The sequence below is a fragment of the Paracoccus sp. MBLB3053 genome, assembly GCF_031822435.1.
GTDB classification, from domain to species: domain Bacteria; phylum Pseudomonadota; class Alphaproteobacteria; order Rhodobacterales; family Rhodobacteraceae; genus Paracoccus; species Paracoccus aurantius.
The window spans coordinates 2,254,160-2,308,332 of record NZ_JAVQLW010000001.1 but is presented as its reverse complement, the minus strand read 5'-3'; the positions used below and the strand labels follow the sequence as shown (position 1 = coordinate 2,308,332).

General features: G+C 61.8%; 63 protein-coding genes and 1 tRNA gene (2 of these 64 running past the window's edge). 30 read left to right on the top strand and 34 right to left on the bottom strand.

What is annotated here, in order from left to right:
- From RGQ15_RS11555 to RGQ15_RS11505, 11 genes are all read right to left on the bottom strand, one after another.
- Positions 1-516: the 5' portion of a terminase small subunit gene (locus RGQ15_RS11555; RefSeq protein ID WP_311160375.1), read on the bottom strand. Its footprint begins 174 nt before the window's first position; only the first 516 of its 690 coding nucleotides appear in the window; it begins with the start codon at positions 514-516; its stop codon lies off the left edge, out of view.
- 102 nt (positions 517-618) lie between these two features.
- A complete protein-coding gene (locus tag RGQ15_RS11550) occupies positions 619-1,341 on the bottom strand; it encodes a hypothetical protein (protein WP_311160374.1) in 723 nt (240 codons plus the stop codon).
- A gap of 214 nt (positions 1,342-1,555) precedes the next feature.
- Positions 1,556-2,242 (bottom strand): hypothetical protein, encoded by a 687-nt coding sequence (locus RGQ15_RS11545; protein WP_311160373.1) that lies wholly within the window; start codon positions 2,240-2,242, stop codon positions 1,556-1,558.
- Positions 2,243-2,597: 355 nt separating this feature from the next.
- Positions 2,598-4,433: a DNA primase family protein gene (locus tag RGQ15_RS11540; protein ID WP_311160372.1), complete on the bottom strand. Its 1,836-nt coding sequence runs from the start codon at positions 4,431-4,433 to the stop codon at positions 2,598-2,600.
- Positions 4,430-5,563: a DUF7146 domain-containing protein gene (locus tag RGQ15_RS11535; RefSeq protein ID WP_311160371.1), complete on the bottom strand. Its 1,134-nt coding sequence runs from the start codon at positions 5,561-5,563 to the stop codon at positions 4,430-4,432. Before RGQ15_RS11535 ends, RGQ15_RS11540 begins: the two co-directional genes overlap by 4 nt.
- Entirely contained in the window at positions 5,560-5,856 is a 297-nt protein-coding gene (locus RGQ15_RS11530; protein WP_311160370.1) for a hypothetical protein, read from the bottom strand. The genes RGQ15_RS11535 and RGQ15_RS11530 overlap by 4 nt, the downstream gene beginning before the upstream one ends.
- Complete coding sequence (locus RGQ15_RS11525; RefSeq protein ID WP_311160369.1) at positions 5,853-6,170, bottom strand: hypothetical protein; 318 nt, start codon at positions 6,168-6,170, stop codon at positions 5,853-5,855. The genes RGQ15_RS11530 and RGQ15_RS11525 overlap by 4 nt, the downstream gene beginning before the upstream one ends.
- Positions 6,163-6,411 carry a hypothetical protein gene (locus tag RGQ15_RS11520; protein ID WP_311160368.1) on the bottom strand — a complete coding sequence of 83 codons (249 nt, stop codon included), beginning with the start codon at positions 6,409-6,411 and terminating at the stop codon, positions 6,163-6,165. Before RGQ15_RS11520 ends, RGQ15_RS11525 begins: the two co-directional genes overlap by 8 nt.
- 61 nt (positions 6,412-6,472) lie before the next feature.
- Complete coding sequence (locus RGQ15_RS11515; RefSeq protein WP_311160367.1) at positions 6,473-6,895, bottom strand: hypothetical protein; 423 nt, start codon at positions 6,893-6,895, stop codon at positions 6,473-6,475.
- A 270-nt stretch (positions 6,896-7,165) separates the two neighbouring features.
- The gene (locus tag RGQ15_RS11510) at positions 7,166-7,306 is read right to left on the bottom strand and encodes a hypothetical protein (RefSeq protein WP_311160366.1); all 141 of its coding nucleotides are present in this window, start codon (positions 7,304-7,306) and stop codon (positions 7,166-7,168) included.
- Positions 7,303-7,491: a hypothetical protein gene (locus tag RGQ15_RS11505; RefSeq protein WP_311160365.1), complete on the bottom strand. Its 189-nt coding sequence runs from the start codon at positions 7,489-7,491 to the stop codon at positions 7,303-7,305. Before RGQ15_RS11505 ends, RGQ15_RS11510 begins: the two co-directional genes overlap by 4 nt.
- A gap of 142 nt (positions 7,492-7,633) precedes the next feature.
- On the opposite strand from RGQ15_RS11505, the gene RGQ15_RS11500 reads away from it, so the two are divergent.
- The 8 genes from RGQ15_RS11500 to RGQ15_RS11465 all read left to right on the top strand — a co-directional run bounded on the left by RGQ15_RS11500 (position 7,634) and on the right by RGQ15_RS11465 (position 12,155).
- Positions 7,634-8,341, top strand: a complete 708-nt coding sequence (locus tag RGQ15_RS11500) for a hypothetical protein (RefSeq protein WP_311160364.1) — start codon at positions 7,634-7,636, stop codon at positions 8,339-8,341.
- 415 nt (positions 8,342-8,756) lie between these two features.
- On the top strand, positions 8,757-8,966 hold the full coding sequence (locus tag RGQ15_RS11495; RefSeq protein WP_311160363.1) for a hypothetical protein: 210 nt from the start codon (positions 8,757-8,759) through the stop codon (positions 8,964-8,966).
- Positions 8,967-9,152: 186 nt separating this feature from the next.
- Positions 9,153-9,443, top strand: coding sequence for a hypothetical protein (locus tag RGQ15_RS11490; protein ID WP_311160362.1), 291 nt, complete (start codon positions 9,153-9,155; stop codon positions 9,441-9,443).
- Positions 9,440-9,751 (top strand): hypothetical protein, encoded by a 312-nt coding sequence (locus tag RGQ15_RS11485; RefSeq protein WP_311160361.1) that lies wholly within the window; start codon positions 9,440-9,442, stop codon positions 9,749-9,751. Before RGQ15_RS11490 ends, RGQ15_RS11485 begins: the two co-directional genes overlap by 4 nt.
- The gene (locus RGQ15_RS11480; RefSeq protein WP_311160360.1) at positions 9,748-10,719 is read left to right on the top strand and encodes a phosphoadenosine phosphosulfate reductase family protein; all 972 of its coding nucleotides are present in this window, start codon (positions 9,748-9,750) and stop codon (positions 10,717-10,719) included. Before RGQ15_RS11485 ends, RGQ15_RS11480 begins: the two co-directional genes overlap by 4 nt.
- Positions 10,716-10,889 carry a hypothetical protein gene (locus RGQ15_RS11475; protein WP_311160359.1) on the top strand — a complete coding sequence of 58 codons (174 nt, stop codon included), beginning with the start codon at positions 10,716-10,718 and terminating at the stop codon, positions 10,887-10,889. The genes RGQ15_RS11480 and RGQ15_RS11475 overlap by 4 nt, the downstream gene beginning before the upstream one ends.
- Positions 10,889-11,077: a hypothetical protein gene (locus tag RGQ15_RS11470; RefSeq protein ID WP_311160358.1), complete on the top strand. Its 189-nt coding sequence runs from the start codon at positions 10,889-10,891 to the stop codon at positions 11,075-11,077. The genes RGQ15_RS11475 and RGQ15_RS11470 overlap by 1 nt, the downstream gene beginning before the upstream one ends.
- A gap of 1 nt (position 11,078) precedes the next feature.
- The gene (locus tag RGQ15_RS11465; RefSeq protein WP_311160356.1) at positions 11,079-12,155 is read left to right on the top strand and encodes a tyrosine-type recombinase/integrase; all 1,077 of its coding nucleotides are present in this window, start codon (positions 11,079-11,081) and stop codon (positions 12,153-12,155) included.
- Positions 12,156-12,219: 64 nt separating this feature from the next.
- On the opposite strand, the gene RGQ15_RS11460 is transcribed toward RGQ15_RS11465, so the two are convergent.
- The 4 genes from RGQ15_RS11460 to RGQ15_RS11445 all read right to left on the bottom strand — a co-directional run bounded on the left by RGQ15_RS11460 (position 12,220) and on the right by RGQ15_RS11445 (position 16,147).
- A tRNA-Ile gene (locus RGQ15_RS11460) sits at positions 12,220-12,295 on the bottom strand.
- A 65-nt stretch (positions 12,296-12,360) separates the two neighbouring features.
- Positions 12,361-13,350: a GGDEF domain-containing protein gene (locus tag RGQ15_RS11455; protein WP_311160355.1), complete on the bottom strand. Its 990-nt coding sequence runs from the start codon at positions 13,348-13,350 to the stop codon at positions 12,361-12,363.
- Positions 13,347-13,925, bottom strand: coding sequence for a heme NO-binding domain-containing protein (locus tag RGQ15_RS11450; RefSeq protein WP_311160354.1), 579 nt, complete (start codon positions 13,923-13,925; stop codon positions 13,347-13,349). Before RGQ15_RS11450 ends, RGQ15_RS11455 begins: the two co-directional genes overlap by 4 nt.
- Positions 13,922-16,147: a ComEC/Rec2 family competence protein gene (locus tag RGQ15_RS11445; protein ID WP_311160353.1), complete on the bottom strand. Its 2,226-nt coding sequence runs from the start codon at positions 16,145-16,147 to the stop codon at positions 13,922-13,924. Before RGQ15_RS11445 ends, RGQ15_RS11450 begins: the two co-directional genes overlap by 4 nt.
- A 133-nt stretch (positions 16,148-16,280) precedes the next feature.
- Between RGQ15_RS11445 and gltX the strand changes: the two genes are divergently transcribed.
- From gltX to RGQ15_RS11375, 14 genes are all read left to right on the top strand, one after another.
- Positions 16,281-17,687, top strand: a complete 1,407-nt coding sequence (gltX, locus tag RGQ15_RS11440) for a glutamate--tRNA ligase (protein ID WP_311160352.1) — start codon at positions 16,281-16,283, stop codon at positions 17,685-17,687.
- Positions 17,688-17,744: 57 nt separating this feature from the next.
- Positions 17,745-19,037, top strand: a complete 1,293-nt coding sequence (gene gltA / locus RGQ15_RS11435; protein WP_311160351.1) for a citrate synthase — start codon at positions 17,745-17,747, stop codon at positions 19,035-19,037.
- A 111-nt stretch (positions 19,038-19,148) separates the two neighbouring features.
- Positions 19,149-19,802: an SDR family NAD(P)-dependent oxidoreductase gene (locus RGQ15_RS11430; protein ID WP_311160350.1), complete on the top strand. Its 654-nt coding sequence runs from the start codon at positions 19,149-19,151 to the stop codon at positions 19,800-19,802.
- 120 nt (positions 19,803-19,922) lie between these two features.
- Entirely contained in the window at positions 19,923-20,435 is a 513-nt protein-coding gene (gene secG, locus RGQ15_RS11425) for a preprotein translocase subunit SecG (RefSeq protein WP_311160348.1), read from the top strand.
- Between the two features lie 144 nt (positions 20,436-20,579).
- A complete protein-coding gene (locus RGQ15_RS11420; RefSeq protein WP_311160347.1) occupies positions 20,580-22,223 on the top strand; it encodes a CTP synthase in 1,644 nt (547 codons plus the stop codon).
- A 42-nt stretch (positions 22,224-22,265) separates the two neighbouring features.
- Positions 22,266-22,718, top strand: a complete 453-nt coding sequence (locus RGQ15_RS11415) for a hypothetical protein (RefSeq protein WP_311160346.1) — start codon at positions 22,266-22,268, stop codon at positions 22,716-22,718.
- 66 nt (positions 22,719-22,784) lie between these two features.
- Positions 22,785-23,693, top strand: a complete 909-nt coding sequence (ppk2, locus tag RGQ15_RS11410) for a polyphosphate kinase 2 (protein WP_311160345.1) — start codon at positions 22,785-22,787, stop codon at positions 23,691-23,693.
- Between the two features lie 81 nt (positions 23,694-23,774).
- On the top strand, positions 23,775-24,071 hold the full coding sequence (locus RGQ15_RS11405; protein ID WP_311160344.1) for a DUF1330 domain-containing protein: 297 nt from the start codon (positions 23,775-23,777) through the stop codon (positions 24,069-24,071).
- A 63-nt stretch (positions 24,072-24,134) separates the two neighbouring features.
- Positions 24,135-24,599: a tellurite resistance TerB family protein gene (locus tag RGQ15_RS11400; protein ID WP_311160343.1), complete on the top strand. Its 465-nt coding sequence runs from the start codon at positions 24,135-24,137 to the stop codon at positions 24,597-24,599.
- Positions 24,600-24,673: 74 nt separating this feature from the next.
- Entirely contained in the window at positions 24,674-25,477 is an 804-nt protein-coding gene (locus RGQ15_RS11395) for an ABC transporter ATP-binding protein (protein ID WP_311160342.1), read from the top strand.
- 23 nt (positions 25,478-25,500) lie between these two features.
- Positions 25,501-26,229 (top strand): transporter substrate-binding domain-containing protein, encoded by a 729-nt coding sequence (locus RGQ15_RS11390; RefSeq protein ID WP_311160341.1) that lies wholly within the window; start codon positions 25,501-25,503, stop codon positions 26,227-26,229.
- A 61-nt stretch (positions 26,230-26,290) separates the two neighbouring features.
- Positions 26,291-27,169: an ABC transporter permease gene (locus tag RGQ15_RS11385; protein WP_311160340.1), complete on the top strand. Its 879-nt coding sequence runs from the start codon at positions 26,291-26,293 to the stop codon at positions 27,167-27,169.
- The gene (locus tag RGQ15_RS11380) at positions 27,166-27,993 is read left to right on the top strand and encodes an ABC transporter permease (protein WP_311160339.1); all 828 of its coding nucleotides are present in this window, start codon (positions 27,166-27,168) and stop codon (positions 27,991-27,993) included. The genes RGQ15_RS11385 and RGQ15_RS11380 overlap by 4 nt, the downstream gene beginning before the upstream one ends.
- 3 nt (positions 27,994-27,996) lie before the next feature.
- Positions 27,997-29,328, top strand: coding sequence for a glutamine synthetase family protein (locus tag RGQ15_RS11375; RefSeq protein WP_311160338.1), 1,332 nt, complete (start codon positions 27,997-27,999; stop codon positions 29,326-29,328).
- 92 nt (positions 29,329-29,420) lie between these two features.
- Here RGQ15_RS11375 and RGQ15_RS11370 read toward each other — a convergent pair whose 3' ends face one another.
- Entirely contained in the window at positions 29,421-30,563 is a 1,143-nt protein-coding gene (locus RGQ15_RS11370) for an aminotransferase class V-fold PLP-dependent enzyme (RefSeq protein WP_311160337.1), read from the bottom strand.
- Positions 30,564-30,704: 141 nt separating this feature from the next.
- Between RGQ15_RS11370 and RGQ15_RS11365 the strand changes: the two genes are divergently transcribed.
- Genes RGQ15_RS11365 through RGQ15_RS11355 form a run of 3 tightly spaced genes read left to right on the top strand, consistent with a single transcriptional unit; the run spans position 30,705 to position 34,071 of the window.
- Complete coding sequence (locus tag RGQ15_RS11365; RefSeq protein WP_311160335.1) at positions 30,705-31,409, top strand: type 1 glutamine amidotransferase; 705 nt, start codon at positions 30,705-30,707, stop codon at positions 31,407-31,409.
- A complete protein-coding gene (locus tag RGQ15_RS11360; protein WP_311160334.1) occupies positions 31,406-32,764 on the top strand; it encodes a glutamine synthetase family protein in 1,359 nt (452 codons plus the stop codon). The genes RGQ15_RS11365 and RGQ15_RS11360 overlap by 4 nt, the downstream gene beginning before the upstream one ends.
- Positions 32,761-34,071: an NAD(P)/FAD-dependent oxidoreductase gene (locus RGQ15_RS11355; RefSeq protein WP_311160333.1), complete on the top strand. Its 1,311-nt coding sequence runs from the start codon at positions 32,761-32,763 to the stop codon at positions 34,069-34,071. The genes RGQ15_RS11360 and RGQ15_RS11355 overlap by 4 nt, the downstream gene beginning before the upstream one ends.
- Here RGQ15_RS11355 and RGQ15_RS11350 read toward each other — a convergent pair.
- From RGQ15_RS11350 to folK, 3 genes are all read right to left on the bottom strand, one after another.
- On the bottom strand, positions 34,068-36,185 hold the full coding sequence (locus RGQ15_RS11350; RefSeq protein ID WP_311160332.1) for a RelA/SpoT family protein: 2,118 nt from the start codon (positions 36,183-36,185) through the stop codon (positions 34,068-34,070). The genes RGQ15_RS11355 and RGQ15_RS11350 overlap by 4 nt on opposite strands.
- 30 nt (positions 36,186-36,215) lie before the next feature.
- Positions 36,216-36,572, bottom strand: a complete 357-nt coding sequence (gene rpoZ / locus RGQ15_RS11345; protein WP_311160331.1) for a DNA-directed RNA polymerase subunit omega — start codon at positions 36,570-36,572, stop codon at positions 36,216-36,218.
- Between the two features lie 68 nt (positions 36,573-36,640).
- Entirely contained in the window at positions 36,641-37,234 is a 594-nt protein-coding gene (folK, locus tag RGQ15_RS11340; RefSeq protein WP_311160330.1) for a 2-amino-4-hydroxy-6-hydroxymethyldihydropteridine diphosphokinase, read from the bottom strand.
- 12 nt (positions 37,235-37,246) lie between these two features.
- On the opposite strand from folK, the gene RGQ15_RS11335 reads away from it, so the two are divergent.
- Both RGQ15_RS11335 and RGQ15_RS11330 read left to right on the top strand, forming a co-directional pair.
- Positions 37,247-37,798 (top strand): LabA-like NYN domain-containing protein, encoded by a 552-nt coding sequence (locus RGQ15_RS11335; RefSeq protein WP_311160329.1) that lies wholly within the window; start codon positions 37,247-37,249, stop codon positions 37,796-37,798.
- 97 nt (positions 37,799-37,895) lie between these two features.
- Positions 37,896-38,867 (top strand): glycosyltransferase family 8 protein, encoded by a 972-nt coding sequence (locus RGQ15_RS11330; RefSeq protein ID WP_311160328.1) that lies wholly within the window; start codon positions 37,896-37,898, stop codon positions 38,865-38,867.
- On the opposite strand, the gene RGQ15_RS11325 is transcribed toward RGQ15_RS11330, so the two are convergent.
- The 3 genes from RGQ15_RS11325 to RGQ15_RS11315 all read right to left on the bottom strand — a co-directional run bounded on the left by RGQ15_RS11325 (position 38,864) and on the right by RGQ15_RS11315 (position 42,626).
- A complete protein-coding gene (locus RGQ15_RS11325) occupies positions 38,864-40,318 on the bottom strand; it encodes a peptidoglycan -binding protein (protein WP_311160327.1) in 1,455 nt (484 codons plus the stop codon). The two genes, RGQ15_RS11330 and RGQ15_RS11325, sit on opposite strands and share 4 nt — an antisense overlap.
- A complete protein-coding gene (locus RGQ15_RS11320; RefSeq protein ID WP_311160326.1) occupies positions 40,308-41,957 on the bottom strand; it encodes a hypothetical protein in 1,650 nt (549 codons plus the stop codon). The genes RGQ15_RS11325 and RGQ15_RS11320 overlap by 11 nt, the downstream gene beginning before the upstream one ends.
- An 87-nt stretch (positions 41,958-42,044) precedes the next feature.
- Positions 42,045-42,626: a gamma-glutamylcyclotransferase gene (locus RGQ15_RS11315; RefSeq protein ID WP_311160325.1), complete on the bottom strand. Its 582-nt coding sequence runs from the start codon at positions 42,624-42,626 to the stop codon at positions 42,045-42,047.
- 94 nt (positions 42,627-42,720) lie between these two features.
- Here RGQ15_RS11315 and RGQ15_RS11310 point away from each other — a divergent pair, with 94 nt between their 5' ends.
- Positions 42,721-43,779 carry a DUF2125 domain-containing protein gene (locus RGQ15_RS11310; protein WP_311160324.1) on the top strand — a complete coding sequence of 353 codons (1,059 nt, stop codon included), beginning with the start codon at positions 42,721-42,723 and terminating at the stop codon, positions 43,777-43,779.
- On the opposite strand, the gene RGQ15_RS11305 is transcribed toward RGQ15_RS11310, so the two are convergent.
- The 11 genes from RGQ15_RS11305 to yajC form a co-directional block, all read right to left on the bottom strand.
- Positions 43,776-44,705 (bottom strand): prephenate/arogenate dehydrogenase family protein, encoded by a 930-nt coding sequence (locus tag RGQ15_RS11305; protein ID WP_311160323.1) that lies wholly within the window; start codon positions 44,703-44,705, stop codon positions 43,776-43,778. The two genes, RGQ15_RS11310 and RGQ15_RS11305, sit on opposite strands and share 4 nt — an antisense overlap.
- On the bottom strand, positions 44,702-45,808 hold the full coding sequence (hisC, locus tag RGQ15_RS11300) for a histidinol-phosphate transaminase (RefSeq protein ID WP_311160322.1): 1,107 nt from the start codon (positions 45,806-45,808) through the stop codon (positions 44,702-44,704). The genes RGQ15_RS11305 and hisC overlap by 4 nt, the downstream gene beginning before the upstream one ends.
- Before the next feature lie 125 nt (positions 45,809-45,933).
- Positions 45,934-46,473: a DsbE family thiol:disulfide interchange protein gene (locus RGQ15_RS11295; RefSeq protein WP_311160320.1), complete on the bottom strand. Its 540-nt coding sequence runs from the start codon at positions 46,471-46,473 to the stop codon at positions 45,934-45,936.
- A complete protein-coding gene (gene ccmD / locus RGQ15_RS11290; protein WP_311160319.1) occupies positions 46,466-46,609 on the bottom strand; it encodes a heme exporter protein CcmD in 144 nt (47 codons plus the stop codon). Before ccmD ends, RGQ15_RS11295 begins: the two co-directional genes overlap by 8 nt.
- Positions 46,606-47,331: a heme ABC transporter permease gene (locus RGQ15_RS11285; protein ID WP_311160318.1), complete on the bottom strand. Its 726-nt coding sequence runs from the start codon at positions 47,329-47,331 to the stop codon at positions 46,606-46,608. Before RGQ15_RS11285 ends, ccmD begins: the two co-directional genes overlap by 4 nt.
- Before the next feature lie 41 nt (positions 47,332-47,372).
- On the bottom strand, positions 47,373-48,029 hold the full coding sequence (gene ccmB / locus RGQ15_RS11280) for a heme exporter protein CcmB (protein WP_311160317.1): 657 nt from the start codon (positions 48,027-48,029) through the stop codon (positions 47,373-47,375).
- Entirely contained in the window at positions 48,026-48,658 is a 633-nt protein-coding gene (gene ccmA, locus RGQ15_RS11275) for a heme ABC exporter ATP-binding protein CcmA (RefSeq protein ID WP_311160316.1), read from the bottom strand. Before ccmA ends, ccmB begins: the two co-directional genes overlap by 4 nt.
- Positions 48,655-49,011 (bottom strand): Mth938-like domain-containing protein, encoded by a 357-nt coding sequence (locus RGQ15_RS11270; RefSeq protein WP_311160315.1) that lies wholly within the window; start codon positions 49,009-49,011, stop codon positions 48,655-48,657. The genes ccmA and RGQ15_RS11270 overlap by 4 nt, the downstream gene beginning before the upstream one ends.
- Complete coding sequence (secF, locus tag RGQ15_RS11265) at positions 49,011-49,997, bottom strand: protein translocase subunit SecF (protein ID WP_311160314.1); 987 nt, start codon at positions 49,995-49,997, stop codon at positions 49,011-49,013. Before secF ends, RGQ15_RS11270 begins: the two co-directional genes overlap by 1 nt.
- Positions 49,998-50,009: 12 nt before the next feature.
- Positions 50,010-51,674 (bottom strand): protein translocase subunit SecD, encoded by a 1,665-nt coding sequence (gene secD, locus RGQ15_RS11260; protein WP_311160313.1) that lies wholly within the window; start codon positions 51,672-51,674, stop codon positions 50,010-50,012.
- Between the two features lie 15 nt (positions 51,675-51,689).
- Positions 51,690-52,022 (bottom strand): preprotein translocase subunit YajC, encoded by a 333-nt coding sequence (gene yajC, locus RGQ15_RS11255; protein WP_311160312.1) that lies wholly within the window; start codon positions 52,020-52,022, stop codon positions 51,690-51,692.
- Between the two features lie 203 nt (positions 52,023-52,225).
- Here yajC and mazG point away from each other — a divergent pair, with 203 nt between their 5' ends.
- Both mazG and RGQ15_RS11245 read left to right on the top strand, forming a co-directional pair.
- Complete coding sequence (mazG, locus tag RGQ15_RS11250) at positions 52,226-53,065, top strand: nucleoside triphosphate pyrophosphohydrolase (protein ID WP_311160311.1); 840 nt, start codon at positions 52,226-52,228, stop codon at positions 53,063-53,065.
- Positions 53,062-54,003, top strand: coding sequence for a phosphotransferase (locus RGQ15_RS11245; protein WP_311160310.1), 942 nt, complete (start codon positions 53,062-53,064; stop codon positions 54,001-54,003). The genes mazG and RGQ15_RS11245 overlap by 4 nt, the downstream gene beginning before the upstream one ends.
- Here the strand turns inward: RGQ15_RS11245 and dusA are convergent.
- Positions 53,967-54,173, bottom strand: the end of a protein-coding gene (gene dusA, locus RGQ15_RS11240; protein WP_311161082.1) for a tRNA dihydrouridine(20/20a) synthase DusA. 759 nt of this gene lie beyond the right edge of the window; 207 of the gene's 966 nt are visible here — the last part of the coding sequence; its start codon lies beyond the right edge, outside the window; its stop codon occupies positions 53,967-53,969. The two genes, RGQ15_RS11245 and dusA, sit on opposite strands and share 37 nt — an antisense overlap.

The window sequence follows — 54,173 nt, the reverse complement described above, 5'->3', positions numbered from 1 at the left end:
GATCCCGTCCCGGACGATCTTCCCGATGCTTTCGAGCAGATCGACAACATCCGAGAGCGGGACCAGCTGACCGCGACGACGCTGCGCCTCGGACCAGCGCATATCCGCCTCGGCCAGCTCGCGCCTTTCCTTCGCCGAAAGCGTGGCGGCGGGGTTGTCGATATCGACGCCGAGAAACTCGGCCCTGAGCAGGCTGATCTGCGCCTCGTTATGCCGGGTCCGGCTGGCGAGGTCTGCTTCCCGGGCATTCCGCCATGCCCAGCAATGGGACAACCGCAGGACATAGGCACGACCATTGCCGCCGACCTGTGCTACCGGCATGCCGTCGCGGATCCATTTCGAGATCGTGTTGACGGTCGTGTTCAGCGCCTGGGCAATTTCTTCCTGGTTCATGTCGGCATCGAGAACGCCGGCCGGAAGTGGGAAACGGCGCAGCTTCTCCGCCAGCTCGGCATCGACTTCGACCGCCAGCAGATCCGACGCCACATCCTGCGATGGCAACTCAGACCCCAACAACAACCCCATCTCCCTGATCGTCAGCGCCAGAAAAAACTTGCGAGCAGCGGGGCGCGAATGACCCCCGAACGTTCGAATGGCAGGAAGGACCCGCCGAAATTTTCAGCCCTTGGCCGAGCGGCGGGCGACCATTTTCGCGATCGTCCTGCGCAGATGATCGGGCAGCCGGTCCCGAAAGACCTCTTCGGCCCCATCGAAGAACCCGAGCCGCTCGTCATAGACGGGCATCGCCCGCGTGAAGTGCAGGATCTTGGCAATCGATCCATCCGCATTCCGCTTCCAGACCCCGGCAGACAGCCTTGATCCCTCGCGCGGCACGAAGAACCCGGCACGCCGCTTGTTGCGCTTGCGCGAACTTGCGGTCGTATTCGATGACTTCTCGCGTTGGGCCTGAACTGCCGATAGCGCCTGGTTGCGTTCACCAGCCGACCAGTTGCCCGACGCATCGAGCTTCGCCCCGCCTGCCGGCACAACCGCGGTGATGATCCCGTCGTAAGCCAGCCGCGCATCGAGCAGCGCTTCCAGCCCGGTCCTGCCTCGACGGCCACCGTGTTCCTGAACCTTCAGGTAATGGCGCTTCCCGACCGAAGGCTTTTCCATCACCTGCGCCTCGAGATCGCGCGGCTTGGCTCCTTTCACGGTGAACGCGTTCTTGGTGAACCGGGTTGGACGATCAAAGACCTGATCCATGCGGTGCTGAACATGCTCGAGGACATCCCGGGCGGTATCATTCAGCGCCCAGGTCGCCGCGATTGCGATGTCCCTCTCGCCCAATTGCTTCAGGCTGTCCTGCAGCTGTCGATCATCAATCGAAATCCTGAGCATGCGGCCCTCGCCGATGGATCGGTCAACCCGATTGCAATATCGACCGGATCAGATGGGCCCTTCATCCTGCCGCATCAAGCGGCTGATCCGGTGAGCTCGACGTGGCTGCTACACGCCAGAGGGCAAGCACCTTGGAAACGAAAAGCGCCCGCGAGGATGTTTCCTCCGGGCGCTCGTGTGGTGACTGCAAAATGTCAAGGAAGGCAGGGGGAAGTCAAGAACTTTTCCACGGCGTCATTTCGGGAAGTCCGTCCAGGATGCGAATGGAGCTGAATGCGCAGCGGGAAAGATCGAACAGAAGGTACATCAAAGCACCGTACCAGGCGAGATATTCCCGGCGTTTCTGGGCAATTACCGCGCCCGATCCGGTCAGGCTCACCGGGCAAATCTCCGGACGGTAGGACTTCACCCTGCCCCTCTTGTCCTTGAATGTCACCTGCGCCAGCTTCCGCGTCTCACCCAGCCATTCGCCAGCATCCGTCATCTTCCAGCCGGTGGGAACGAATCTCCGAGCTTCAGCCACGGCCCAGTCTGGGCTTCGGCGCGCGCGCGCCAGTTCTGCGATCCTGGTTGCCATTTGACGACCACCATATTCGACCGGCAGCCGCTCGACAAACGAGGCGATGATTTGCGCATCCGCATGTGGCTCACTCGTGCCGCCACCGTCAATTCGGCAGCCCAATTCGCGCTGGCGCTGCAAGATCCAAAGAGCATCGACGCCGCCTCGGAAAAACTCGCCTGTCTGGTCGAAATCCAGACGGGCATACTCTGTGGCGAACGCCCATTCCAGCGCCTGCTGGATGGTCAAGCCGCGCACAACCGATCGAACAGGCCACGAAACAGCCTCACCCTGCCCAATCCACTGCGCCTCATTCAACATATTGTGCCCCATATCATTCATCACACTGCCTATTGTTTCGATCGCTGTTTCTTCAGGGAGGATAGGGAGGATTTTTTATTCTCTAGGGATTGTTCAGGGAGGATAGATTTCAAGTATTATTGTTTTATTTCATATGGTTGATGTGTTCAGGGAGGATAGGGAGGGAAAACCGGATACGCACATATGAGGCAGACTGCGCCCCAGACCCCTTTCATTCTCGCGCATACGCGTAGGGGCGAATCCTCCTCCCTGTCCTCCCTGAGGCCCCGAACCCCTTGTAACCTCGGAGGAAAACACGGGGAGGAATGACCTCCCTTGCCTCCCTACAGGGAGGAAAAACACTCCCTGAGGCTTCTTCGGGTAGGGGGTGCGGGGATTACCGGCTCTCATCTTGAGCCCCGGTGCGGCCAGCGATGGGCCGCCCTTTCGCGTCGCGTGGTGCGGTTCGGAAACGGTGACCGAAATCGATGAGCAAGCGGATCCCGTCATATCGCATGATGCCGTTCGACTTCCGCTCGGAGAACTGCCGGCCCGTTTTAGGACTGACCCAACGCCGCATCTTGTCCTTGAGCTGGCGCTGAACCGTGCCTTGCTGCCAGACGTTGCCACCCTGCTCGTCCTGCCAGAACTGGAATGCCTGAGCGAGGTCCTTGGCTGTCTCGCTATCCTCTGGCTGCCCCGATACGTCGCAGCAGGATTCCAGGAAGAACCCGATAGGATCGCTTTCCTCTCGGTATTCGTTCGTCGCGCTCAGGACGGCCTGTGGCTCTTGCAGGCCACCTTCCAGGTAGTCGATCAGACCTTCGATGAGCCAGTTCAGAATGCCGGAGCGTTCTTCCCATAGCTTCGCCCCAAGATCTGGATCCCGCTCTTTCGGTGGAATGGTCACGTCGAAGGGCACGATCAATAACCGTCGCCAGATACCGTCATCACGACCGCGAACCTCAGGGCGGTAGTTCCCCTGGATCGTGATCTTGAACTTCGGCGTCACCTCGATCTGCTCACCAAAGTTCGGGCGAACGTTGATGGGTTCGCCTCCGGTGAGCTGCTTGATCAGCCCCTCGCGAAGTTTCTCACCCTCCTCGGGCTCGGAGGTGCGCACCATCCTGGCGAGCATGAGAGGTACCAGGTCTGGTGTAGCGGCTGAACCGTCCTTCTTGGTGGAGCCGGTCAGCGTTTCGATCCGCGCTGTGGCGGCGTAGTCTCCAAACATGCGCGCGATCAGGTCGACCAGCACGGATTTCCCGTTGGCACCGAGGCCGTAGAAGAAGACCAATTTCTGGTCTCCGGTCAGGGCGGTCGTATTCAAGGCAAACCAACGCTGCACGAACCGTCTGACATCCGGATCGGGAAGAACGCGGGAGATGAACTTGAAAAATGTAGGGCACGTCGCAGCCGGATCGTAGGGCACCGGCATCATCTTGGTAATCAACTGATCCCTTGAGTGAGAGACAAATTGCATGTCGCCCATCGCACTCATGCCATTCACTGGATCACCCGGGCTGACTGAAAACCGCAGCACGCCATTCTCGCAACATACGTCCAGGGGGGCTGAGTTCAGCCGTTCGAAAGGCACGGCAAGGTCGATGCCCGCTTCCTTGATGAGCGCGTCGATTCGCGTCGTGTTCCCGGATGTCTTGGCCCAACCGTGATGATCCTTGCGAACCGACAGGAGCACCTTTTCGATGCCAGCCAGTCGCGCGAGCTTGGGGGCCATGCTGTCCAGCTCCTGTTGGGCAGCCTCTGCATCGTCCCCATTGCCGGATAAGATACGGCTCAGTTCCCGTTCGCGGCGACGTAACCCAACGCCTTCCTCGAGAACCTGCATTTGCCAGTCCTCAAGACGTAGGTGCGGGACCTCTTGCGAGATCAGCCCGCCGATCTTCTGGGCGCGCCTCCTGACCTCGATGCCGTCCTCGTCCTTCTGCCATCGCTGCCCTGTCCACAGATGCCACCCATAGCGAGGAACGTGGATCAGCTCGTCTCGGTAATGGCGGGCATAGCGCTGACCATTGCCATGATCATTGAGTTGGTATTGCGCGCATTCCACCAGAGGATCATCGATCGGATCATCGGAAGGGGTTCCAGGGGAATGTTCCCCGCCCTCCTCTAGCGCAAATTCCTTGGCCATATCATCGGGCAGATCGACTTCTTCTGCGTTGCCCATGACAGACCGCACTTCGCCAAGAGCGGTTTCATGATGATCTTTCATTGCTGTCCCATCAGGATATCGTTGAGGTCCCTGCCCTCCCCGGCATGGACGATGGACCCGCGCAAACCGGGTCGTTTGATCATGGCGCGGCGCAGGCCGGCCTTGAGTTTTGCGGTCGTCAGCTTGGGATCGCTGTCGCCGTCCTGGACGAAGATCAGCCGGCGCACCCATTCGGGCGGCAACCATGCATCGGTATCGTCGAGATCGGGCAGTCCCGCGAATTTCAGGCCGGGGCCGCGTTGCATGCGGCCGGCCATGTTGCCCAGATCGACCCCGCACCAATAGGCCGTGGCCTGCGGCGCGGTTTCCGCGATCAGGGCGGAAAGGGTCGTCTCGACCCCCTCGGCCATGATCATGGTGTCGCTTCCCTTCGGGGTCAGGAACCGAATGGCCCCGCCCTTCTTCGATCCCAGTACCTTCTTGGCTGGCAGCGTTTCGCCCGCCTTTCTCGGGTCGGGCAGGACCAGCTTGCCCTTGGGCTGGCCCAGATCGAGCCAGGTCCGATGCACCGCGGTCACCCGGTTGCCGGCATCGACCACGGCGCAGATCATCGCCGGTCCGGTATGAATGACCTCCCATTGCCCCGGGCGTTCGGCCGGAATGGTGTAGCGCGCGGCCGGATCGAAACGGACGCATTGCGGCAGACGCGGATAGAGATCGGGATCGATGCCCCGCAGCGCCAGGTAATCGCGCACGGCCGTGCCCTCGGCGGGCTGCGCCGCGAACCAGATGTCACGCGCCGAGCTGATCGAGCTTTCGCGCTGCTTGCGGGCGATATCATCCTGCTTGCGCCGGTTCGCTTCGGATTTGCGCCGGCGTTCGGCGCGCTCGGCATCGCTCAGACCTTCGGCCGGACCGCAGAGCCATTCGAGCGCCGCCCGGAAATCCATGCCCATGACATGTTGCACCAGTGCGATCTGATCGCCCTTGGCATTGGGCCCACATTCCTTGCGGCACTGGAACATGCCGGTCCGCAGGTTCACCCCGAAGCGATCCCGGCCACCGCATTGCGGGCAAGGACCGACCAGCTCGCCACCGGTCCGAACCAGTCCCGCCAGTTCCAGCCGTGCGACGATATCGGCGATCGGCATGGCCTTGGCCTCTTCCAGGCGGTGATCGTCGCCCTTCATGCCGTGCCTGCCCTTCTGCGCACGGCAACCAGCAGATCCCGACGGCCATCGATCTTCAGGACGCCCATGTCGGTGGTAATCGCGGGGAAAAGCATCTGATACCAGCGTGCGACGACGTCATGGCTGCTGCCGCCAATCCGCTTCGCAATCGCCTCGACCGGGATACCGCGGCAAAGCTCTTCGACGATCACCAGATCCGCCGCGGGGCCAAACCCCTCCTCGAGGCTGTCGAGATGGCGCAGCACCAGGCGCTGCACCGAGGTAAGATCGGGATGGGAAATCCTGTCCATCATTCCGTCTTCCCGGTGACCACGTCCCAGGCATCGGCGAGACGCCGACCATCCCAGTCGTTCATGATGCTCCGGGCGCGGTCATGCAGGCCGCCGAAATCGCCCAGCGGGCCCTGCTTCTGGCTGGCAAACTGTTCGGCCAGCACGATCAGCGGGCGAAGCCGCTCGACCTGGCGTGAGACCCGGGGCAAGACGTCCTGGATCATTCCGACGATCATGCCGATCTTGCTGCGGTCCCTCAGCTCGGGCCGCGACAAAAGCGCAAGCGCATGGATCAGGGCATGATCATGGGGCGAAAGCCTCTGCCGCTCAGCCATCGAGATCCGCCCGCTTCTCTGCTCCCGACCAGGTCGTGCGTTCGACCGCGCGCAGCAGCCGGTCGCCGGCCTCGCTCCAGACTTCTGGACGGCCAGCCGCAGACATCACCGTGTCGATGAAGTGATCCATTTCGCGTGTCAGCTCATGACCCGCGCCGAAGGTCTGGAAGACGAGAGCTCCGACACGGTCTATCGCGTCAGGGTTGACCATGTCGGCCTTTGCCCCATACCCTAGGGCCATCATCCCGAACCTGGCGCGGACCGATGCCAGTCCTCCGACTGGCAAGGCCGAAATGTCACAATTACGCTGAATATTCATTGCCGACCTCGCATTTTCTGGTGATCCGGCCCTGTCTGATCGCAGAGCGAAACTTTGTAAGATATTGGAGTGCCGCGTGTTTACGGTGCGAAATGGATTGATCGTCGATGTCCACGACGAGAGCCCGGTGGCCATTTCGGTGGACAGCTTTTCCAACGCCCTTGGAGAAGGCGACCAGGGCCTTGCCGTCATAGTCCGCCTCTTTCACGAAAGCTGGTCGACCGCCGACGGGCTGGTTCCCGAGAATCAGATTTACCAGTTCGCGATAAGCGCGCCTCAGGCCGCAGATCTCGGCCGTCGTCTTCTGGAACTCGCTGCGCAAGCCGAGAAGAAGTTGAAGGGAAAGCCCCGGTAGTGTCTGCGTCCCTGCGCGCCTGGCTTTTGATAGATTCAAGACATGTTCCATGTGCTCTCCCAGGTTTCGCGAAACGGTTGGGCGCGGCGGCAAGATGGGAGGAGGCGCCGCGCCCTCATCACCGGCCCGAACGGAGGAGGAGGCCGGTGATATTTTTGCCCCGCCGTCGGCAGAACGGCTCTCGGCCGGGCCAGCCGCAGGATTCCACGATTCCGCTTCCCTTCGCTTCGCCCGAAGCGGACAGAATCGCAGCGGGTTACTCGCGGTCAGGCCGTGCCGCCCCACCACTCCCCCGCCCCGGGCATCCTGAAAGCCCGCAGATCACGAATCGACCTCCAGAAAGCGGATCGCCATCGGCTGACCGGCACTCAGGTGCTTGATCAGCCTTTCGTTCTCGTCATTGGGCTCGGAGTTTCGAACGAACCGGGCGCCGAGAAGCATTTCGGGTTCAGGTTTTCTCATGACCGGCCCCGCATGATCTCGGCGTAGCGCGGCAGGGTTTCGACCGCGTAATCGACGATGTCGCCATAGGGGCGACACATACCGTCGAACCAGTTGCAGGCGGTCTGGAAGGTGACGCCGAAATGCACGGCGCATTCCTCGCGCGAGCCAAAACTGGCGATCATCAGGTGTGACCAGCGTCGCATGAACGCATCACGGTTGATGGCATGGATATGACCGCGGCGGATCGCCGGGGCCGAGCGCCTTCTGTCAAACGCCCTTTCACGGGACATTTGGCCTAGGCCGTGGGAAGCTGACTTCCGTTCACGAGTGCTGTGAGGTTGGGACATGGGAAATCTCGGGATTTGGGACCGTCTGCGCGGTCGGTTGACTGGCTCCAGACGCAACCCCACCATCTCTTCCGACGAACGAGAACAGGTGCCGGGGGCAGTCGATACCCGCGTCCAGGCACATGCGCTCGATGACGTCGAACCAACGGGCCGAAAAACAACCGTCGGTCACAGCATTACTGACGGCCGTGACACGGACGCCGATCGCCGTGGCAATCTCACGCCGGCCAAGAGCCTTACAGATCGAAGAGACAGAGGGGGGGATAGTCTGATCCATGCCGACAAGCTGCGTCAGATTTTCTGGCGCGTCAAGGTTCAGACGACCCGCAATTCACAAATTCTGAAGTCAAGCGATAATGCCGGCATGGACATAGAGACGAAAACCAAGCTTGCCCACCTGAACGACATGGGGCTGGCCGCAACTGCTATACGCCTGCGCGCGGCATTCCTGGCCACTGGGATCCCTCAGCTTCAAGAATTCGCGCGGGCCGCGAAGATATCGCGGACCGTCCTGAGCAATGCCCTTTCAGGCTCGACATACCCCAATCGGGACGTGATGAAGTACCTTTACCGATCGCACCGGATAGACTTTAACTTCATCATGAACGGCGATTTCTCCCAGCTCCCAGGCGATGTGCAAGAGAAGTTATTTCCAGCGTTAGAAGTCGCAAAAAATGAATGGGATCAAAGAGAAAGTTCAAGTTGACTCCGCGGCGCTTTGCGATGCGGGCAATCAAATGCATAAACTTGGACATCCGTCCTCCTGGACAACAATATAGGAAAAGTGATTGAGGCCGCGGGTCAGTGAACTGACCATGAGGCGCGTCAACTTCTGCGACGAATAAGCGATCCAACCTCAGCAACCTGTCATTGCCGACGGCCACGGGCGACCGCCCGTGAGCCTGGCCAGGCCAATGGCTTGATCGCCTTTGGTCTTTCCAATAAGGGCCATCAGCGATTCTTCCCCTAAAGCGACTTTGAAAACCTCGCGCTCTCGTGCCAGGCCGAGAGGCATGATCTTTCTCAGATCAATATTTCATGTTTTCTGACATGTGCTAATTGACATTTCAGATTTACTGACACAACTTGATCCCATCCTCAACCCTTGGATGGAGCTCGAGATGCAGACCCATTCACTACCCCAGACGACATCCCTTCCCGCCACACCACGTGCCATCGCCGATGCGCGCGCCGTTATTTGCGATCCCAATCTGGCCGCGACGCTGCCCGAGACCTTCCGTCGGCTTGCCTTCCTCATCCTCGCCTCTCAGCACGGAATAAGGGTCACGCAGCGCCACCGCGCGGCCAATCTGGCGGGCCCGGGCCGATAGCCCGGCGCCCGAACCCCACATGCCTTCATGCTCGATCCGGCATCTGACTGTCCCGCCGGATCCACTGGCCCCCGGCCATCTTCTGAGCCGGGGGCATTTTCAATCAACGGGATGAGCCCAGAAGTGCCTGAGCTGCCCGGGCTGCTCGAACAGGGACAATCGATCCCAGAAGTCTGGAGAGACCGCATGAACACTGCGCATCGATTGGAATTCTTCACGGATGCCGATGGCTATCCGCAGGCATGCTTCGCCTGGGGCGAAGTCCCGCCGCAGACCATCACGGCCGAGAGGATCGCCGAGGCTGCGAGCTATTACGCTGGCCTCGGCGAGGATGCTCTCGCGCTCGAGGAGTTCGAAGTCCAGTCGCTCTGGATCCGCCAGGCCGATCCGAACTTCATCGACGGTGATGGACAGTGGCAGTTCTGCGCCGAGGCCGATCCCGGCGCCACCCGCATCACGGGAGTTCGATTCTCATGAACGCATCAACCCGGATCATCACAGTTCAGATCAGCCCATATGTTTCGTGGCAGGGCGAAGCGCACCTAGCCCCCAGAAGGCACCAGGACGGCATCGCCATCCAGATCAAGCGTCTGCGCCGACATGCCCATGGCCACCCGCTCAGCATCGAGGACGAGGCCCACAACGCCGCATTGGACGAGGTGTTGGCCACCCTATCGCAGGCCGACGCAATTGAGCCCGCCACCACACCCACCGCGACTGTGCCGGTGGTTGAGGCGCGTCGGTTTATTGATCGACATCTGTCGGGTCGGGAAGAAGCGGTGTGACGAACCACATCGTCAATATCAGCGGCGGCAAGGACAGCACCGCGACTTACCTGCTCGCGCTGGAGCGGGGCGTGCCTTTCCGCGCGGTCATGGCCGACACCGGCAATGAGCATCCCGACACCATCGCCTATGCCTTGTCGCTGGGCGAGCGCACGGGCGGGCCGACTGTCGAGATGTTCAAGGCCGACTTCACCGAGCGCATGGCGAAGAAGCGCGCTTTTGTCGCTGCCAAATGGCCCGAGCATGGCGTACCCGCCGATGTGATCGAGCGCGCCCTTGCCGTACTGCATCCGACCGGGATCCCGTTTCTCGATCTATGCATGTGGAAGGGCCGCTTCCCGTCGCGCCGGGCGCAGTTCTGCACCGAGTTCTTGAAATCCGAGGTCATCGGATCGCAGGTGATCGAGCCTGCGCGCTGCGCCGGGCCAGTCATTCAATGGCTTGGCGTTCGCCGGGCCGAAAGCCTCGCGCGCCGCAATTCGCCCATGTGGCAGACGGTGCGGACTCCCGGACTGCACATCATGCGGTTCTATCGCCCGCTGATCCATTGGTCGGCTGGGAATGTGTTCAGCTATGCAGCCGCCTGCGGCCTCGAGCCGAATCCGCTTTATCTTCAAGGTATGTCGCGTGTCGGCTGCTTCCCCTGCATCAACGCCAGCAAACCTGAGCTACGCGCAATTGCCACGCGGTTCCCCGAGGCTTTCGACCGCATCGCGGAATGGGAGGCGATCTGCGCCGAGGCGTCGAAGCGCGGCGCCGCGACGTTTTTCGCCGGCGACACAACGCCGGAAGGCGCATCAATGGCGCGCAGCGGCGTCACCGGCCATCGGGGAGGTGAGCAATATCCCCGCGCCCATGCTGTCGCGGAATGGGCGCGCACGGATCGGGGCGGCAAGCAATTCTCCTGGATCATCGACCAAGAGGTCGATGGCCTATCCTGTTCATCTCATTATGGGCTTTGCGAATGACTTTTCATTCTCCACAGCCGCTTCGAGCCGACGTCCTGTGCGAGTCGTCGGGCGTCATGCACCGCGCTTTCGAAGCTCTCGGTCACAACGCAACCTTGGTCAACCTGCTGGCAGCCGAGGATGGCAGCAATCACCACTTCGTCGGCTTCACGCAGAGGGAGGTCGAGTGATGGGCGCACCCAGGGCGACTGATGCTGCGATGCGCCGCGCACTTGCCGCGTGGCAAGGTGCTGGCCTGGCCGTGGGTAGAATGGAGGTCACGCCAGAAGGGCGGATCATCATCACGGCGCCAGAGATGGACAAACCTGCCGAACCCGCGCAGGCTAAAGGGCCGAAACAGTGGTCGAAGATCAGCTGAAATGCGCGTGAACTATCCCGGCCTACTCATTGAAAAACATCGCAACGGGGCGCTGCGGTATCGCGTCCGCGTCGAGGGCCACAAAACCCGGCGCGTCTCTATCCCCGTCGGGCCAGATGACCGAGATTTCGCGAATTACTACCACGCCGCACGCGCGGGCGCAGACTGGCGTCCCGATGTCAGACCGGAACCCGTGCGCAAATCTCTGGATTGGCTGGCCAAGGGCTATTTGGACAACCTCGAAAGGCTCGTCCAAGCCAAGCTCGCGTCACCCCTCACCCTCAAGCAGCGGCGCTCGATGCTTCGCCGTCTTTGCGATTATGTCGACGAGGACGGCCGCTATGGCGATCTGTCCATGGATGCGCCGCAAGCCGCCTTCGTGCGCGTGAGAGACGCATGGTCAGCTACGCCGGGCGAGGCCGACAACCTTATGAAGTCATGCCGCGCGATGTATGCATGGGCAATCGAGCGGTCGGAAATCTCGCACAACCCCGCCGAGGGCGTCGCCAAAATCCACCAGCCCCGAGGCGGTGCAAAACCGTGGACCGCCGACGACCTGAAGCGCTTCAAGGCGAAACACCCGCGCGGAACCACGGCCCACCTTTGGCTGACGTTGCAAATGTTCACTGCTTGCCGAATTGGGGATGCGATCTGGCTTGGTCGCGATTGCGAGATACAGCGCAGCGGGCAAACCTGGCTCGAATGGCAACCTCGAAAGAAGGGATCGGCCCTGGTAACGATTCCGATGCTCCCCCCGCTCTTCGCGGCCACCCGCGCGGTGAAGATCGTCGGAACATCCTATCTGCTCACAGACTACGGGAAGCCTTTCGCGACGCCGGAAAGCCTGCGCAATCGGATACAGAAGTGGTGCGCGGCCGCAGGCGTCGTCGGCAAGTCGTCTCATGGCATCCGCAAGGCTGTTGCCGAGCTCCTGGCCGAGGCTGGATGCAGTCAGCACCAGATCATGGCGATCATGGCGCACTCCCAGGCGAAGACGTCGGAGATCTACACGAAAGGGGCGCAGCGCCGGGCCATGGCGGGCGATGCGATGCAGATTTTGGCGGCCCTGGATTGGTAAGGTGTCCCGCAGCCCTAATTTGCGGGACACTTTCGTCAGCAATTGCTGGGCAAACGCGGGATACTGGTAGGCGCGGAGGGATTCGAACCCCCAACCAAGGCGTTATGAGCGCCCTGCTCTAACCGTTGAGCTACACGCCCGCCGACACTGACCTATGGCAGCATGCCCCGGCCCGTCAAGACGCAACCCCCAGCTCGTGACCTGTCTAACGCCTTTCGAATGCGCCAAGCGCGGCGAACCGATGAGAATTCCGCCCTGTTTCCTTGGCCTCATACAGAGCCGCGTCCGCGTCGGCCAGCATTTCGCTCAGTTCGATCGTGTCATATTCTTCCGACAGGCTGAAACCGATGCTGGCCGAAACCCTGCAGATCGCGTGGTCGATCATCAATGGTTCGCGAATACGCGCAATCAGCCGATGTCCGAAGCCGTCGAGTTGTTCGCGGCTCACCGGCCCGCTCAACAGAAGAAGGAATTCGTCACCCCCGACCCGGGCGAGCCGGTCGCTTGCGCGGGTCTCGGCCCGCAGGGCCTGCGAGACATGGATCAGGATTTCATCCCCCGCCGCATGGCCGTGCCGGTCATTCACTTCCTTGAAGTTGTCAAGGTCCAGATGGGCCAGGGCGAAAGACCTCAGGGACGCCTTTCGTCCGATCCCCGCAAGCGCGAGTTCGAAACCCCGGCGATTGAGCAGCCCGGTCAGCGGATCCGTATGGGCCATCACCTCGGCCGCTTCGCGCGCTTCTTCAAGACCCCGATTGAGCCGTGCCAATTCGCGCATCACCGCCTGGTTCGCCTCGTGGAGGAAGAGGAATTCCATGGTCAGATCCGCAGGCGAGAAATCGAGCGATGTGAGACCGAAGCTTTCGATCGCGGGAACGAGGCTGGCGCCGAAACCCAGGGAAATCAGCGTGCCTCCATGAAGGCTGGCACCGTGGCCGATAAGCGTTATGCAGGGCGCGTGTCCTGTCCGAAAGACCAGTCTGCGCCCGCTGCCAAGAAGTGCCCCGATTTCATGCTGGGACATGCCGCATTCGGCCGGCAAGTCGAGGTGGAGGCATTCCGACATGGATCTGGCGGGGCCGATCAGCTTTCGCAGGGTTCTTCCGGTCGAAACGATACTGCCGTCACCGGCGAGGCAGAGATGCATGGGCATGAGCCGGTCAAGAAGGCTGCGCAAATCCGCAGGGAGCCTCATTTGCCTGACCGCCTTTGCGAGCGTGTCGAAAGTGCGAACGGTCGCGCGACCCCATGATCCATGAGCACGACCCTGACGACGATGTTTTCCTTGGCGACCTCGATCAGCGAAAGCGTGCCGTGATCGTCTGCCATGCCGCGGATGACCCCGGCGAGTACCCAGATCCAGCCCGGCGGAAGCTTGCGGCTTTCAATTTCGAATTCATCCGGGCCGATTGCGCGCACGATGATATCGGGCGGGTCGAAATCCGGTAGAACCATCGCGGCGCGCGCCGGCAGCTCATCAAGGGATTTTATGAACTCCGCAAAATCGGGCCCGCGAAACCGCAAGAGCCTCCGGATCGGCTCCAGCCGCACCATCCAGCCGCCAAGATCTTCCAGAATCTCGGAGGGGCATTTCCTCAGCAGGGCCGCCGCAGCAAGCACGAGGCGCCTCGCGAGATGGGAGGAAGGCGAATTTATCGACAGGACGCCATGCGGATCGATGGCCGTTCGCTTCGCGACTTCCTGCCAGAATGCGTCACCGTAGCTGGTGCGCAAGAACTGTTCGATCGATCTGATGATGAGCCCGTTCATTGCTTCCTTCCTGCCCCTGATCCGCGTTCCGGATCAGTGTGCCGCTGACCGGACCACGCACGGCGGCCGGAACCTTCGCGTGCCGTGACGACGCGGAGACCCTGTGCTGTTGAGACCATGGCGACGGAGCCGGTTTGACGCAGTCGGGGAAGGTCGAACAGCTCGCAATCTTTGTGCTGCGACCGGTCCAGTGCAGCCGTCGTGACGACAACCGAGCCTGGCTGACAAGCTGCCTCCAGGTTCTGCGCCGCGCCTTTGCCCGTAAGGTGACGCAGGACAACCCGACCGGCCGGTGTCATCAGCCTCGTTTCCCGGGCGGTCGACGGGCCACTCCAGGCGGGTCTTTGCGAGGCTGCCGCTTGTGTCGCGATATCGCCATCCGCCTCGAGCCATTCTGCAACTGCGAAAGCGCCCCCCTTTGGTTTCGAAAGCGAGCGTCCAGACAACGTCATTACTCCCACCGCATCGCCATCGGCCGAAATGAGGATCATGGGACGGTCTACCGCAATCCAGGCGGCAATCGCGCAGCTGATGAAAACGGCCCCGATCGCACGTTGCACCAGAAGCAGGTATCCGTTCCTGTTCGCGGCGTTCTGCGCCAGGATCACGAGACACGCCCCGACACCAATCAACGGCAGGACATGCCCAGGGGGGCTGGGAACCCGCGTGACGGCGCCGTCGAGACCTGCCACGATCTCTGCAACCCAAAGCATCCATCGGGTACCCATTCCCATCACCCAAAGCGGCAGATCGGCCAGACCGATCGGCGCAAGCACGGCGGCAATCACGCCCGCTGGCATTACGGCGGTGCCGACGATGGGTACGGCCAGGAGATTGGCCAGAAGACCGTACTGGGTCATCCGCCCGAAATGTGCGGCGGCGAAAGGCGCTGTCGCGAGACTTGCGACCAGCGAAGAGATGAAGAGCATGGCAACCGGCCTGAGCCACAGAGGCACGATCGGCGCAATCCGCATCCACGGGCCATGCGACACGATCAGGGCAATAGTCGCGGCGAAGCTCATCTGGAAGCCGGCTGAGGCGAGGGCTTCCGGGGTCAGCAGCAAGATGATGGCCCCCGCGAGCGCGATCGAGCGAAGCGAAATCGCCCTTCTGTCGGCGATGACCGCGACCAACATGACCGCAACCATGATGAACGAGCGTTCGGTCGCAACATCCCCCCCGGAAAGCACCAGATAGATCGCCGCCGCGACAAGTGCCCCCGCAGCAGCCCATTTGTGAACGTGGATCGCGCCGGAGCCGATCATCACGGCCAGGCCCAATCCGCCAAGTCGCAGGGCTGAATAGACGAAGCCGGCCAGAATGCTCATATGCAGGCCAGAAATCGACACGATGTGATAAAGATTCGCGTCCCGCATGATCTGGTTCGTGGCTTCGGTAATCCCTGTTCGATCCCCCGTCATGAGCGCAGCGGCCACAGCGCCGGCCTGCCCGCCGATCTTGTCGCGCATGGCTTCCGCGATGCGATTGCGCAACCGGTGCAGGGCGAGCGTGCCACCTTTCCGGGGCGGCTCGACCGTCATGGTGGCGGTGCGGGAATAGCCTATCGCGCCGAGGCTTTCGAACCAGGCGATGCGCCTGAAATCGAAGCCTCCCGGTTCGGTCGGCCCGCCCGGTGGGCCCAGATGCGCTGTCAGCATCACCTGCGCGCCGGATTCCGGCAGCGGATCGGTCACAAACAGGGAAATCCGCACGCGAATGGGTGTTTTCTGGGGACTTACGCCGTCCAGCGCGACCCGATCAAGCGTCAGTCGGATCCGGTCGCGCGACGAACGGTCAATATCCACGACGCGCCCTTCGACCGGACCATAATATCGAAAGGCCAAAACCGGTCCCGACACCTGCCACGATCGAAAACCGGCCGCCCCCGCCCCGCCCGCCACCAGCATGATCGCAAATGCCGCCCCGCGCAGAATTTCTGCTCTCCGCCAGGAAATGTGCCCCTTTTCGGCAAAGACTGCGGCGAAAGCCATGGCGGCGAATGCTGAAAGGGCCGTGAGAAATGTCAGGATGTAGAAAAGCGCGCGGGGTTCGGCTTCAAGGGCGAACCATCCACCGATCCCTATCGCCAGCCAGAAAGGTGTCCAGCACAGCAATCCGACGCGGCTGTCCCGATCCGGCCGGCTGCGAGCACCCTTTGCCCGTGCCGCAGGCCGCACCCTTCCGGGATACCTGGTCGAGCCTGCAGGAACAGGAACTGCCACCTGTACTTCCACGACGCCAACTTGTCCTTGTCATGCAGCTTGCGTATTGCTGTCGCCAAGATGGCATGTCCGGCCTTTCAAAAGGATTAACGAGACAGGCCCTATCCTTGATCAATTGACGGAACCGCCCGCCATGAATGCTTCCACGCCTGTCGTGACCCGTTTCGCACCCTCGCCCACCGGCTATCTTCACATCGGCGGCGCAAGGACGGCGCTTTTCAACTGGCTTTTCGCGCGAGGCCGCGGAGGCAAGTTCCTGCTGCGGATCGAGGATACCGACCGGGCACGTTCGACGCCGGAAGCCACCGCGGCAATCCTGAAGGGGTTGGAATGGCTGGGTCTTGATTGGGACGGGGAACCCGTCAGCCAGTTCGAAGGCCGCGATCGCCATGCCGAAGTCGCGCGCGAGATGCTTGCGAATGGAACCGCCTATAAATGCTTCTCGACGCCCGCTGAAATCGACGCCTTCCGCGAAGCGGCGCGAGCGGAGGGTCGTTCGACCCTTTTCCTGTCGCCCTGGCGCGATGCCGATGCTTCCACCTATCCTGATGCCCCCTATGTGATCCGCCTGCGCGCTCCACGCGATGGACAGACCATCGTGCACGATGCCGTGCAAGGTGACGTGACGTTCGGAAACGACCAGCTCGACGACATGATCCTGCTGCGATCAGACGGCACGCCCACCTATATGCATGCTGTCGTCGTCGACGATCACGACATGGGCGTCACCCATGTCATACGCGGCGATGACCACCTCACAAATGCAGCGCGCCAGATCCAGATCTATCAGGCCATGGGCTGGGACATTCCCGTTTTTGCCCATATCCCGCTTATCCATGGCCCCGACGGCAAGAAGCTTTCGAAGCGGCACGGGGCGGTCGGCCTGCATGAATACGCGGCGATGGGTTATCCTGCCGCCGCCATGCGCAATTATCTCGCGCGGCTCGGGTGGAGCCATGGCGACGATGAACTTTTCGATGATGCCCAGGCCAGGGAATGGTTCGACCTGCCGGGGATCGGCAAGGCGCCTGCCCGTCTCGACTTCAAGAAATTGGAACATGTGAGCGGCTATCATATCGCGCAGATGGATACGGATCGCCTGATGCAGGAAATTGCCGCATATCTGGACGAAGCTGGCGCAGCCCCGCTGACGGAAACGCAATCGGCGCGCCTGAGGCCGATCCTGCCGGTTCTTCAGGCCAAGGCCAAGACCCTTCCCGGCCTCATGGAGCAGGCTCATTTTGCAATGGTCGACCGCCCCCTGGTGATCGAGGAAAAAGCGGCCGCCGCACTCGACACGGTATCCCGTGGTATACTGAGTGAATTGACTGCCGCATTGCAGCATGCTAGCTGGACGCGCGACGACCTCGAAGCGGCAGCCAAGCAGATTGGCGAGTCGCACGGGCTGGGTCTTGGCAAAATTGCAGCTCCGCTGCGGGCTGCCCTTGCCGGCCGCAGTTCGACCCCGAGCGTATTCGACATGATGTTGGCGCTTGGCCAGGAGGAAACCCTGGCCCGGCTGCAGGATCACGCGGGCTGATCGCCCGCATCCCATCGTCCGGCCCCAACCGGAGACAGGTGTAAAAGGAGACAGGGAATGGCAGAAAGCAAATCCGCAAAGCTGCTGGTTGAAGGAAAAGAGATCGATCTTCCGATCCTGAGCCCGACAGCTGGACCGGATGTCTTGGACATCCGCAAACTCTATGGTCAGGCGGATGTGTTCACCTATGACCCGGGCTTCACTTCGACCGCATCCTGCGACTCGACGATCACCTATATCGACGGTGACAAGGGCGAGTTGTGGTATCGCGGCTATCCGATCGAGCAATTGGCGGACCAGTCGCATTACCTCGAAGTCTGCTACCTGCTGCTTTACGGTGAACTGCCGACCGAAACTCAGCTGACCGATTTCGAGACCCGCGTCACGCGCCATACGATGGTGCATGAACAGATGCACAACTTCTTCCGTGGTTTCCGCCGGGACGCGCACCCGATGGCAACCATGGTGGGCGTTGTCGGGGCCATGTCGGCCTTCTACCACGACTCGACCGATATTTCGGACCCGCTGCAGCGCGAGATCGCGTCGATCCGACTGATCGCCAAGCTGCCGACGATCGCCGCCATGGCCTACAAATATTCCGTCGGCCAGCCGTTCGTCTATCCGCGCAACGATCTCGATTACGCGTCGAACTTCCTGCACATGTGCTTCGCCGTTCCGGCCGAACCCTACAAGGTCGAACCCGCCCTGGCGAAAGCCATGGACCGGATCATGACGCTGCATGCCGATCATGAACAGAACGCCTCGACCTCGACCGTGCGTCTGGCCGGTTCGTCGGGCGCGAATCCCTTCGCCTGCATCGCGGCCGGCATCGCCTGCCTCTGGGGGCCGGCGCATGGCGGTGCAAACCAGGCTTGTCTGGAAATGCTGCGCGAAATCGGTTCGGTGGACCGCATCCCCGAATATATCGCGAAGGCCAAGGACAAGAACGACCCCTTCCGCCTGATGGGCTTCGGCCACCGCGTCTACAAGAACTTCGACCCGCGCGCGAAGGTCATGAAGGAATCGGCGGACGAGGTGCTGGAGCTTCTGGGCATCCACAACAACCCGATCCTTCAGGTTGCCAAGGAACTGGAAAAGATCGCCCTGGAAGACGACTATTTCGTCTCGAAGAAACTGTATCCGAATGTCGACTTCTATTCGGGCATCATCCTCGAGGCGATGGGCTTCCCGACCTCGATGTTCACGCCGATCTTCGCATTGTCGCGGACCGTCGGCTGGGTGTCGCAGTGGAAAGAAATGATCGGAGACCCGCAGAACCGCATCGGCCGACCGCGCCAGCTGTATGTCGGTGCCGAAAAGCGCGATTACATCGATCTCGCCAAGCGCTGAGTACGACAGCTGAAATCATGTCACGGCCTCGGAATTTTCCGGGGCCGTTTCGCATCTTGGCACCGCTTCCGGCCCCTTGCGCGGCGAGTTGCGCGGTGCCACACCTGCGCCATGACTGACGCATCGAAAATCGCGCTGATCACCGGCGCCTCGCGCGGACTTGGCGCCGCTTTGGCCGAAACGCTTGCCGCGAAAGGGTGGCATATTCTTGCCGTGGCCCGAACGACGGGTGCGCTGGAAGAACTGGACGACCGCATTCGCAAGGCCGGAGGCAGCGCAACGCTGGCCCCGATGGATGTCGGCCAGCCCGAACCCATGATGAAGCTGGCCGAGGCCGTGGCTGGCCGCTGGGGTGGCCTTGACCTCTGGGCGCATTGCGCAGTTCACGCGGCACCCCTGGCACCCGCAGGGCATGTCGATGCCAAGGATTTCCAGAAATCAGTCGATCTGAATGTCGTGGCGACCCGCGGCCTGATCACCCTTTTCGAACCCCTGCTGCGTATGCGCGACGGAACAGCGCTTTTCTTCGGGGACGCGCGTGCGGGACAGAAATTCTTTGGCAGCTACGGGGCTACGAAAGCCGCGCAGATCGCGCTGGCGCAAAGCTGGCAGGCCGAAAACGAAAACGTCGGCCCACGCGTGGTCATCGCCCATCCGGCCCCCATGCCGACCGCCACGCGGGCACGATTCTTTCCCGGCGAGGACCGCAGCGAACTGACATCCTGTCGCAGCGAGGCCGAACGGATCTTGCGGGAAACTCTCTGAAACCCACAATCTCTCGCGGCAATTCATCCGGAATTGTTGCCATGCGACACGCAATAACCATCGACCCGCCGCATCCGCTTGCCAATCGTGCCGGTGGTGACTAGATAGGCGCGTCGCAGAATGAAAGGCCCCGTGGTGGAAAACGTCGTCCTTACCGTGCATCTGATCCTTGCTGTCTTGCTGATCGGGGTCGTGCTGTTGCAGCGGTCCGAAGGCGGCGGCCTTGGCATGGGCAGCGGCAGTGGTGGCGGCGTCATGACCGGTCGCCAGGCAGCAAACGCCCTGTCGAGAGCGACCTGGATCCTTGCAGGCGCCTTTCTTGTCACCTCGCTGACCCTGACCGTCATTGCGGCCCAGAACTCGTCGGGCGGCTCGATCGTCGACCAGTTGAACATCGGCAGCGAGCCGAGCGATGAGCCCACGACCACCCTGCCCGGCATTGGCGAATACAGCCCGCCGCCGGCCGCAGGTCAGCCCGTTCTGCCCCCGGTTCCCGGTGGCAACGTGCCCGCCCCGGCTCAGACTGAAGCCCCGGCGATCCAACCGGTCATGCCGCCGGCAGCAGAAACGCCTGCCACCGAGACGCCTGCAGAGCCCGCTCCGGCGGCCGAGGCACCGGCGCAAACCAACTGACACAATAACTGGGGTGCTTCAGGCACCCCGACACGACAGCTAGCGGTCCGTTGCGGCCACAGGACTAATCGATTATAAGTCGAGTCCCGTGATGCCGGCCAGATTCGGGCCGCGTTTTCTATTTTCGAACTCACGGGGGCCTCGATGGCGCGTTACATCTTCATCACCGGCGGTGTGGTTTCTTCCCTTGGAAAAGGGCTGGCATCGGCGGCGCTGGGAGCCCTTCTGCAGGCGCGCGGTTACACGGTCCGGCTGCGCAAGCTTGACCCCTACCTGAACGTCGATCCGGGCACGATGTCGCCATTCGAGCATGGCGAGGTCTTCGTGACCGATGACGGGGCAGAAACCGATCTCGACCTTGGGCACTACGAGCGTTTTACCGGCGTGTCGGCGCGCAAGACCGATTCGGTCTCGTCGGGGCGGATCTATTCCAACGTGCTGGAAAAGGAACGCAAGGGCGCCTATCTCGGCAAGACGATCCAGGTGATCCCGCACGTCACCAATGAGATCAAGGACTTCCTTTCCGTCGGCGAGGATGAGGTCGATTTCATGCTTTGCGAGATCGGCGGCACGGTCGGTGATATCGAAGGCCTGCCCTTCTTCGAAGCGATCCGCCAGTTTTCGCAGGAACGTCCGCGCGGCCAGTGCATCTACATGCACTTGACCCTGCTGCCCTACCTGGCTGCCTCGGGCGAGCTGAAGACCAAACCCACGCAGCATTCGGTGAAGGAGCTTCGGTCGATCGGGCTGCAGCCCGACGTGCTGGTCTGCCGCAGCGAACATCCGATCCCGGAAAAGGAACGCGCCAAGATCGCGCTGTTCTGCAACGTGCGTCCCGACGCCGTCATCCCCGCTTACGACCTGAAATCGATCTATGAGGCGCCGCTGGCCTATCATCGCGCGGGCCTTGACCAGGCCGTTCTGGATGCCTTCCAGATCAGCCCCGCCCCGCGCCCTGACCTGTCGCGCTGGGAAGATGTCATGGACCGGCTTGAGAACGCCGAGGGCGAGGTCAAGGTCGCGATCGTCGGCAAGTATACGCAGCTCGAGGACGCCTATAAGTCGATCTCCGAGGCGCTGACCCATGGCGGCATGGCGAACCGGGTCCGCGTCAAGACCGATTGGGTCGACAGCGAGATGCTCGAGGGCGAAGGCGCGCATCTGCTGGACGGCTATAACGGCATCATCGTGCCCGGCGGGTTCGGAGAGCGAGGCACCGAGGGCATGGTGGCCGCCGCGAAATATGCCCGCGAGAAGAAGGTGCCCTATCTCGGCATCTGCCTTGGCATGCAGATGGCGGTGATCGAGGCGGCACGCAACCTTGCGGAAATGCCCGATGCAGGTTCCGAGGAATTCGACCACGAGGCCGGAGAGACGCGTTTCACCCCGGTTGTCTACCATCTCAAGGAATGGGTGCAGGGCAATTATACCGTGCAGCGCAAGGTCACCGACGACAAGGGTGGGACCATGCGTCTTGGCGCCTATACCGCGGTGCTGACGCCGGGTTCGAAGATTTCCGAAATTTATGAAGGTGCGCTCGAGATCGAGGACCGCCACCGCCACCGCTACGAGGTCGACGCCAAATATCGCAACAAACTCGAGGATGCCGGTCTGAGCTTCTCGGGCATGTCGCCGGACGGTCGTCTGCCTGAGGTGATCGAATACGGTGATCACCCGTGGTTCATCGGCGTGCAGTCGCATCCTGAGTTGAAATCGAAGCCTTTCGAGCCGGCACCGCTGTTCTCGGGCTTCGTGCGCGCCGCGATGGACAACGAAAGGCTGGTCTGAGCCGCCTTTCTCGGCCAAGATCGGGACCAAAGGATGGTCCCGATGAAGCGCCTTGCCCTCATCCTCGCTGCCTGCGTCGGCCCCGCAATGGCCGATGCTCCGCTATTCCTGATCGAGCAGTCATCGCTACCTTTCGACCTGGGTCCCGGCGCGCCACAGAATTCGCCTGCCCGGCAGGCGAACTCGCCCAATGCGGCGGCCAATTCCTCGGCCAATGCGGCCAACTCCTCTGCCAGCTTCGCGAACTCTCCCGGCAACCCCGCGAATGAGCGGCGGGTGATCTTTACCGGGGATGGTTCGGTCGTGGGTTACTATGCGCCCAATGGTTCAGGGACGCTGAACCTGTTCGATCTGAACGGCAAGCGGGTCGCCTACAAACCGCGTTCCAGCAAAAGCCTCTTTTCCAATGACGGGCGCTGGTGCGGCACGGTCGCCGATAGCCAGGGCGGTAGTTTCGCTTTCGGCTTCATCCGGGCCTGTGCGCACCTGTTCTAAGACCAGTTTGACACGAAAATGTCACATGCGTGGGCTATCCCGCGCGTAAAAACTCAGGAGATTGCAATGCGGGACGAAACGCCGTCGGAATGGCTTCGGGCCGAAATGCGGGATACGATCGACGAAGACTACGAGATCGAGCTCGAGGACGCCGCCCTTTCGCGCGAAATCGCCCGGATCTATCGCGAGACCCATCCTGATGAAATGCCGCGCCACCAGTATTTCAGCGAGTTGCTTCGCCTGCAGGCCGAACTGATCCGGCTGCAGGATTGGGTAAGCTATCACAAGGAAAAGGTCGTCGTGATCTTCGAAGGGCGGGATAGTGCCGGCAAGGGCGGCGCCATCAAGCGGATCACGCAGCGCCTCAATCCGCGCGTCTGCCGTGTCGTCGCCCTGCCCGCCCCCTCGGATCGCGAAAAGACGCAATGGTATTTCCAGCGCTACGTTTCGCACTTGCCCGCGGGCGGCGAAATCGTGCTGTTCGACCGAAGCTGGTACAACCGCGCAGGTGTCGAGCGGGTGATGGGTTTCGCCACGGACAACGAGGTTGAACAGTTCTTCGACGACGTTCCGGAATTCGAACGCATGCTGGTTCGTTCGGGCATTCGCCTGATCAAATACTGGTTCTCGGTTACGGATGAGGAACAGCAGATGCGATTCCTTGTCCGCATCCACGACCCGCTGAAACAGTGGAAACTGTCGCCGATGGACCTGCAGTCCCGCATCCGCTGGGAAGACTACACCAAGGCCAAGGAAGAGATGTTGCTGCGCACCAACATTCCCGAGGCCCCCTGGTACATCGTTCCCGGCAATGACAAGAAACGCGCCCGCCTGAACTGCATGAACCATCTTCTGGCCAAGATACCCTATGGTGACGTGCCGCATGAGGCCGTTTCCCTGCCCGATCGCGTCTTCAATCCCGATTACGAGCGTTCGGTACTGCCGCCCGAGCTTTATGTGCCGCAACGTTACTAGGTTGGGTCCGCCGGGGCTTCTGGCCTTGCCACCCGTCCGATAAGCGGCATCCTGCATGGGAATGATCAATGCGAGGTTCCCATGCCCAAAGCCTATTGGATCGGCCACGTCACGGTGGATGACCCCGCCGCCTACGAAGCCTACAGGTTGGCAAATGCAGCCGCCTTCACGAAATTCGGCGCGTGTTTTCTTGTGCGGGGCGGCGATCAGCACGCTCTTGAAGGGCGGCTGAGACCGCGCACCGTCGTGATCGAATTGGCCGATCTGGCTACGGCCAGGGCCTGTTACGAAAGCCCGGAATATCAGGCGGCACTCGCGCTGCGCCAACCCTGCTCGATCGCGGATCTGGTGATCGTCGAGGGCTACGAGCCGGTCTGAGGCACCTTGAAGCAGAGGTTTTAATCTCTTTAGCTCTTCTGGATACTGCTCTAGTATCGGGCCATGTTTCGTAATTTGCTCAGTCGCCTTTTCTCGGATATGTCCGAAACCGCTGCCCTTCCTTCCGAAGACGGCGAAGTCGCGATTGCTGCTCTTCTGGTTCGGATCGCCCGCGCGGATGACCGTTACAGCGAGATCGAAAAGCGGCGGATCGAAATGGTTCTCGCGCGCCGTCGCGGGCTTGACCACAATGAGGCCGCCGAACGACGTGCCGCCGCAGAAATGATCGAGGCCGAGGCACCCGACACGGTGCGTTTCACCCGTTCGATCAAGGACCGCGTGGAGATCGAGGATCGGCGCAATATCATCGCCGCGCTCTGGGAAGTGGCATATGCCGATGGCAGCCGCAGTGCCGAAGAGGAAAGCATGATCCGCCTCATCGCAGGCCTTCTCGGGGTCAACGATCGCGATTCCGCACTTGTTCGACAGCGCGTGCTGGACGATCTGGGGATTTCGGGGCTTAGCTAGGCAATGCTCGCATCTTCCTTGCAGCCGGGTTTGCCCCTGAATCGACACCTTCTTTCCGTATGAGCCAAGCATCCATGAACCAGACCGATCCCCGCCCGGACCAGCCAGCCCCGACCCCGGTGATCGAGATCAGGAACCTTCACAAGGCCTATGCTCAGTTGGAGGTGATCCGTGGTGTCGATCTGGTCGCGCCGCGTGGTCATGTCATCAGCCTGATCGGTTCATCCGGTTCGGGGAAGTCGACGCTTCTGCGTTGCTGCAACCTGCTTGAGGATAGCCAGCAGGGCGAGATCCTGTTTGAGGGCGAACCGGTCAAATGGCGTGGCGCCGGCATAGCGCGCGTTCCGGCTGATCGCGCCCAGGTGACGCGCCTGCGCACGAACCTTTCGATGGTTTTCCAGCAATTCAATCTTTGGTCGCATTTGACCATTCTGCAGAACCTGATGGAAGCACCCGTCCATGTCCTGAAACGAAACCCGGCGCAGGTAGAGGCCCGCGCCCGCGAGCTTCTGGCCAAGGTCGGTATCGGCGACAAGGCCGATGCCTGGCCTGCGCAGCTTTCGGGTGGTCAGCAGCAGCGCGCCGCCATCGCCCGCGCCCTTTGCATGGAGCCCAAGGCGCTCCTCCTCGATGAACCGACAAGCGCGCTCGACCCCGAATTGCAGCAAGAGGTCGTCCGCGTCATCAAGGACCTGGCGGCCGAGCATCGCACCATGCTTCTCGTCACCCATGACATGCGGCTTGCCGCCGATGTAAGTGACCATGTCGTATTCCTCCATCAAGGCCGGATCGAGGAAGAAGGACCGCCCGCCCAACTCTTCGGTGCGCCGCGGTCCGAGCGTCTGCGCCAGTTTCTGAGCGCGACGATGGCCGTTTGAAAGTCCAACAGGAGTCAAAAACAATGAAAAAGCTGATTCTCGCAGCGGCCGCACTGGCCCTGACCGCAGGAATGGGCGCGGCCCAGACCGTCCGCATGGCGACCGAGGGCGCCTACCCTCCCTACAACTTCGTGAACGACCAGGGAAACCTGGACGGTTTCGAGATCGAGCTGGGCAACGAGCTGTGCAAACGCGCGGAACTGGATTGCACCTGGGTCAAGAACGACTGGGATTCGATCATCCCGAACCTCGTCAGCTCGAACTATGACACGATCATGGCCGGCATGAACATCAACGAGGAACGCAAGAAGGCGATCGACTTCTCGGATCCCTACACCCCTCCGATGCCTTCGGCCTATATGGCACTGACTGCAGATGCCGATATCGAAGGTGGTATCGTCGCGGCGCAAACCAATACCATCCAGGCGAGCCACGTCGCATCGACCGGCGCGACGCTTCTGGAATTCGCAACCGGCGAAGAAACCATCGCTGCGGTCCGCAACGGAGAGGCCGACGCGGTCTTCGCCGACAAGGACTTCCTGGCTCCGTCGCTTGAGGAATCCAATGGCGAACTGGTCTGGGTCGAGGGGCAGGACAACGTCAAGCTTGGCGAAGGCATCGGTATGGGCGTCCGCAAGTCGGATGCAGAGCTGAAGGCGAAATTCGATACTGCCATCCAGTCGATGAAAGACGACGGCACGCTGAATGAGATGCTGAAGAAATGGTTCGGCGAAAAGGCCCTGCAGTTCTAAGCTGATCCAAGACGGATAGGCCTGCGCGACATGGATCGCGCAGGCTCAACTGGAGTGCCCGATGTTCGCCACCTGCGCCGACCCCAAGACGCTCGAAGGGCTTGCATGGCTGATGTGCTACCTGACCTCGGGCAAGCACATGCTTTTCTACCTTTCCTTCGGTACGGTAATCCTGCTTCTGGCGATCACGGCGCCGGTTGCGCTGCTGTTCGGTTTCGGCGGGGCGCTCGCCTCTCGGTCGCGCATCGCGCCGCTGCGCTGGTTCGGCAAGATCTATACCTCGATGGTACGGGGTGTGCCCGACATCATCTTCTTTCTCTTCGTGCCGATCGCGCTGGACCAGGCCTTCGAATACCTGCGGGCCAAGGTCTATTGCGACCCCAGCATACCGATCCGGCAAGGCAATGATTTCGTGGTCTGCCCGGCCGCCAAGCTGCCGCTTTCGACCTCTCCGGAATGGATCCATCAAAGCTATGGCATCTTCCTGGCCGTGATCGCGTTTTCCATCGTCTTCGGCGCCTTTGCGGCGAACGTGCTTTACGGCGCGATGAATGCCGTGCCGAAAGCCCAGCTTGAAACCGCAGAGGCCTATGGCATGTCCACGAGGCAGGTGAACCGTCGCATCCTGATCCCCCAGATGTGGACCTTTGCACTGCCCGGTCTCGCGAACCTCTGGATGATCCTGATCAAGGCGACCCCGCTTCTGTTCGTCCTTGGGGTCGAGGACATCGTCTACTGGGCGCGCGAACTCGGCGGCTCGAAGACCAGCGCCTATTCCTTTCCGCATCCTGACTGGCGGATCTATTATTTCCTGGCAATTCTCGTGTTCTACCTTCTGATGACCTGGGGCTCCGAACGGATCTTCGACCGCATCCGCGCCCGCCTTTCGGCCGGGCAGGCGACGATGGCCGGCGAGGCCATGCGAAAGACCGCGACATGAGCGAGTGCCTCCAGACCCTGCATGACTATGGTCTGCGCGCCATCGGCATCGGTGAACGCTTGCTGCCGCGCACCGATTTCACCCTTTGCGATCAGTTCGTCCTGATTGGCTCGGGGCTGATCTGGAACATCTATTTCGGGGCGCTTGCGCTGTTCTTCGGCTTTTTCCTGGCCAATGCGCTAGCCGTCGCGCGATCAAGCCGGCATGCGTGGCTGCGCAAGCCCTCCGAATGGTTCATCTTCCTTTTCCGAGGCAGCCCGCTTTTCATCCAGTTCTTCGTCGCCTACGAAGCGCTGGTACAGCTGCCGCGCGCCGGGATCGACATCTTTGGCATGACCGTCCAGACCAGCTGGATGACGCGGGCGTGGGCCGGCGCTCTTTTCGTGCTGATCTTGAACACGGCCGCCTATTCGGCCGAAATCTTCTACGGCGCGCTGCGCAACCTTCCCAAGGGCGAACTTGAGGCCGCTGATGCCTACGGCATGACCGGATGGACGCGGTTCCGTCGGATCTCATGGCCAACCGCGATGCGCCTTGCATGGCCGGCCTATACGAACGAGGCGATCTTCCTTTTCCACGCAACGACGCTGGTCTTCTTCTCGAGCTTCCCAGCCTTCCAGCAAAAGGGAGACAGCCTCTATTACGCCAGCTATTTCGCGGACAAGACTTTCAACCCCTTCGTCGCCTATCCGATCGTCGCGGGTTACTTCATCCTACTGACCCTGTGCCTGATTTCGCTTTTCGGGGTCGTCAACAGGCGACTTAATCGCCATTTGCCGGGACCCGTTCGCAAGATCCGTTACCGGCCCAATCTTTTCAGGTGAACCATGGACTGGTTGCGAGAGCATCCCGAAGTGAAGACGATCCGAGTCGCTGCCGCCGATCTGAATGGCGTGGCGCGCGGCAAGCGCATTCCCGCGCGTTTCGCCGACAAGCTACTGACGGAGGGTACGAAGTTTCCCTTTTCCGTCCTCAATATGGATATCTGGGGCGAGGATGTCGAAGACAGCCCCCTTGTCTTCCAGTCGGGTGATCCGGATGGCCTGCTCTTGCCCACCGAGCGGGGCTTCATGCCCATGCCCTGGCTCGAAGCGCCGACCGGGCTTTTGCCGCTCTGGATGTTCCACCTTGACGGCCGCCCCTATGAGGGTGATCCCCGCCAGGCGCTGGCCCGAATCGTCGAACGCTACAAGGCCGTGGGGCTGACCCCCGTCGTCGCCACCGAGCTTGAATTCTTCCTGATCGACGATTCAGGCGGACAGCTTCGCGTTCCGCCCAGCCCGCGTTCCGGCAAGCGTCGCACCGGGGCCGAAACGCTCAGCCTGCGTGCGCTGGATGCCTTCGACCGCTTCTTCACATCACTTTATGATGCCTGCGAGGCGATGGATATCCCAGCCGATACCGCCATTTCCGAAGCGGCGCCCGGCCAGTTCGAAATCAACCTGATGCATCAGGCCGATCCCCTGAAGGCAGCGGATGATGCCTGGTTTTTCAAGCTTCTGGTCAAGGGCCTTGCCCGCCGCTACGGATTTGCCGGCTCGTTCATGGCGAAACCATATGACAGCTGGAACGGGTCCGGCATGCATATGCATTTCTCGGTCCTCGACCGGAATGGCGACAATATCTTTGACAATGGCGGGGAAGAAGGCTCGGATCGCCTGCGCCATGCCGTTGCCGGATGCCTCGCCGCAATGCCCGGTTCGACGCTTCTCTTCGCGCCGCATGAAAACAGCTATGATCGCCTGGTTCCGAACGCCCATGCCCCGACCGGAATCGGCTGGGCGTATGAAAATCGCACCTCAGCGATCCGCATCCCGTCCTCGGGGCCCAAGGCGCGTCGCATCGAACATCGCGTCGCCGGCGGGGACGTGAACCCCTATCTGACTGTCGCGGCGGTTCTGGGCGCGGCGCTGAACGGCTTGGAAGACAAGGTCGAACCGCCGCCCGCGATCCAGGGCAATGCCTATGAACAGGGCTTGGCACAACTGCCGACGACCTGGGGTGAAGCGATCGACGCTTTCGATAGCTCTCCGCAGATCAAGCGGATCTTCCCAGGGCATCTGATCGAAAACTTCGTCATGACCAAGCGGCAGGAACTGCACTACATGGCCGAGTTGTCAGACGACGAGACCGTCGAACTTTACCTCGACACTGTCTGATCCGATCCGGGGCTGGGCCCCCTTTCACCTCATTTCGATGCAGCAAAGCGCCGCCCTGTTAGCGGCGCTTTTCAAGGGGGCGCAGAAGCTGGCTAGGCCCGACCGTCCGAGAGAACCGCGTCGAACGCGGGAACGAGTCGCGCCAGCGTCCCATCGACGTCACTCAGCTTGTCGAGACCGAAAAGACCGATCCGGAAGCTGCGGAAACTTTCGCCTTCACCGACCTGAAGCGGAACGCCTGCCGCGATCTGATATCCTTGGGCGAGAAATTTCTTGCCGGTCTGGATTTCGGGGTCTTCGGTATAGCACACAACCACGCCCGGGGCAGCGAAGCCCTCCGCCGCGACCGAGCGCAGCCCGCGTCCGGCAAGCTCGGCCCGGACCGCGTTCCCAAGTCGCCATTGCGCATCGCGCGCGGCCTCGAAGCCCAGGTCGCGGGTTTCATTCATGGCATCGCGCAGCCCGACCAGGGCGTCGGTCGGCATGGTTGCGTGATATGCATGCCCGCCATCCTCGTAAGCCTTCATGATCGCGCGCCATTTTTTCAGATCCAGCGCGAAGCTGTTCGACGTTGTCGTTTCAAGGCGCTCCACGGCACGCGCCGACAACATGACCATTCCGGCCGATGGCGACGCCGACCAGCCCTTTTGCGGGGCCGAGATCAGCACATCCACCCCGGTGTCCTGCATGTCGACCCAGACGGCCCCCGATGCGATGCAATCCAGCACCATGATCGCGCCGACCTCATGGGCGGCATCCGCAATCGCCTTGATGTAGTCATCGGGAAGAATCATGCCGGCGGCGGTTTCGACATGAGGTGCGAAGACGGCATCGGGGCGTGATTCGCGGATCTTCGCGACGACCTCATCGACCGGCGCCGGCGCGAATGGCGCCTTTGGCTCATTGCCGGAGGGCCGGGCCATCATCACGGTCGTTTCACGGGCAAAGCCGCCCATGTCGAAAATCTGGCTCCAGCGAAAACTGAAAAATCCATTGCGGATGATCAGCGCATGGGCATCGCGGCCGAACTGGCGTGCGACGGCTTCCATCGCGCAGGTCCCCCCACCAGGCACCAATGCCACCGCTTCGGCGCCATAGACCTCGCGCAGCGTGGCCGAGATCTCGCGCATGACCGCCTGATACTTCTGGGACATGTGGTTCAGGGAACGGTCCGTGAAGACCACCGAGAATTCCTGCAGGCCATCGGGATCGACATCTGGGCGAAGACCGGGCATGGGTTATCCTTTCCTGCAAATACTTTTGGCCAGACCCTAGCCTGACGGGAATGTCGCCGCCAGCCCCACCAAATGGGGACGGGCCTTGCCCCTTCCGATCGCCGCGACTAACTTTGTCGGCGAACAATCAACAGGCCAATCATGCGCATCGGCATTCTGAAATGCGGTCAGTCGCCCGAACTTCTTCGCGGCGAACTGGGCGATTACGACACCATGTTCGAACAACTGCTTGCGGGACGCGGGTTCGAGTTCACCAGTTATCACGTCGAGAACATGGAGTTCCCGCAAAGCGTCCACGATGCCGAGGGCTGGTTGCTGACCGGCTCGCGGCATGGCGTCTATGAAGGCCATTCCTTCATCGCCCCGCTCGAAGATTTCATTCGCAGCGCCTATGCGGACCATGTCCCCATGGTCGGCATCTGCTTTGGACACCAGATCATCGCCCAGGCGCTGGGTGGCAAGGTCGTGAAATATCCCGGAGGATGGTCCGTCGGCGCACAGGATTACGATTTCGGCGGCGAAAACGTCACGCTGAACGCCTGGCATCAGGACCAGGTCGTCGAACGCCCCGGCGGTGCCGAACTGGCAGGCTCGAACGCGTTTTGCGAGAATGCCGCGCTTGTCTATGACGACCGCGCCTTCACGGTGCAGGCCCATCCCGAATTCCAGGACGATTTCGTCCAGGGGCTGATCGAGACGCGTGCGAAGGGGGTCGTCCCCGAAGACGTGCTTGACCGCGCACGCGGGAAAATGGGTAGCCCACTGCATTCCAGCGGCATTGCCGAACGGATCGAACGTTTCTTCAAGACACCGCGCGTCGCCAATCGCAAGCAAGGTGCCGCATGAAGCCGATGTGGATCGAGGAAACTCCGCAGGCCGCGCAGGACTATGTCGCCGGGCGCCGGCTGGATGAAGTCGAATGCATCGTTGCAGATATCGCGGGCGTGGCGCGTGGCAAGGCCATGCCTGCCTCGAAATTCGCCCATCAGGAACGGTTCTACCTGCCGAATTCGATCTTCCTGCAGACGATCACGGGAGATTGGGCCGATAATCCATCGGGCGCGTTCACCGAGCCAGACATGATCCTGACCCCGGATTTCTCGACCGCGACGGCTGCGCCCTGGACGGCGGACGTCACGCTGCAGGTGATCCATGACGTTTCTAACCAGTCGGGCGACCCGGTTCCGACTGCGCCACGCAATGTGCTGAAACGGGTTGTCGAGCTTTATCGCGAGAAAGGCTGGAAGCCGATCGTCGCGCCGGAAATGGAATTCTTCCTCGTCGCGCGCAATATCGACCCGAACCAGCCGATCATCCCGCCCATGGGCCGGTCGGGACGCCGCGCTGCGGCCAAGCAGGCCTATTCGATGTCTGCTGTGGACGAATATGGCAAGGTGATCGACGACATCTACGACTTCGCCGAGGCACAGGGTTTCGAAATCGACGGCATCCTTCAGGAAGGTGGCGCAGGTCAGGTCGAAATCAACCTGAACCACGGCGACCCGGTGCATCTGGCCGACCAGATCTTCTATTTCAAACGTCTGATCCGCGAGGCGGCACTGCGGCATGACTGCTTTGCGACCTTCATGGCCAAGCCGATCGAGAACGAACCGGGCAGTGCGATGCATATCCACCATTCGGTGGTGGGAATCGACAGCGGCAAGAACATCTTTTCGGACGATCAGGGCCGCGAGACGCCGGCCTTCATGCATTTCATCGCAGGCATGCAGAAACACCTGCCCGCCGCAATTGCGCTACTGGCGCCATATGTCAACAGCTATCGCAGGTATGTCCCTGATTTTGCTGCCCCAATCAACCTTGAATGGGGGCGCGACAACCGCACGACTGGGCTGCGCATTCCGATCTCGGGACCCGAATCCCGGCGCATCGAAAACAGGCTCGCGGGGATGGACTGCAACCCCTATCTTGGACTCGCCTCTAGCCTCGCCTGTGGCTATCTCGGGCTTATCGAGCAGGAAAACCCCCGCGCCGAATGCCTTGGCGATGCCTATATGTCGCAGGACGAACTGCCCTACAACCTGGGCGATGCCCTGGACCTGATGGACGAGAACGAGCCGATGCGCGAGGTCCTGGGGGCAGAGTTCTTCGCGGTCTATCAGGCCGTTAAGCGGAATGAATACAAGGAATTCCTGCAAGTCATCAGCCCATGGGAGCGGGAGCACCTGCTTCTGAACGTATGAACCTGCTGCACAAGAACGACCGGCTTGGGAAATATCCCCCAAGCCTCTATGCCGCGACCCGAAATCGGATCGCGCCATTCCCCCGGCTCGAAGGCGAGCAACGGGCTGATGTCGTTGTGATCGGCGCGGGATATACCGGCCTGTCAGCCGCATTGCATCTGGCCGAAGCGGGACGTCGCGTCATCCTCCTCGAGGCCCATCGCGTAGGCTTCGGCGCATCTGGGCGAAACGGCGGCCAACTTGGTTCGGGCCAGCGCCTGGAAGTCGACGATCTGGAAAGCATTGCCGGACGCCAAGCCGCCCGACGTCTTTGGGATCTGGCGGAAGAGGCCAAGCGGATCACGCGTGATCTGGCGTCCCGCGCTAACGTTCCCGTTGCGGACGGGATCGCCCATGCATTTCGCAAGCCCGGCGAATTCGACCATGCCAAGGCGATGAGCGAACGGCTCGCGCGTGACTATGACTACGAGCAGATCGAACCGATGGAGCGTGACGCTTTCCGCGCCCTGCTCCCCTCGGATGCCTATCTTGCAGGAGAACTTGATCACGGTGCGGGCCATCTTCACCCGTTGAACCTTGCGATCGGCATGGCGCAACTGGCGCATGAGGCCGGAGCCTCGATCCACGAATTGTCGGAAGTGACCGGCATTGAACATGCCCGCAACGCCACGGGAAAGACAACGGTCACAACGCCGAATGGCCAGGTGACTTGCGACCACCTGATCCTTGCCACGAACGGCTACCTTGGGACGCTTGAACCGAAGGTCGCGACGCGGGTCATGCCAATCAACAATTTCATCATTGCGACAGAACCGCTGGGCGATCGCGCCATGCAGGTTCTGACACGCAATATCGGCGTGCATGACACGAAATTCGTCGTGAATTACTGGCGGCTCGATCCCGAGGGGCGGCTGATTTTCGGCGGCGGGGAAAACGTCAGTTACAACTTTCCCTCAGATATCGCGGCCAAGGTCCGGAAACCCCTGCTGGAAATCTATCCGGGCCTGAAAGACGTGGGCATCACCCATGCCTGGGGGGGCACACTTGCGATTACCATGAACCGCTTGCCCTGCTTCATCAGGCCGGCCCCGAACTGCCTGTCCGCAAGCGGATTTTCCGGTCATGGGCTTGCGATCGCAACGCTTGCCGGAAAGCTGATGGCCCAGGCCGTCCAGGGCCAGTCAGAAGGTTTCGACACCATGGCCGCGCTGCCTTCGCCCGCCTTTCCCGGGGGCGCGATGCTGCGGTTCCCGCTTTTGGTGGTAGGAATGTCCTGGTTTTCGCTGCGCGATCGACTGGGGATCTAGTCCAGATTGGCCGACGGGTCGCGAATGCGCGAAACCTGGGCCACATCCGGTTCGGCCTCAAGTGCGGTCAACAGGGCATGCAGGTGCTCGCTGTCGCGCAATTCTACCTCGATGCAAAGACGATAGAAGTCCGGCTTGCGGTCGAGGAATTCCAGGTCGGAAATGTTCGCGCCTTGCCCACCGATCAGGGTGCAGATCCTGCCGAGGACACCGGCGTCGTGACGAATGGTCAACAAAAGGTTCGTGGAATAGGCGGCGGGGTGCTGGCCCTCGCGCCAATGCAGATCGACCCAGCGCTCTGGGCTGTCTTCGTATTCTGCAAGAACAGGACAGTCGATGGCGTGGATGACAACGCCCTTGCCGCGATAGGTGATCCCGACGATCCGTTCACCCGGCAATGGATTGCAGCAGGGGGCCCGCGTGAATTCCTGATCCGCCTCGAGCCCGGCGACCGCACGTTTCGCATCAATCTCGCTGCGCTTGGCCGCAAGTTCTGGGTAAAGTGCGGACAAGACCTCGTGCGCCGAGATTTCGGCACTTCCGATCCGGGCCAGAAGCTCATCCGTGTCCTGCAGGGCCATGGTCCGCGCCGCTGTTCGCAGGGCCTTGTCCGTGACGCGGCGACCGACATGCTCAAACGCCACGCGGATCAGTTCCGAACCGAGCCGGATGAAGCGCGAGCGGTCCTCTTGCCGCAGGCTGCGGCGGATGGCGGCCTTCGCTCGGCCCGTGACCACGATGTCGAGCCAGGTCGGCTGCGGGCGCTGCCCGGACGCCGCGATGATCTCGACCGACTGGCCGTTCTTCAGCCGCGTCCAGAGCGGCACGCGAATGCCGTCGACCTTCGCGCCGACGCAGCTATTGCCCAAGCGCGTATGGATCGCATAGGCGAAGTCGATGGGTGTCGCGCCTTTCGGCAACGGGATCACGTCACCCTTGGGCGAGAAGCAGAAGACCTGATCCGAATACATCTCGAGCTTCACATGCTCGAGAAACTCGTCATGATCCTCTTCGCCGAAACGCTCGGTCAGGCTCGCGATCCATTCGCCCGGATCGACGGCAAAGGGGTTTTCGGTCCGCACGCCGTCGCGATAGGCCCAATGCGCGGCCACCCCGGCTTCGGCCACCTCGTGCATCTGGCGCGTTCGGACCTGCACTTCGACACGCTTCCCGTCGCGACCCGAAACCGTCGTGTGAATGGACCGGTATCCGTTGGCCTTTGGCTGGCTGATATAGTCCTTGAACCGCCCCGGAACCGCACGCCAACGATGATGGATGATCCCGAGGGTCCGGTAGCAATCCGCTTCGGTTCGGGTGATGATCCGGAAGCCGTAGATGTCGGAAAGCCGCGAAAAGCTCAGCTGCTTTTCCTGCATCTTGCGCCAGATGCTGAAGGGGCGCTTGGCGCGACCATAGACGTCGGCCTCGATACCTTCGCGTTCCAGTTCGGCCCGGATGTCAGCCGTGATCTTTGGGATCACGTCACCTGAATCGCGTTGCAGGCTGACGAAACGGCGGATGATCGAGTTGCGGGCTTCGGGATTGATGACCTTGAAGGCCAGATCCTCAAGCTCTTCACGCATCCATTGCATACCCATGCGGCCGGCGAGCGGCGCATAGATGTCCATCGTCTCGCGCGCCTTCTGAAGCTGCTTTTCGGGACGCATGGACTTGATCGTCCGCATATTGTGCAAACGGTCGGCGAGCTTAACCAGGATAACGCGAAGATCTCGCGACATCGCCATGAAAAGCTTGCGGAAATTTTCCGCTTGCTTGGAGTGTGTCCCGGAAAGCTGAAGGTTGGTCAGCTTGGTCACGCCATCGACGAGATCGGCAATCTCGCGGCCGAACATCTGCGCGACTTCCGCCCAGGTCGAACGCGTATCCTCGATGGTGTCGTGCAGAAGCGCCGTGACGATCGTCGCATCATCAAGACGCATCTCGGTCAGGATGGCGGCGACGGCGATGGGATGGGTGAAATAGGGTTCGCCGGAATGGCGGAACTGCCCCTCATGCATCCGCCGCCCGTATTCATAGGCATCGCGGATCAGATCGGAATTGGTCCGAGGGTTGTAATTGCGTACAAGCGCAATGAGGTCTTCGACATCGATCATTTCAGCCGAAGACCCCGTAATTCACTGACCTCAGTTGCGGCCCTGGGCTTCCAGCATCATGCGGAGCATGCGCTCTTCCGACTCTTCGTCGGCGGGCTTGGGACGGTCGATTTCCGCACCCAGCAGCAGGGCCATCGCGTCCTCTTCGGGCTCATCAACTTCGATCTGGGTCTGGGTCGCTTCGATCATGCGCTCGCGCAGCTCATCTACGGGCTGCGTTTCGTCCGCAATCTCACGCAGGGCGACGACCGGATTCTTGTCGTTGTCGCGGTCGATGGTGAGTTGGCTGCCGGAAGCGATCTCACGCGCGCGATGCGACGCAAGCATAACGAGATCAAAACGGTTCGGTACCTTGTCGACGCAATCTTCGACTGTCACGCGGGCCATCGGTCACCTTTGGCTTGGAATCAGGGTGCAGGGCGAAGCAGGATGTTTGGCGCTTCACCACGGGAATGTCAAGTATTCAAGGGCCGTATACCCTCGAGCGCGCCGGGTGGCAAGGTGGCCAGAAGCTCGACGACGCTACGCTTCAGGCGGGGATGGACCCAATTCGGAGCCACCTCGGCCAATGGCACCAGCACGAAGCCGCGATCCTGCAGTCGAGGATGGGGAAGGATCAGGGTTTCGGGGGCGTTCTCGGCCTGCTGCTCGGGCGGCAGTTGGCGCCAATGGTCGTGCGTGCGGATCTCGGGCAGCACCATATCGTCATACGCGATGAGATCCAGGTCTATCCCGCGCGACTGCCAGCGCGCCCCTTGGCGACGGCGGCCCAAATGGGCTTCTATATCGTGAAGAGCGGCCAGAAGCGCCTCGGGTGCTGAATCCGTTTGCAAGCTGATCGCCGCATTCACATAATCAGGGCCACTACCGATCGGAAATGCCGGGGTAAGCCAGAAACGACTGACTGCTTTTAGGGACACCCCCGGTAAACAGACGATTTGCCGCAAGGCGGCTCGCATCGTGGCTTCTGGCGAACCTGCCCAACTATGCAGGTTTCCGCCGATCGCAACGAGAGCTAACTTCGCAGAAGTAAATGTATTCTGAGTCATATCGAGGTTATCGTGTTTTACAAAGACGACCGGCTAGCTTTGTTCATTGACGGTTCGAATCTCTATGCCGCTGCAAAGTCGCTGGGCTTCGACATTGATTACAAGCTGCTTCGACAGGAATTCGAGCGCCGAGGCAAGCTGATTAGGGCCTATTATTACACGGCCCTCCTGGAAAACGAGGATTACTCGCCCATTCGTCCCCTTGTCGACTGGCTGCATTACAACGGCTTTTCAATGGTTACCAAGCCTGCGCGGGAATATACCGACGCGCTCGGTCGCCGGAAGGTCAAAGGGAACATGGATGTGGAACTGGTGGTGAACGCGCTGGAGCTTGCCCCGCGACTGGATCATGCGGTGCTGTTCTCGGGCGATGGAGACTTCAAGCCTCTGGTCGAGTCGCTTCAGCGGCAGGGCGTCCGCGTCTCGGTCGTATCGACCCTGCGCAGCCAACCCCCAATGATCGCCGACGAGTTGCGACGCCAGGCCGACAACTTCATCGAGCTTGACGCCCTGCGCGAGGTAATCGGGCGCCCGCCGCGCGAAACCCCAAGCCAGGACCACTGACGCCCCGCGCCATTGGACAAGCCGCGGCTCTCGATCTAGAGAAGGCAAAAAGTTCTTTATCCGAAAGGGATTGTGCCGTGACGACAGTGAGCCGCCGATGGGACTGACCCCGATTTTCAGTGCGGGTTTCCAGCCCCGGTCAGATCTTGCCGTCATTGTCGCCTGCGATGCCAACTACCTGCCCTACGCTGCCGCGCCCGCGTTGGCGATGGCCTCGGCTGGCTATCCCCATGATGTTCTGATCGGCGGACCCGAACCGGTCGATATGCCCCAGTTCCTTAGGGACGCCGGCATTGGCCATGTTGCCGCAAGGGATGAGACGCTGCTGGACGCCCTGCCCCTTGATGCCCGCCGTTCGCTTGCCACCTACATGGAGCTATTCCTGGGTAACGCCCTGCGCGGCCGCTATCGGCGCATTCTCGTGATCGACGCCGATATTCTCTATGAGCGGGGAGACCCGGCACAGCTTCTTGTCGCGGATATGCTGGGAAATGCCGTCGCGGCGGTGCGGGACAATCGGCAATGGCGAACTCCCGGACGCAAGGTGTCCGAGTTCAGCAAGCTCGGAGAGCCCGCCCATCCCTATTTCAATGCCGGTGTCGTGATGATCGACACCGAGGCCTTTGCCGAACAGGATCTGCCGGCCAGGGCCGCCGATTTCGCGCGCCGGCACCTGGCTGGGCTGGGCCGTGACCAGGCCTTGATGAACGGAATTCTCAAGGGCGAATGGGCCGAGATCAGCCCGCTCTGGAACTGGCAGTTCACCTCGGCATCGGCGCATTTGACCTCGATGGTGGATCCCTGCCTGATCCATTTCATCGGCACCCGGAAGCCCTGGCTCGAAAGCTCGCAGGGCATCGTGCCAATGCGGATGCGCGAGGCCTTCGGTCGCGTGCTTGCCCAGCATTTCCCCGATGCTCCGCCGGTCAGAGGTGCCACGCGCCGATACTGGCCGGAGACCGGGGAGCTTCGAAAGATCCTGTTTCGACAATGGCGCGCCGCGGGACCGATGATCCGCTATCTCAATCGCTTCCCCGATCAGTATACGCTGGTTGATCCGCGGGCCTAGCGTTCGGTCAGCTTCAGTTCGATCCGGCGGTTCGCGGCCAGCGATGTGGGGTCTGTTCCTGCCGCTACCGGGCGGGTATCTGCAAAGCCCGCGGGCAAGAGCCGGTTTGACGGGAAGCCGAGATCGTCAACCATGTAACGGACGACCGAAAGCGCGCGCGCCTGACTGAGTTCCCAGTTGTCACGATAACGTCCCTGCCCTGACAGGGGCTGGCTGTCGGTATGTCCGTCAACGCGGATGATCCAGTCGATTTCCCTCGGAATCTCGCTCGCGATCTGGCCGAGCTGCTCGGTCACGCGGGCGATCTGCGATTTACCTTCTTCCGAAAGGGTGGCCTCACCAGCCGGAAAAAGAACCTCGGACGAAAACGCGAACCGGTCACCGACAACCTGGACGCCTTCGCGCCCGGCCAGAATCTGCGACAGTCGCCCGAAGAATTCCGATCGGTAGCGCGCGAGGTCCTTTGCCTCGGCTTCGGCCTTGCTGCGGGCCTCTTCCTCCAGACCGCGGCGCTTGCGTTCTTCCTCGGCAGCGCGGATCAAGGCGACGTTCAACTGGCGGCCCAGGTCCTCGATCTGCAGCTCGGCGTCACGCTTGTCGTCATCGGCCACTTGCAGAACCGATTGCAGGCTGCCGAGCTGATCGTTCAATTGCGCAACCTGCTGGTTCAGCAAGGCGACCCGGCGCTGATCCTCGGTCGAAAGTGCTTCCTGCTCGGACAACTTCTGCTGTGCGATTGCCAAAAGACCTGCTTGCCTGTCGGCTTCGCTTGCCTGTGTCTCGACCCTTTCGCCCAACTCTTTCTTCGCCGCTTCCGCTGCGGCAAGAAGCGTCAGCGTTTCCTCGGCCTTTTGACGCGCCTCGTCCAATGCAAGGGTCGAAGCGGTCAGTTCCGCGTCGGATTGGTCGAGACGTTGCTGCAGCAGCCTTGCCGCCTCGGCTTCGGCAAGGCGCGCCGCTTCGGCCTGCGACAGCTCGCTTGCTGTCGAGGAAAGCTTTTCTCCGGCTTCCTCGTTCCGCCGACGCAGATCTGCGATCAACGCCTCGAGCGCTTCGCGTCGTGCCGCGGCCAGCCGCGCGGCCTCGGACTGGGCATCGATCTCGTCCCGGGCCTGGGCAACGGCCTGTTCCGAGGCGCGCAGCTGTGCCCGTTCGGCGGCCAGGTCGCGTTCAAGCGTCGTGCTGCGATCCTCGGCACTCGACAGCGCACCGCTAAGCTGCGCCACCCTTTCGCCGAGCAGTTGGAGTTCGGATTTCTGGCTGGAGACGACATCGCCGAGCTGCTCGAGTTCGCTATCCTGCGAGGTGATGCGTTGTCGCAGAACCGACTGGACCACCATGAAGATCGTCAGCGCGAAGATCAGCACCAGAAGCAGGGTCGACATGGCATCGACGAAGCCCGGCCAGATATTGGTCGAGAATCTTTCCCTACCGTTGCGGCTAAGCCCCATCGCGCCCCTCCAGCGCCCGGATCGCGCGGGTCAGGGCTGCCATGTCCTCGCGCAATTCCGCGATCAGCCCGTCGCGACCGCTCGCCGCCTCTTCGAGCAGACGGCCAAGCTGGACGTCGATCGAACGCAGGCGCATCCTGGCCTCGGGGTCATCCTGCCCCCCGGGCCGAGTTTCCGCGATCTCGATCAGTCGGGCCTGGCCTTCCGACATCCGATCGAGCGCCCGCGCAAAGGCGGCCTGCCGGACGGCTTCGGCATCACGATCGAGCGCGGGCGTCTGCTGTGCCATAAGGGCGATGCGTTGCTGGCTTTCCGTAATCCTGGCCAGCGCCCCCGAAACCTCGTCGGTGAGCTTTGCCCCCGGCCCCGATCCAATGGCCGCGATCATGCGCTCTTGGCCATCCGAGAGCCGGGTGAATGCCTGTTCCAGTCCCGCCATGAGGTCCTCGAGACGGGCATCTTCGGATTGTGCGGCGCGGGTGGCATCGATCAGACGATCCTGCCCATCCGAAAGTCGCTCAAGAATTTCGCTCAGGCGGCGATGGCTGTCGGCCTGGGCCTGACGCTCGCTCGCAAGTTCAGTGACAAGCGCATCCCGGTCCGATCCGATCAGCGATGTCAGCCTTTCGACCCCACCCGCCAAAGCCAGCGATCTCGAATCGGCCTCCGAGGCTTCCTGGTCGCGCAGCAGATCCCGCTGCGCATAGAAATCCTGCAGATCAGTCAGTTGCGCGCCGATTCCCCCAAGAAAATCAGCCAGATCGGTCGGCGCAAGCCCGCCTTCGGCGCCGCTCACGCCGATCCTAGTGAAGCTCGAAAGCCATTCCTCCAGCTCGCGATAAAAGCGGTTCTGGCCATGGCTCGCGAAAAGCTCGAGCAGACCGACGACCAGTGACCCGGCCAGACCGAGCAGCGAGCTTGAAAACGCGGTGGCCATGCCGCCTAGCTGCGTCTCAAGCCCGTGCATGAGCTTGTCAAAGACCTCGACGCCCGATTCGCCCTGTTCCGGGGCGAGTGTGCGGATCGTTTCCACGATTGCCGGGACCGTCGTCGCCAGACCGTAGAATGTTCCGAGAAGGCCAAGAAAGATCAGCAGATTGCCGAGGTAACGGGTGATGTCCCGCGCCTCGTCGATGCGTGTTGCCACCGAGTCCTGGATGGAGCGGGCCGAATCCGTCGAGATGGCGGTCCCGACCGGCCCCCTTGATCCCAACAGCGCAGCAAGCGGCGCAAGCAGGCGCGGCGCCGTATCGCCCGCGGCAAAATTCGCACCCGCATAATCCAGCTTGCCGGCGGCGAAACGTTCGATCCAGCTGACGGACTTGATGAGCTGGGCAACCTGCCAGAAGCAGGTCAGAACACCAAAGGCAAACACGACGAGGATCGTGCCGTTCAACAGCGGGTTCGCCTTGAAGATCGGCAGGATGCGCCCATAGGCCAACCACCCCCCGGCGATGACAAGACCCAGCACGACAAGCATCAGGACGACCTGCCTGACCGGCTGGGAAAAATGCGGGTCCGCGGCCTGGCGGCTTACCCGTTCCACCCGCGTCGCGGCAAGCCGCGCGGCCCGCCCCTTGCGATCCTGGCCGTGATCGTCGGGCGGCAGATCGCCGCTATCGAAGTCGGTGTGGGACAAGCCCGCCCCCTGTATCTTGCATCTCGGCCGAGTTTAGAGGCCGCGCGGCATGATGCAAGCGGAACAGAAGCATTTGGCGCGAAAGACTTAGCGGGTCTTGCCGGGCTCTGTGTCCGGTTTGCCAAGGGGACCGATCAACCCCCGAACGTGTCGGGTCAGATCGTGAAGATCGCGGTCATCTACGCCCATCTGCTGCAGGTGATCGGCAGTATTGAACAGATATTCGGCATTCGGGCCACGCCCGCCGCTTGCACGGGCAATGATGTCGGCCTGCTCGGCCAGATCCAGACCGCCCATGTACTGGTCATGGTCGCGCCGAATGACATAGGCCAGCGCCTCGACCAGGCGGCCGTCCTCCAGAACGACCGGAAGGTGCCTTTCTTCATAGGCGTTTGTGGCCAACTCGCGGGCGCGGAGCCCGATCAGGGCTTCTTCCCAGTCGGTTTCGGCCACGCGAAGCGCCATTCCGACGCATATCGCCGTCACTTCTTCGTCCAGTCCCAGAACCAGTCCGGGGTCGTCCGCTGTGCCACGATAGATGATCGACTTGAGACAGAAGCGGCGGGCAAAGCCAGCCAACCGTCCCGGCACGGATTCTGCCACGCGAAAGCCCGGGTCCCACATCAGCGAACCATAGGCAAAGACCCAATGTTCACCCGCTACCGTCACGTCGCCACCAATCCTTCCGTGATCCACTTTCCCTTGGACAAGACTTAGGACAGGATGTCGCTCGATCCAAGTGGCTGCCCGGGAACGTGATTTGATGCGCCGTATCTTGATTCTGGTGGGTTTTATCACGGTGCTCGTCTCGGGCATCTGGCTCGGGGGAGAAAGCCTTCTGGCCCGGCAGATCCGCGAGCTTGCATCGACCGGCCCGGCCTTCGCGGTAGAGGATGTGACGCCCCTGCGCGATTTGGGTCGCATCGGGGTCCGGATCGACAAGCCGGTATTTTCCGGACCTTCTGGCAACCTGTCGCTTGAAGCTGCGGATCTGTGGATCAGGCCTCTGGCCCCGAGCGTCGCCGAACTTGGCCTGCCGCAACAGGCAAGGCTTGAGCTGATGGACGGACCACATGATCTGGGGCTGACTGATCCTCAGGTCAGAATGCGGTTCATGCCCCTGTCCGGATTTGTCCCGGCAAAGGTTGAAATTGGTTCCGGGCCGGTTACCCTGGACGAACAGGATCTGGCATCGGCGATATCCCTTATCGCCGAGCGGGCCGAAACAGGAACAGACGCCCCCGCCTCAAGCCTGGCTGCCTATGACCTGCTTGTCGATCTGGACGCAGTCCAGCCAAGGGCCGTCCCCGCCCTTGCCATGCTCGTCGCGGCATTGCCCGAAGGCGGCCCGCTGTCGGTCGCCGGAAAAGGCAAGGTCTGGCTTGATCGCGAGCCAACCGCAAAGGCGCTTGCCATGATCCCCCAACCCGCCCTGACCGGCCTGAGGCTCGACGAGGTCCAGATCGCGTTCGGCCCGGTATCCGCCCGCGCGATGGGCGAAGTCATTGCAGATGCGCAAGGCTATGCGCAGGGCGCGGTCGCCATCTACACATCCGACGCCGAGGCAATGCTGGATTCCGCTTCGGAATCAGGGATGATTCCGGGCTCGGCATCGCGACTGGCCCGAAGCATGATCCGTGCCATTTCGGGATTGCGCATGCCCGGGGAAGCCACCGATCCGGCCGAGGCGGCAGCGGCGCCGGCGCGGATGGTCTATCCCGAAGCGCGGGCAGGCGAACTGCGCCTGCCGATCATCTTTGCGAATGGGAAGGCCAGCCTTGGCCCCGTGCCGTTGGGCGCGGCGCCAAGGTTGCGCCCCTAAGACTTCGTTTCGGCACCTGGCGAGCGGCCGAAATCAGGGGCCGAGGTATCCTGTCCCGCCTCGATGATCCCGCGCCGAATGGCCCGGGTTCGCGTGAAATAGTCGAACAGATGATCGCCATCGCCCATGCGGATGGCGCGCTGCAGCACGAAAAGCTCTTCGGTGAAGCGGCCCAGGATATCCAGCACCGCTTCCTTGTTCTGCAGGAAGACGTCCCGCCACATCGTGGGGTCGGATGCCGCGATGCGCGTGAAATCCCGAAAGCCGGCCGCCGAATATTGCACGACCTGGCTTTCGGTGACGCGTTTGAGGTGATCGGCCACCCCGACCATCGTATAGGCAATGAGGTGTGGCGTGTGACTGGTGACCGCCAACACGAGGTCATGATGTGCCGCATCCATGCGCTCGGTCTTGGCGCCCATCCGGTTCACCAAGGTCTCAAGCCGCAGGACGGCATCCTCGTCGATCCCTTCGGATGGTGTGAAAAGCCACCACCTGTTCTGGAAAAGCGAGGGAAAACCCGCGCGGGGGCCGGAATGCTCGGTTCCCGCAAGCGGATGGCCGGGAATGAAGTGCACGCCTTGCGGCACATGCGGCGCAACCGCCGTCACGACAGCCTGCTTGACCGAACCGACATCGGTGATCGTGGCACCGGCCGCGAGATGCGGCGCGATTTCCTCGGCAACTGCGCCCATGGCACCGACCGGAACAGCAAGGACGATCAGGTCGGCGCCGACAACTGCTTCTGACGCTTTTGCATAGACGCGATCGACAAGGCCGATCTCCAGTGCGGTCTCCCGTGTTTCGGCGGATCTGGCATGCCCCACGATTTCCCGTGCAAGGCCCTTTTCGCGCATCGCCAGCGCCATGGAGCCTGCGATCAGCCCCAGACCGATCAGCGCGACGCGATCGTAGAGAAAGCTCATGCCACGACCCCGGCGCGCTCGGCCATGAACTTGCCGATCACATGCGCAACGCGACGGCAGGACGCTTCGTCACCCACCGTGATGCGCAGACAGTTCGGCAGACCGTATCCGGCGACCATGCGCACGATCAGGCCTTCGGCCTTGAGCGCTTCGTCGCAGGATCGCGCCGTGGCTTCGTCTGCAAAGCGGGCAAGGATGAAGTTCGCACATGAAGTATCTGAAGGTACGCCCTTTTCTGCCAACGCCTCCGCCAGCCAATTCCGCATGCGGGCATTCTCGGTCTGACAGCGATGGACATGGTCGCGATCGCGCACTGCAGCTTCGGCCGCATCCAGCGCAGGGGCCGACAGGTTGAAAGGACCACGAATGCGGTTCAGCACGTCGATGATCTCGCGCGGGCCGTAGCCCCAGCCGACACGCAGACCGCCGAGCCCGTAGATTTTCGAGAAGGTCCGCGTCATGAAGACGTTTGGCAAGCGCGTGGCAAGATCCGCGCCGCCATCATAATCCTCGACATATTCGGCATAGGCCGCATCTATCACCAGGATCGCCTGCGGCACCGCAAGCGCCAAGCGTTCAAGCTCGGGCAGTCCGATCATGGTGCCGGTCGGGTTGTTTGGATTTGCGACAAAGATGAGCCGCGTCTTTTCATTCGCCGCGGCAATCAGGGCCTCGACATCGGTCACGCGGTCCCGTTCCGGCACCTCAACCGGCGTCGCGCCGGCGGCATGGGCGCTGATGCGATACATCAGGAAGCCGTGCTCGGTAAACAGAACCTCGGTATCCGGGCCGGCATAAGATTGGCACAGAAAGTGGATGATTTCATCCGAACCCACGCCGCAGATGATGCGGTCGGGATCAAGCCCGTGTACATCGCCGATGGCGGCACGCAGGCTCGCATGATCGGTATTCGGATAACGGTGAAGCGCATGCGCCGCGCGGATCACGGCCTCGCGGGCCTTGTCCGACGGTCCGAAGGGGTTCTCGTTCGACGAAAGCTTGACGACATTCTCGATGCCGGCAACCTTCGCGGCGCCCCCTTCGTAAAGGGCGATCTCCATGATGCCGGGTTGCGGGGCGATGGTCGGTTGGTTCTGCGACATTTCGGGCCTCTTGCAAGCCCGGTCGTCTTAGCCACCGGAACCGGGCTTGGAAAGGTGTTACATGACCAACCACCGCGAAGCACAACATTTTTCGCCGGCGGTCTGCGTGACCGCGCGACATGGTGTCACTGGGACGCCCGGGCCTTTTCCAGTTCGGGAAGGAAACGGTTGGTGTAATCCTCGCGGATCAACGGGCCGACGAAGCGGTAAAGGATCGTCCCCTCGCCATCGATGATGAAAGTTTCGGGCGGCGCGGTCACACCCCAATCAATCGCGATACGCCCGCGCGGATCGGTCGCAAGGGCATGAAAGGGGTCGCCATGTTCAGCCAGGAAGGCACTGGCGCTGCCCTCCGGGTCCTTCAGATCGACACCATAGACCGGTATTTCACCGGAGAGATCAGTCAGGGTCGGATGTTCCGCACGGCAAGGCGGGCACCAGCTGGCCCAAAAATTGACAAGCTTGATGCCCGGCTGGCGCAACATTTCATCGGTCAGCTGCGTCTTGCCGGCAAGCGTCGTCGTCCCGACTGAAGGCGCTTTGCGCCCGATCAGGGCCGAAGGCAGGCTGTCCGGGTCGTCCCGCGTCATCCCCCAGAGAAAGACCGAGGTGATGCCCAGAAACAGCGCAAGCGGCAGAAGCACCAGCGGAGAAACCCTAGCCACGGCGTTCATGCTCCTCGAGTTCGCGGCGCGCACGAGTATTGGCGCGCAAGGTCAGAATGATGAGTCCGGCAAGCAAAGCCAGGCTGATGCCATATGCGGCCAGGACCGTATGCGCGTATTTGCCAAGCTCGATCATGTCCGGTGCTCCCGTGCGAGAAGAGCCGCGAGGCGGCGGCGGCGCACCTCGGTGCGGGTGCGGACAAGCAGCAGGGCGAGAAACAGCAGGAAAAAGCCAAGCATCGAAAGGTAAAGCGGGTAACGATAGACGGCCGACATCCGCTCTCCCGGTGCCAGTGAAAGTGACGCACCCTGATGCAGCCCCTGATTCCAGAAGTTCACGGCATAGCGCGACAGCAGCGCGAAGACCGATCCGACAAGGCAGAGCACCCCGGTCAGATCCGCGGCGCTGTCGGCATCCTCGACCGAGGACCAGAGCGCGATATAACCCAGATAAAACAGGAAGAGGATCAGGAACGAAGTCAGGCGCGGGTCCCATTCCCACCATGTCCCCCACATCGGCTGACCCCAGATCGCACCGGTGACCAGCGCGATCAGCGTCATCACGGCCCCGATCGGTGCGGCCGCCTTGGCCGCCAATGCGCTGACGTGATGACGCCGGATCAGCCAGATCAGGGATGCGACCAGCATCATCAGCCAGATATTGATCGCCATCAGCGCGGCCGGGACATGCAGGAAGATAATCTTGACCGTCGAACCCTGCTTGTAATCATCGGGAGTAAGAAAACCCCAGACGATGCCGGTCAGCGTGCAGATCACCGCTGCGGCGACGACCCATGGCAGGATCGCGCCCGAACTGCGCATGAACTTGACGGGATTGGCATATTCCCAGATCGACATTGTTCCTCCCTATCCCGCCGTAGTGTTCCGCCCAATTGGCCCTAGCGCAAGTTGACGCGCAAGGCCGCCGCCGCCGCAAATGGCACCAGCGCCAGGGTCGCGAACGTGATCCCCGCAAGAAAGGCAAGCGGCGTGACCGGATCGCCCCCGGCCGCGCCCCGGCGCACGGCGTCGGCCCCGAAGATCAGTGTCGGAACGTAAAGCGGCAGCACCAGCAGCGACAAAAGCAATCCTCCGCGACGCAGGCCGACGGTCACGGCCGCCCCGAAAGCGCCGAGCATCGAAAGGGCCGGCGTACCAAGCACGAGCGACAGGACAAGCCAAGGGTAAGCGGGCCCGGGCAGGTGCAGCAGGATACCAAGAACCGGCGCGAACAGAACCAGCGGCAGGCCCGTCGTCAGCCAATGCGCCAGCGCCTTGATCGCGACCGTTCCCTCCATCGGCAAGGGCGCGGTCGCCAAGAGATCAAGGCTGCCATCCTCGTGATCAAGGGCGAAGATGCGGTCGAGGGAAAGAAGGCAGGCCAGCAGCGCGCCCACCCACAAGATGCCCGGCGCGATGCGGGAAAGCTGGTCTCCATCTGCACCGACACCGAAGGGCACAAGCGTGCACACGATCAGGAAGAATGCCAATGCAAGACCGAACCCACCGCCTGCGCGTATCGCAAGCCGAAGATCACGCCAAAGCAGCGCCTTCATGCGAAGGCCTCGTTGAAACTGGCGGGGCGGCTGGCCGGTGTTCTTGGCGACGCGCGGTACTGGGAAAGGTCCAGAACGGCCGCTTCGGGCAGTCCCAGATCGATATGGGTCGCGATGAGGGCTGCGCCCCCCTGCCCCAGATGCGACCGCAGCATAGCTGCAAACAATCCGACAGAGGCGCTGTCGAGCGACACGGTCGGTTCATCAAGCAACCAGACCGGACGGCCGGTGACCATCAGCCGGGCCAATCCCAGCCGTCGCTTCTGCCCAGCCGAAAGCGCGTGCGCGGGACGAGCCGCGAGCTCGCGCAAGTTCATCGCATCAAGTGCGGGATCAATCGCGGAATGGCCAAACACCGACGCCCAGAACCGCAGGTTTTCGGTCACGGTCAGCGCAGGCTTGATCCCGTCAGCATGACCAGCATAGGCGATCGCATCGGCCCCGCATTCGATCTGTCCGTCGACCGCGGGCTGCAGCCCTGCCAAGCTGCGCAGAAGGGTCGTCTTGCCCGAACCGTTCGGGCCGCGCAGGATCAGCGCCCGACTTTTTTCGAGCGAAAAGCTCAGACCTTCGATCACGCGCAGGCCACCGCGAGCGACGGCCAGGTCGCGGACCGAAAGCAGGCTCATAGGGGAAGCAGGGCGCAGCCGACTCGCCGCCCCTCGGAGAGTGTGACATTGTAGCTGCGCGCGGCAGAAGGCGAGCTCATCGGCTCGGGCATGATGCCCGCCTGTTCAAGCGCGTCGGTCAGATCGCGCGGCGGGAAGGCGACATCGGCCCCCATCCCGACGAACAACACGTCGACCGATCCGGCGAGTGCAAGCAAGGGCTGCGGATCCTCGATCCCGCCCCAGGGGATGACCCCGTCGGCGGTAACGATGATTGCACCATGATGGACCTTGCCGCCGACGCGGAAGAATCCGGGGCCGTAGCCGTCAATCGGAACGGCGCCCAGGAACTCGGTTGGCGTCATGACCGACATCAGGGCGCGTCCCGGAAGGCTGCGGGGATCTCGTCCTTGACCTCTTTCGGATCGGGCTTCGACCAGTCACGCTTCACACCAAGCCAAAGCACGATGTTCTTTGCGACATAGACCGTCGAATAGGCACCGACGAACACGCCCCAGAGCATCGCGAAGACGAAACCGCGGATCACGTCGCCACCGAAGACATATAGTGCCGACAGGGCAAGAGCCGTCGTCAGGGCCGTCATCACGGTCCGCGACAGGGTCTCGTTCACCGTGAGGTTCATCACGTCGACCAGCGCCATGTTCTTGAACTTGATCAGGTTCTCGCGCAGGCGGTCGAAGACCACCACCGTGTCGTTGACCGAATAGCCCAGCGTCGTGAGAAGCGCGGCGATCGTCGTGAGGTCGAATTTGAGCTGGAACAGCGAGAATATCCCGACCGTCAGAAGGACATCGTGAAATATCGACACAACTGCACCGATGGCGAATTGCCATTCGAAGCGCAGCCAGATGTAGAACATGATCGCGATCGTCGCCGCGCCAACCGCATAGAACGCGGTCTTGATCAGCTCGCCCGACACTTTCGGGCCAACGGATTCCACCGCCGCGAAGCTGACCTGCGGATCGACCGTCTTCAGCGCCGCTTCGACCTTGTTCAGTTCCTCGGGCGTGACCGATCCAGTCTCGTCCGTGGTGCCGATCCGGATCATCGCGACATGTTTCGATTCCCCGAAGGTGGGATCGAAGACCTCGGTGATCGAGACATCGCCCAGATCGAGCCCGTCAAGAGCCTGCCGGTATTCACCGACCTCGAAGGAAGTCGGGCTTTCGGTGCGGATCGTGGTCCCGCCCTTGAAGTCGATGCCGAAGTTCAGCCCCATCGTGAAGATGAGGATGATCGAACCCAGCATTGCAACGGCTGAAACCCCGAAGGTCAGCCATTGCCACTGGAAGAAATTGATCTTGGTCTCATCGGGGACCAGTTTCAGACGAAATGCCATGTGCCCGCCCCTTTACAGAACCAGTTCTTTGGGTTTGCGCCAATCGATCCAGAGCACGATCAGCAGGCGCGTCAGGAAGATGGCCGTGAAGACCGAGGTGACCAGACCGATCGTCAGTGTGACGGCGAAGCCTTTCACCGGGCCCGAGCCAAGGAAGAACATGACCATGGCGGCGATGAAGGTGGTGACGTTCGCGTCGATGATCGCACTCATCGCTTCGCTGAAGCCATCGTCGATTGCCTTGACCACACGCTTGCCGCGACGAAGCTCCTCACGGATGCGCTCGAAGATGATGACGTTCGCATCGACTGCCGTGCCGACAGTCAGCACGATACCAGCAATGCCCGGCAATGTCAGGGTGGCGCCGATCATCGACATGACGGACAGGATCAGGATGACGTTGATGATCACCGCGAATGCAGCGAAAACGCCGAAGAGCCCGTAGCTTGCGATCATGTAGGCGACCACGGCGACTGTCGCGATGACCGAAGACAGGCGGCCTGCATCGATCGAATCCTGGCCAAGCTCGGGGCCGATCGTCCGTTCCTCAAGGAAGGTCATCTGCGCCGGCAACGCGCCGGCACGCAGCAAGACAGCAAGGCGGGTCGAGCCCTCGACATCCATCGCGCCGGAAATCTGGCCTGAACCCGTTGTGATCGCCTGCCGGATGACCGGCGCCGAGATCACCTGGTTATCCAGGACGATCGCGAAGGGCTGACCGATATTCGACGAGGTATAGGCGCCGAAACGTTTCGCCCCGGCCGGGCCAAAGCGGAAGTCCACGGCAGGCTGGCCGTTCTGGTCGAAACTCGGACGGGCATCCGTCAGATCCTCGCCACTGACGACTGGGCTTTCCTCGAGCGTGTAATAGACGCCTGGCTCGTCCATCGAAGGCAGAACCACCTGTCCCACGCCGACCCGCGCATTGGCGTCGACGCCCCGGCCGACAACCGGGTTGAAGGTCAGTTTCGCGGTCGTGCCGATCAGCTGCTTCAGTTCTTCGGCCGAGCCGATCCCCGGCACCTGGATCAGGATCCGGTCCGTGCCCTGACGCATGATGGTCGGCTCGCGGGTTCCGACTTCGTCGATACGGCGGCGGATGATCTCGAGGCTCTGCTGGACCGTGCGATCATCGGTCGCCGCTTTTTCCGCATCGGAAAGCTGGACCGTCAGACGATTGCCGCTGCCTTTGATGTCGAGATCGGTCTGACCGGCGCCGCTAATCGAGGCAACGGGGGTTGCAAGGCCACGCGCGATTTCGACCGCGCGGGCCAGTTGGTCCGGATTTCCGATCTCGATGGTCAGTTGATCCTCGGGGCCGGTGACCCGCCGGATGGCCCCGATTGTGCCACGTTCGGCCGCGAGGGCGTCACGCAGAGTCGGCCAAAGACTGTCCATCCGTGCCTTGTAGACATCCGTCACGTGGACTTCGCCAAGCAGATGGGCGCCTCCGCGAAGGTCAAGGCCAAGGTTGACCAGGCCGGATGGCAGCCAGTCGGGCCATCCGGCGCGAGCGGCCAGATCCTCGGGCGTCTCGACGCCGGAGCGTTCCATGTTGACGATGGCGTCGTTATGCGATTCGACCCGGTTGTAGAACAGGTTCGGCATCGCATAGAGCAGACCCAGGGCGATCAGCCCCAGGATCAGCACGCGTTTCCAGGCGGGGATGTGCAGCATGGCTGGTCAGGCGTCTCAGCTGTTGGCCGCGACCGGGGTGGTCTTGCTGACAACGCCGGTGATCGTCGAGCGAACGACGCGCGATTTGACGCCGGGCGCGATTTCAACTTCCAGTTCGTTCTCGCGAACGGCTGTCACCTTGCCGATAAGGCCGCCCTGGGTAATGACTTCATCGCCTTTCTTCACGGCTTCGACCATGGCGCGGTGTTCTTTCATGCGCTTCTGCTGCGGACGGATCATCAGGAAATACATGATCACGAAGATCAGGATCAGCGGCAGGAAAGACGCAATGCTGGATACTCCAGAGGGGGCACCGGCGGCTTGGGCGTAGGCGGGGGTCACGAACATGGGTTGATCCCTTCTTCAGGCGTTCTCCGGGAGGTCCCCCGGCGGAATTGGCGCGCACCGTATCCGCGTGCCCGAAGGATGGCAAGAAAGCGTGGGATAACGACTGCGCCAAGTTGTGACGCCGCAAACGGCAGCCCGGCGTGGACAGCAGGCCAAGCCTGTGGCAGTTCGAACGGAAGGGAGCCAGGCGGAAAGGGCAGTTCATGGCCGAGAATGCAGTTCATCCATTGCTGGCGGAACCAGCACTGACCGCGGACGAGACGGGTATTTCCCGTCTTCTGGCGATCATGGCGGCCCTGCGCGATCCCCAATCCGGCTGCCCTTGGGACATCGAACAGAATTTCGGATCCATTGCCCCCTACACCATCGAAGAGGCACATGAGGTTGCGGACGCGATCGCAAGGGAAGCCTGGGACGAATTGCCGGGCGAACTGGGCGACTTGCTGCTTCAGGTCGTTTTTCACGCCCAGATGGCCGAAGAAGCCGGGATGTTCGGTTTTGCCGATGTCGTTGCGAAGATCTCGGAAAAGATGATCGATCGCCATCCGCATATCTTCGGCGACGAATCGCGCGACAAGTCCGCCGCCCAGCAGATCAAGGATTGGGAGACAATCAAGGCAAGGGAACGCGCAGCCAAGGCCGAGCGGGGCGTGCTGGACGGCGTGGCCCTTGGCCTGCCCGCCTTGACCCGCGCGCTCAAGCTGCAGAACCGCGCCGCCCGCGTAGGTTTCGACTGGCCGGGCCCCGAGGATGTGCTCGTCAAGATCCAGGAGGAGGCCGCGGAACTGGTCGAGGCACGTGACAGCAGCGATCGCGACCATCTCAGGGAGGAATTCGGTGATCTGATGTTCGTGATGGCCAATCTCGCGCGTCATCTCGATATCGACCCGGAAGAGGCGCTGCGGCTTGCCAATGCGAAATTCACCCGTCGGTTCCGTTCGATCGAAGCGGCGCTTGCAGCAGATGGACGTCGCCCCGAGGACAGCGATCTTGCAGAAATGGACGAGCTTTGGAACCGTGCCAAGGCCGCGGAAAAAGCTTGATCCGGAAAAGAACCGTCCTGCCGCCGGAGCTTGCCGAATTGCCGGAACTCGAGGACGCCCGCGTCATGGCCTGCCTGCGCGACCTGCCGCAACGTCGGGTCTACGAGATCCGGCTGAATGGCGAACGGGCCTTTCTCAAGCAGTTCCGCAGCGGAAACCCCGAAGCCGCCGTCGAAACGACTGTGGCGCGACTGACCGAGGTGGCGCGTGTTCTGGGACAGGACCGCAACGCGGTGGCCGAGGTCTTGCTGGCGATTCCCCGTGCCGGGGTTCTGGTGACGCATCCGGCCACTGGCCAACCGCTAAGCCGCTTCCTTTCCGAAAGCGATCCCGCAAACAGGGCGCGTCTGATCGCCCGCGTGGGCGAATGGCTGCAGGCACTTGCGCGCGCTGACCTAAGCGAGGGTCGCTTCGGCCCCGGCTACTGGATCAAGGGCCTGGATAGCCGGGTCTCCGCCGCGGGCCATGCGTGGATCGATGGCGAACTTGTGCAGCGACACCTTGCCCAGATGCAGCAGGAAGGTGCGGCTTTGCGCCGCGCGAGGGTCGTCAGGGCCCGGTTGCACGGCGATCTGACGCCCGACAACGTTTTTTACGATCCTCGTGACGGCCGCCTGACGGGCATCGACATGCAGGAAATGGGCGAAATCGCACTGGTCCGCGACATGGCGCGCATGCTGGTCTGGCTGGAAAGCCGACGCGACCATCCTGCCGGTGACACAATCGACGGCATAGCGGCCGAGGATCACCGCGCACTCTGCGAGAGTTGCGATCTGCTGGCGCCGGATCAGCGCCCGCTCCTGCGCTTCATGATCGGAGAGATCATGCTTGGCTATTACCTCGATTGTGATCGACAGCCCGATCGGCGCAGGCTCCTGTCTCGCGCCATGCAGGGCTGGGCCTATGCGCCCGACACCTCTGCAAGCGCCGCGTCATAGATCGCCATGGCCCCGGCGCGATCCTTCGCACGCGCCGCCCCCTCCGACAGCACCCTGCGCCATCCCCTCGCGCCGGGGCGGCCGTGGAACAGGCCCAGGATATGTCGGCTGAACTGGTGCAGCCGCCCCCCATTGGCGACATGCTCGTCGATCAGCGGGCGGATCGCCGC

Excerpts from the sequence above, each read along its gene's own strand:
- RGQ15_RS11400 (WP_311160343.1), top strand. The coding sequence starts at position 24,135 with ATGTTTCGTAATTTGCTCAGTCGCCTTTTCTCGGATATGTCCGAAACC.
- RGQ15_RS11285 (WP_311160318.1), bottom strand. The coding sequence starts at position 47,331 with ATGTCGATCTGGGAATATGCCAATCCCGTCAAGTTCATGCGCAGTTCG.
- secF (WP_311160314.1), bottom strand. The coding sequence starts at position 49,997 with ATGGCATTTCGTCTGAAACTGGTCCCCGATGAGACCAAGATCAATTTC.
- RGQ15_RS11495 (WP_311160363.1), top strand. The coding sequence starts at position 8,757 with ATGCAGACCCATTCACTACCCCAGACGACATCCCTTCCCGCCACACCA.
- RGQ15_RS11370 (WP_311160337.1), bottom strand. The coding sequence starts at position 30,563 with ATGCCCGGTCTTCGCCCAGATGTCGATCCCGATGGCCTGCAGGAATTC.
- secG (WP_311160348.1), top strand. The coding sequence starts at position 19,923 with ATGAAAGGCCCCGTGGTGGAAAACGTCGTCCTTACCGTGCATCTGATC.
- RGQ15_RS11490 (WP_311160362.1), top strand. The coding sequence starts at position 9,153 with ATGAACACTGCGCATCGATTGGAATTCTTCACGGATGCCGATGGCTAT.
- RGQ15_RS11325 (WP_311160327.1), bottom strand. The coding sequence starts at position 40,318 with ATGGGGCTTAGCCGCAACGGTAGGGAAAGATTCTCGACCAATATCTGG.
- gltA (WP_311160351.1), top strand. The coding sequence starts at position 17,745 with ATGGCAGAAAGCAAATCCGCAAAGCTGCTGGTTGAAGGAAAAGAGATC.
- RGQ15_RS11515 (WP_311160367.1), bottom strand. The coding sequence starts at position 6,895 with ATGGAACATGTCTTGAATCTATCAAAAGCCAGGCGCGCAGGGACGCAG.
- RGQ15_RS11530 (WP_311160370.1), bottom strand. The coding sequence starts at position 5,856 with ATGATGGACAGGATTTCCCATCCCGATCTTACCTCGGTGCAGCGCCTG.
- RGQ15_RS11350 (WP_311160332.1), bottom strand. The coding sequence starts at position 36,185 with ATGATCGATGTCGAAGACCTCATTGCGCTTGTACGCAATTACAACCCT.
- RGQ15_RS11510 (WP_311160366.1), bottom strand. The coding sequence starts at position 7,306 with ATGAGAAAACCTGAACCCGAAATGCTTCTCGGCGCCCGGTTCGTTCGA.
- RGQ15_RS11270 (WP_311160315.1), bottom strand. The coding sequence starts at position 49,011 with ATGTCGGTCATGACGCCAACCGAGTTCCTGGGCGCCGTTCCGATTGAC.
- RGQ15_RS11395 (WP_311160342.1), top strand. The coding sequence starts at position 24,674 with ATGAACCAGACCGATCCCCGCCCGGACCAGCCAGCCCCGACCCCGGTG.
- ppk2 (WP_311160345.1), top strand. The coding sequence starts at position 22,785 with ATGCGGGACGAAACGCCGTCGGAATGGCTTCGGGCCGAAATGCGGGAT.
- yajC (WP_311160312.1), bottom strand. The coding sequence starts at position 52,022 with ATGTTCGTGACCCCCGCCTACGCCCAAGCCGCCGGTGCCCCCTCTGGA.
- secD (WP_311160313.1), bottom strand. The coding sequence starts at position 51,674 with ATGCTGCACATCCCCGCCTGGAAACGCGTGCTGATCCTGGGGCTGATC.
- RGQ15_RS11380 (WP_311160339.1), top strand. The coding sequence starts at position 27,166 with ATGAGCGAGTGCCTCCAGACCCTGCATGACTATGGTCTGCGCGCCATC.
- RGQ15_RS11465 (WP_311160356.1), top strand. The coding sequence starts at position 11,079 with ATGCGCGTGAACTATCCCGGCCTACTCATTGAAAAACATCGCAACGGG.
- RGQ15_RS11535 (WP_311160371.1), bottom strand. The coding sequence starts at position 5,563 with ATGAAGGGCGACGATCACCGCCTGGAAGAGGCCAAGGCCATGCCGATC.
- RGQ15_RS11310 (WP_311160324.1), top strand. The coding sequence starts at position 42,721 with ATGCGCCGTATCTTGATTCTGGTGGGTTTTATCACGGTGCTCGTCTCG.
- folK (WP_311160330.1), bottom strand. The coding sequence starts at position 37,234 with ATGACTCAGAATACATTTACTTCTGCGAAGTTAGCTCTCGTTGCGATC.
- RGQ15_RS11390 (WP_311160341.1), top strand. The coding sequence starts at position 25,501 with ATGAAAAAGCTGATTCTCGCAGCGGCCGCACTGGCCCTGACCGCAGGA.
- RGQ15_RS11550 (WP_311160374.1), bottom strand. The coding sequence starts at position 1,341 with ATGCTCAGGATTTCGATTGATGATCGACAGCTGCAGGACAGCCTGAAG.
- RGQ15_RS11485 (WP_311160361.1), top strand. The coding sequence starts at position 9,440 with ATGAACGCATCAACCCGGATCATCACAGTTCAGATCAGCCCATATGTT.
- gltX (WP_311160352.1), top strand. The coding sequence starts at position 16,281 with ATGAATGCTTCCACGCCTGTCGTGACCCGTTTCGCACCCTCGCCCACC.
- ccmA (WP_311160316.1), bottom strand. The coding sequence starts at position 48,658 with ATGAGCCTGCTTTCGGTCCGCGACCTGGCCGTCGCTCGCGGTGGCCTG.
- RGQ15_RS11375 (WP_311160338.1), top strand. The coding sequence starts at position 27,997 with ATGGACTGGTTGCGAGAGCATCCCGAAGTGAAGACGATCCGAGTCGCT.
- RGQ15_RS11520 (WP_311160368.1), bottom strand. The coding sequence starts at position 6,411 with ATGGCCCTAGGGTATGGGGCAAAGGCCGACATGGTCAACCCTGACGCG.
- RGQ15_RS11525 (WP_311160369.1), bottom strand. The coding sequence starts at position 6,170 with ATGGCTGAGCGGCAGAGGCTTTCGCCCCATGATCATGCCCTGATCCAT.
- RGQ15_RS11455 (WP_311160355.1), bottom strand. The coding sequence starts at position 13,350 with ATGAGGCTCCCTGCGGATTTGCGCAGCCTTCTTGACCGGCTCATGCCC.
- RGQ15_RS11450 (WP_311160354.1), bottom strand. The coding sequence starts at position 13,925 with ATGAACGGGCTCATCATCAGATCGATCGAACAGTTCTTGCGCACCAGC.
- RGQ15_RS11500 (WP_311160364.1), top strand. The coding sequence starts at position 7,634 with ATGGGAAATCTCGGGATTTGGGACCGTCTGCGCGGTCGGTTGACTGGC.
- mazG (WP_311160311.1), top strand. The coding sequence starts at position 52,226 with ATGGCCGAGAATGCAGTTCATCCATTGCTGGCGGAACCAGCACTGACC.
- RGQ15_RS11420 (WP_311160347.1), top strand. The coding sequence starts at position 20,580 with ATGGCGCGTTACATCTTCATCACCGGCGGTGTGGTTTCTTCCCTTGGA.
- ccmB (WP_311160317.1), bottom strand. The coding sequence starts at position 48,029 with ATGAAGGCGCTGCTTTGGCGTGATCTTCGGCTTGCGATACGCGCAGGC.
- RGQ15_RS11430 (WP_311160350.1), top strand. The coding sequence starts at position 19,149 with ATGACTGACGCATCGAAAATCGCGCTGATCACCGGCGCCTCGCGCGGA.
- RGQ15_RS11540 (WP_311160372.1), bottom strand. The coding sequence starts at position 4,433 with ATGAAAGATCATCATGAAACCGCTCTTGGCGAAGTGCGGTCTGTCATG.
- RGQ15_RS11405 (WP_311160344.1), top strand. The coding sequence starts at position 23,775 with ATGCCCAAAGCCTATTGGATCGGCCACGTCACGGTGGATGACCCCGCC.
- RGQ15_RS11330 (WP_311160328.1), top strand. The coding sequence starts at position 37,896 with ATGGGACTGACCCCGATTTTCAGTGCGGGTTTCCAGCCCCGGTCAGAT.
- RGQ15_RS11545 (WP_311160373.1), bottom strand. The coding sequence starts at position 2,242 with ATGAATGATATGGGGCACAATATGTTGAATGAGGCGCAGTGGATTGGG.
- RGQ15_RS11470 (WP_311160358.1), top strand. The coding sequence starts at position 10,889 with ATGGGCGCACCCAGGGCGACTGATGCTGCGATGCGCCGCGCACTTGCC.
- ccmD (WP_311160319.1), bottom strand. The coding sequence starts at position 46,609 with ATGATCGAGCTTGGCAAATACGCGCATACGGTCCTGGCCGCATATGGC.
- RGQ15_RS11305 (WP_311160323.1), bottom strand. The coding sequence starts at position 44,705 with ATGAGCTTTCTCTACGATCGCGTCGCGCTGATCGGTCTGGGGCTGATC.
- RGQ15_RS11360 (WP_311160334.1), top strand. The coding sequence starts at position 31,406 with ATGAAGCCGATGTGGATCGAGGAAACTCCGCAGGCCGCGCAGGACTAT.
- RGQ15_RS11415 (WP_311160346.1), top strand. The coding sequence starts at position 22,266 with ATGAAGCGCCTTGCCCTCATCCTCGCTGCCTGCGTCGGCCCCGCAATG.
- RGQ15_RS11365 (WP_311160335.1), top strand. The coding sequence starts at position 30,705 with ATGCGCATCGGCATTCTGAAATGCGGTCAGTCGCCCGAACTTCTTCGC.
- RGQ15_RS11385 (WP_311160340.1), top strand. The coding sequence starts at position 26,291 with ATGTTCGCCACCTGCGCCGACCCCAAGACGCTCGAAGGGCTTGCATGG.
- RGQ15_RS11475 (WP_311160359.1), top strand. The coding sequence starts at position 10,716 with ATGACTTTTCATTCTCCACAGCCGCTTCGAGCCGACGTCCTGTGCGAG.
- RGQ15_RS11355 (WP_311160333.1), top strand. The coding sequence starts at position 32,761 with ATGAACCTGCTGCACAAGAACGACCGGCTTGGGAAATATCCCCCAAGC.
- rpoZ (WP_311160331.1), bottom strand. The coding sequence starts at position 36,572 with ATGGCCCGCGTGACAGTCGAAGATTGCGTCGACAAGGTACCGAACCGT.
- hisC (WP_311160322.1), bottom strand. The coding sequence starts at position 45,808 with ATGTCGCAGAACCAACCGACCATCGCCCCGCAACCCGGCATCATGGAG.
- RGQ15_RS11505 (WP_311160365.1), bottom strand. The coding sequence starts at position 7,491 with ATGCGACGCTGGTCACACCTGATGATCGCCAGTTTTGGCTCGCGCGAG.